Consider the following 54300-nt stretch of genomic DNA (forward strand, 5'->3'; position numbering starts at 1 on the left):
GACCCTCCAGGAGGCGAGGGTCATCGCGGACACGGCGACGGTGTACGCACTGGGTGCCGGCGCGGGCCACCGGCCCCCTTCCGCGGGTGCGCGGCGGCTACGGCAGCGCCGCGCTGACCGCGTCGACCAGCATCATCCAGGCGGGGGAGCCGCCGGTGCCGAAGGCCGCGGCGAGCAGGTAGCCGAGGGCGGCGTCGACCGGCTCGGGGGAGGCGCCCTCCCGCCACTCCACGATGACGATCTCGTCGCCGTCGTTGGAGAAGTCGGCCAGGTGCACCTTGTCCCGGGTGAACCTGCTGCTGGGGATCGAGTCGGGCACCAGGACGTGGGTCACGCCCTGGTGGGAGGTCCGGACCCGGTAGGTGGACCGGCGGAACCTGCCCTTGCCGGGCCGCAGGGCGACGGGGGCGCCGTCGAGGGTGAGGGTGAGGTGGGCGGCGTCGCGGGTGCCGATGGCGATCTGCGGGTCGACCTCGCAGGACGGGTCGCGTTCCAGGACGGCGGTGGGGATGTTCGCCCCGGACACGGTCACCCGCTCCTGGCCTTCGATGCGGACCGCTATCTCGCCGAACAGGACGTCCTCGGTGAGGTGCGGGGCGGGGCTCAGGTCGTTCATGTGCGCTTCCTTCGGTGGGGGTCAAAACGTCCGTCGGGGGTGGGGGTGTTCGCCGGCGGGCGGAGGGATCAGGCGGTCGCGGCGACCAGTTGGCCGCCCGCCATCTCGCGGTAGAACTCGCTGCGGTCCAGCAGGTCCCGGTGGGTGCCCTGGTCGAGGACGCGTCCCCGGTCGAGGAGGACCAGGTGGTCGGCCGAGGTGACGGTGGAGAGCCGGTGGGCGATCAGCAGCACGGTGCATTCTCGCGCGGCCCGTTCGACGGTGGCGCGCAGGGCCCGTTCGCTGCGGCCGTCCAGATGGGCGGTGACCTCGTCCAGCAGCAGCACGGTGGGGCGGCGCAGCAGGGCCCGGGCGATGGCCAGGCGTTGGCGTTCGCCGCCGGACAGGGCCAGCCCGCGGGCGCCGATCTCGGTGTCCAGTCCGTCCGGGAGGCCGGCCACGAAGTCGGTCAGCAGGGTGCGGTGCAGCACCTCGGAGACCTCCTCGGCGGTGGCGTCCGGCGCGGAGTAGAGCAGGTTCTCGCGCAGGGTGCCGGCGAGCATGGGGGAGTCCTGCTCGACGTAGGCGATGCGGCGCCGCAGGTCGGCCCGGGACAGGGTGCGGATGTCGGTGCCGTCCAGCAGGATGCGTCCCCCGTCGGTGTCGTAGAACCGTTGGATCAGGGAGAACAGGGTGGTCTTGCCGGAGCCGGAGGAGCCGACGAGGGCGGTGATCCGGCCGGCCGGGGCGGTGAACTCGACCCCGTCCAGGGCGGGGGCGCGGCCCGGGTAGGCGAAGGAGGCGCCGTCGACGGTGACGGTGGGGGCGACCGGGGCGGCGGCTCCGGTGGTGTCGACGCCCTCCACGGGGTCCACGTCGTCCTCGACGGACATCCGGTTCAGCTCCTCGATCCGGGTGAGGGCGCCCAGGCCCTGCTGGAGCGAGTTGAAGCCGCCGACCAGGGAGACGATGGGGCCGCCCAGGTTGAACAGGTAGAGCAGGAAGGCCACCAGGGCGGCCAGGTCGAGGGTGCCGGTCGCGGCGAGCACGCCGCCCAGGCCGATCACCGCGAGGAAGGACGCCTGGACGACCAGACCGGCGAGGACCGCGATCAGTGCCTGGTAGCGGGCCCCGGTCAGGCCGGCCCGGTACGCCTTCTCGGCGGCGGCGCCGGCGCGGGCGGTCTCGGTGGCCTCGCCGCCGTTGGCCTTCACGGTGCGGGCGGCGCCCAGCGCCCGGTCCAGGGCGGCGCCGATCTCGCCGACCGACTCCTGCGCCCGGGTGGTGAGGGTGCGGATGCGGGGCATCACCACGCCCAGGGCGATGCCGACGACGACGAGCACGGCGGCGGTGATGCCGAGCAGCGGCAGGCTCACCACGCCCATGAGCACGATGGTGGCGATCAGGTGGATGGAGCCGTCCACCAGCTGGATCAGTCCGCCGGTGGCGGCGTGTTGGACCAGGGTGCTGTCGGAGGTGACCCGGGTGGTGAGGCTGCCCGGTTCGACCCGGTCGAGTTCGGCGGTGCGCAGCCGGATCAGCCGGGCGATGAGTCCCTTGCGCACCTGGAGCACCACGCGTTCCGCGGTCCGCTCGCTCAACCACGCCTGCCCCCAGGTGAGGCCGACGGAGAACAGGAACAGGGCGGTGAGCAGCAGGATCTCGTCCGTCAGCCCGTCGCCGACCGCGAGGTCGACGAGGACGTCCTGCACCACCAGGGGTTGGGCGAGGCCCGCGGCGCTGCCGAGGAGGGTGAGGAGCAACACCAGGGCGAGGACCCCGCGGTGCGGCCGTGCGTAGGCGAGCAGCGCACGCAGGGCGGGCCGCTCAGCCGGAGTCTGTTCAGCGTCAGGTGTGTTCACGCTTGCCTTTCTATCCCCTCCGCACGCGCGACGGTATGGGCACAAGCGGCAATGCCGGAAGGGGAATTGCCGGGTGCGGTGATGCCGGTAACGCCAATGGCGGGACGGAATTCCGCTGGGCCAGGATGTGGATGTCCGCAAGGGACACCGGGTCGCCGGCAAGGCGAACGGGATTCTGGTGAAGGGGAATTCACCGGAACTCCGCCGCCGCTGTAACGCCGGATCGCGGCCCGCGATCGGATGCACGTCTACCGGAGGTTTTCTCCCATGCAGAACATGACCGAGCAGGACCTGTTCGACGGCTACACCGCCTACACCTCGGCCGAGGAGCTGGGCCTGGCGGACGGCAAGGAGGCCGGCCCGGCGTTCACCCCCACCATTCCGTGGGCGATCCGCGCCACCATCATCAGCGCCCGTTCCTCGCAGCAGTGCGCCGCGGCCCTGGGTTCGCTGGCCGCCCGCACCATCGAGAGCAAGTGCTGACCACGCCCTGAGCCTCGGGGCGGACCGGCGACGGACCCGACCGGGTCCCGGCGCCGGCCCGCCCCGGCCGGCAACGAGGGACACCACGATGCGTCACGGGACGTCAAAGGACGTCCGAGGACGTCCAAGGAATTCGAGGGAACGGACAGAGGAATTGGGCGAGACCGATCCCGGATTCCGGAGGATTCTCCTGGTGGGCACCGGGGCGCTCAGCGTCGCGTTTCTTCCCTTCTGGATCAACTGGTTCAAGAATTCGCCCCGACAGGGGGAACTACGGGTCGTGCTCACCCGCTCCGCCCGTCGTTTCGTGTCGGCGGAGGCGGTGTCCGTCCTGAGCGGGCGTCCGGTCCTCGTCGACGACTGGGGCGGCCCGGACGGACGGGGCGACGGCGCCGGCACCCCGGTGCCGCACGTCGAACTGGCCCGCTGGCCCGACCTGGTGCTGGTGCACCCGGCCACCTTGAACTTCGTCAGCCGCTACGCGCTCGGACTCGCCGACTCGCCGTTGCTGCTGGCCCTGCACTCCACCGACGCCCTGGTGGGCGTCGCCCCCGCGCTTCCCCCCGCCGCGCACCGCAATCCGGTGGTCCAGGGCCATCTGGCGGCGCTGCGGGCCCGGCCCGGGGTGGTGGTGGCGCCGACCGTGTCCGCGGTCAGCGCCAGCACCGGCGAGGAGGACGACGGCGGTGCCGCACCGCTGACCGAACTGCTCGCGCTCTGCACCGCCGCCCGGCGGGCGGAGCGGAACCCGTCGACCGGGCGGGAAGGAGAGGAGCGATCCCCATGACGGCACGACCCGCCGCCCCCGCCATGCCCGCCCCCGCCACGTCCGCCTCCGTACCGGCCGCGTTCCCCGCGGACCCGATCGGGCCGGACCCGGCACCGACCGGGCTCGACGTGGACCCGAGCGGACCGGACCTGGTGGCCGAGTACGCCACCGGCCTGGCGACCACCCGGGTGTGGTCCGCCGGGGACGGGTCGTTCTGGTGGTGGCAGCGGCCGGGCGCCGATGCCGCGCCGCACCGGCCGGTGCCCCCGTCGTCGGCCCTGCCCGAGGTGCCGGACGGCGTCCGACTCGTCGTGCCCCGCCCGGTCGGCGAAGGGTTGATGTACCGGGTGCACGGCTCGGCCTCGGCCGCCGGCTGGCTGCGCGACTTCCGTCCGGCGGCCCGCCTCCTGGTCGCCGGTGCGCTCGGCGCGGCGGCCCGCGGGCTGCGGGCCCTGCACCGGGACGGGACGCCCGCGGCCGAGGCCGGTCCGGTGCCCGGACTGCGCCGGCTGCGCGACTGGGCCGCCTCGGACGACGCACTGCGGCGCCGGGCCCGCGCGTTCTGGGGGCCGGACCGCACCGCCCGACTGCTGGACTGGGCCGAGCAGGCCGGCGGCCCGGCCGCGGACGGCGTCCGGCGGCCGGTGCACGGCTGGGCCTCGCTGGGCGCCCTGATACCCCCCCTGAACCGGGGGCGGACCGCGCTGCTCACCGGCCCCGACCTGGGCACCGGCCGCCCGGAGCTGGACCTCGGCTGGCTCCTCGGCGAACTCGCCGAACTCGCCTGGCGGGTGCCCGCGCACCCGGACGGCGGGCCGGCGCCCGACGCGCTCGCGCTGCGCCGGATCCTCCTGGACGCCTACGGACCCGGCCCCGACCCGGTGCTGACCGGCCGCTGCGCGGTGCTCCGGATCGCCGTCCACATGCAGGACTTCGCCCGCTACCAGGGCTGGGACGAGGAACTCCTGGAGTACCTCGCCTTCACCGCCGACCTGATCGACCACGAGGGGCGCCCCACGCTGCCCCCGAGCCCCGGAGACCCCCATGAGCACCCCTGAACAGGCCGGCGGCCCGGCCCTGTTGCGCTACCGACCCACCGACCCGACCGCCGTGCCCGGCGTCCGGGAACTCCTCGACGCGCTGGGCCTGGGGCGGCTGGAGCCGGAGGGGCTGGCCGGCTACGGCGGACGCAACGACAACTGGGCCGGCCGCACCACCAGCGGCGAACGGGTCTTCGTGAAGACGGTCGCCCGCGACCCCGACGGCAGCAGCGGGGAACTCGACCGGGCGCTGTCCTTCGAGGCGCTCGCCCCCCGGGTGCCGACCGGCTCCGCCCTGCGCTTCCCTGAACACCTGGGCACCCACCGCCCGGGCGCGGTCAGCGCCTACCGACTGCTGTCCGGCGCCCGGTCCGGCGCCGAAGTCGCCCTGGACGGCGACTTCGACGAAGGGTTGTGCCGCACCGCGGGCCGGGCCGTGGCCACCCTGCACGGACTCGACCCGCAGGGCGCCGCCCTCGACGCCGGGGACGCCCCGCTGCCGCCGCTGGAGTGGCTGGAAGCCTTCCCGTGGAGCGCCCTCCAGGACCGCAGCATGGCCCAGATCGCGGCCTGGAAGCTGGTGCAGGACGACCCGGGAGCGGTCGGGGCGCTGCGCCGGCTGCGCGCCCTGGAACGGGCCGCGCCCCGCACCCCGACCCACTGCGACCTGCGGTTCGACCAGTTCATCCTGGCCGACGGCGAGCTGTACCTGTGCGACTGGGAGGAGTTCCGGCTCGCCGACCCGGCCCGGGACGTGGGCGCCTTCATCGGCGAGTGGCTCTTCCAGGCCACCTACTCGGTGTTCGCCCCCGGCCCCGCCGCCGGGGACGCCGACGCGCCCCCGACCGGCTTCGACTTCACCCACGAGGAGGTGGTGCGTCGCGGCGGCGAGGGCATCCGCCGCCACCTGCCCCGGATCGCCGCCTTCTGGCAGGGCTACCGGGAGCTGCGCGCCCCCGACCCGCAACTCCCCGAACGCGCCGCCGGGTTCGCCGGCTGGCACCTCTACGACCGGCTGATCGCCACCGCCCAGGCGCACGCCACGCTCAGCCCGGTGGCCCGGGCCGCCGCCGGCATCGGCCGCACCCTGCTCACCCGCCCCACCGAGGCCGCCGCCACCCTGCGGCTGCACCTGCCGACCGGGAGCCCCCGATGACCGTCCCCGCCCCCGTCACCGCGGCCCTCGCCCCGCACCTCCTCGACGCCCTCGGGCGGGTCAGCGTCACCCCGGACGGCCGGCACGCCGTCGTCGCCGGCCGGGAGGTCTCCGCCGACTCCCCCCGCGACCTGCGCGGCCGGCTCACCACCGCCCTCTACCAGGAGTTCCACGCGGGCAACGCCCCGCGCGGGGCCGCCCCGGACACCGCCCCCCGGCGCTCCACCCGGGACCCAGCCCTGGAGGCCCGGTACGCGGCGGGCGTGCCGCACCGGTGGACGCCCGCCGAGGGCCTGCTGCTGGCGCTGCGCCCGGACGCCGGGCAGGCGGTGGTGCGGCTGCCCGAGATCACCGCCCGCGTCCCCCTGGACCGGCTGCTCGCCCCGGACGACCCCGGCCCGGGCGACCTGGTGCGCCTGGCCCTGGAGGCCGCCCGACCCGCGCTCTCCCCCGGATTCTTCTACGTGATGGGTTCGCGGCCGGTGGTCCGCCTGGCCGGACCGGTCCGTCGACTCTTCGTCCACCTCGACGGCCCCGAAGGGGCGGCCGGGCACTGGGCGGCGGTGCTCACCGCCCTTGAGGAGGCCGGCGCCGCCTACCACGCCAAGGTGCTCTCCGACCCGGAGGACTTCCCGCGCCGGGACGCCCTCGTGGTCTACCTGCACGGCGTGCACGAGCCGGCCGAACGGGCCGTCACGGAGGCCGTGCGCCCCCTGCCCGGGCGGGGGGCCGGGGTGTCGCTGTTCACCGAGGAGTTGGCGCCCGGGCTCGCCGCCGCCTGGGACCCCGTCGACCCGCGCCCCGGCCAGCGCGACCTCAGCTTCGGCCAGCACCGCTGCCTGGCCCTGGCCACCGCCCTGATCGACCACGCCACCGACCACGCCACCGACCACGCCACCGACACCGCCGCCGACGGCCGCACCGAGCGGGTCGCCCGTGCCTTCCGGGCCGCCGGCATCGACCCGCTGCGCCCCGCCCGCAACGTGCCCGCCCCCGCCGAAGGAGACCCGACGTGACCGCCACCGCCACCGAGACCCCGCCGACCACCGAGGACACCGCGCCCACCGGCTTCGGCGCCGCGCTCTCCACCGCCTACAGCGAGGCCCTCGCCGAGGTGTACGACGAGGTCTACCCGGCCACCCCCGACCTCGACGACATCGGCGCCTTCCTGCTCACCCTCGCCCGCCCCGGGGCCAGCGTCCTCGAACTCGGCGTGGGCACCGGCCGGGTGGCGCTGCCGCTGGCCGCACGCGGCTTCGAGGTGCACGGCGTGGAGACCTCCCCGGCCATGCTCGCCCGACTGGCCGAGAAGGACCCCGAGGGCCGGGTCACCACCCACCTGGGCGATCTCACCGCCCTCGACCTGGGCCGCACCTTCGACGTGGTCCTCGCCCCGTTCAACGTGCTCTGCTGCGCCATGGCGATCGACGAGCAGATCGCGCTGATGCACGCCGTCGCCCGGCACACCGCGCCGGAGGGCCACGTCGTCACCGAGACCTTCGACCCCAGCGACTACCACGTGCAGAAGCGCAACGAGGTCACCACCCACCCCGTCGCCGACCGCGGGGCGGTGATCGAGTCCATCGGGGTGCTGCCCGCCTCGCAGAACATGATGGTGCAGAGCACCCTGCTGCTGGACGGCGCGGCACCGCGCTCGGCCACCACCGTGCTGCGCTACCTGTGGCCCTCCGAACTCGACCTGCTCGGCGGCATCGCCCGACTGGAGCTGACCGCCCGGCACGCCGGCTGGCGGGAGCAGCCCTTCGACGGCGGCGACAGCCGGAAGATGTGCGTCTCCGTCTTCCGACCGCTGACATGACCCTGCACGAGCACCGGTTGCCCAACGGGCTGCGGGTCCAGGTCGAGCCCCGGCCCGGACACGGACGGGGGCTGGTCGCGGTGGCCCTCACCGTCGCCGCGGGCAGCGATCTGGACCCGGCCGGCCGGCACGGCACCGCCCACCTGGTGGAGCACCTGATGTTCCCGCGGGGCGGTGCCGGCCGGGGGCACGCGGCGCGGGTCGCCGCCGCGGGCGGGGTCTGCAACGCGGAGACCCACCGCGACCGCACGGTGCTGCACACCGTCGCCCCGGCCGCCGTGCTCGACGCCGTCCTGCGCGGCGAGGCCCGCCGGCTGCGGGACTTCGCCCCCGCCCCCGAGACCTTGCGCACCGAGACCGCGGTGATCGCCGAGGAGATCCGGGGCGCCGCCGCCGGCGGCCGGCTCTGGGAGACGGTGCTCGGCGCCCTGCACCCCGGCGGCCGGGACTCCTACGGCACCCCCGCCGAACTGGCCGCGACCACCGTCGCCGACGCCGAGGGCTTCGTCCGCCGGCACTACCGCCCCGAGGCGCTGGCCCTCACCGTCGTCGGCGAGGTCGACCCCGCCCCGGTGCTCCATCGGATACGGGAACTCTTCGGCGACGTCCCACCCGGTGCAGGGCCCGTCCCGGTGGCCGCCCCCCCCCCCCCCCCGCGCACCACCGCCCGGCCCACCGCCACCGCCCCCCTGCCCGCCCCGGCCCCCGCCGTCGCCCTCGGCCACCTGCTCCCCGCCCCCGCCCACGACCTGCCCGCCCACCTCGCCCGGGTGGTCCTCGCCGAGGTGCTCGGCCGCAGCCGGCTGCCCGCCCTGGTCCGCGCCGACCCCCGCCTCACCTCCGCCCGGGTCACCTGCGGCCTGTACGGGCAGTGGCTCGGCGCCCGCGCCCCCGAACCCGTGCTCGCCGTCCTCGGCCGGGCCCCCGGCGTCCGCGCCGAGGAGGCCGCCGCGGCCTGGACGGACGCCCTGCACCGGATCGCCGACCGGCCGCCGACCGCCGGGGAACTGCGCCGCGCCCGCAACGCCCTGCTGCTCGCCCACCACCGGGGCGCCGACTCGCTGACCGCCCGCGCCGTCACCCACGGCCACCTCGCCCTGCTCCTCCCCGACGCCGGCGGGATCGACGCCCTGCCCGCGGCGCTCGCCCGCACCACCGGACGGCAGGTGTCCACGGCCGCCCGGGGCCTGCTCACCGGCCCCCGCTCCCTGACCGCCCTGGGCGATGGAGACGCATGACCCCCGCCGCGGACCGCCCGCACACCGACGACACCCTCCCCAACGGCCTGCGCCTGGTGGCCGTGCACACCCCCGCCGCCCCGCTCGCCGAGATCCGCCTGGTCCTGCCGTGGGCCCGCACCGCGCCCCGCCTCGCGGCGGCCCAACGCCTGCTGGCCGCCTGCCTCGGCACCGGCGCCCGCACCCCGGGCGGGCGCCTGCGCACCCGCCAGGACATCGCCGACCGGGCCGCCGACCTGGGCGCCGAACTCTCCACCGTGGTCACCCCCGAGTCGCTGGTGCTCTCGGCGGGGGTGCTCGCCGAGGGGCTGCCCGGCGCCCTGGGCCTCCTCGCCGACCTGCTGCTGCGCCCCGTCCACCAGGAGCGCGAGATCGCCCTCGCCCACGCCCGGCCGCCCGCCCCCGGCGCCCGCCCGCTCGGGCGGAACCTGCTGCGCACCGCCCTGCTCACCGACGCCTTCGGCGCCCACCCGCTGCTCGCCCCGCCCGCCCCGGACACCGCCGCCGGCCCGCCGACCGCCGCCGACCTGCACGCCCTGCACCGGCGGGCCGTGGTCCCCGCCGGATCGGTCCTGCTGATCACCGGGGACGCCGACCCGCGGCGCACCGCGGACACCGCCGCGCAGGCGCTCGCGGACTGGTCGGGCGGCCCCTCCGGGCTGGTGCTGCCGCCCTTCGCCCGGGCCGAGCCCCGCCCCGGCCGCACCCGCCGCACCGACCCGGAGGCCGCCCAGGCGCTCGTGCTCACCGCCGGCCCCGCCGCCCGCGGCGACGCCGCCCTCCACCTGGCCCAACTGGTGCTCGGCGGCCACGCCTCCGGCCGGCTCGCCCGCCGCGTCCGGGACCGGCACGGGCTGGCCTACGCGGTGTCCGCCACCCTCCGCGAGAACCGGGCCGGCGCCTGGCTGGAGACCGAGGCCGCCGGCGCCCCCGGCACCGCCGACCGGATCGCCGCCGAGGTCACCGGCTGCCTGCACGAACTCGCCGCGGACGGCCCCACCCCCGACGAGTTCGAACGGGCCCGGGCCTACGCCCTGGGCTTCACCCGGTTCGCGCTCGCCACCCGCGCCGAGGAGGCCACCGCCCTGGCCGGCTTCCTCGCCGCCGGGCTGCCCCTGCACTGGCTCGACGACCACCGCAGCGCGCTCACCGCCCTCACCCCCGCCCGGGTCGCCGAGGCCGCCGCCCGTTTCCTCGACCCCCGGCACACCGCCCTCGCCACCCTCGACACCCCGCCCGCCCCGCCGAGGCCCGAGCCCGCCCCGCCCGCGTCCGCCCCGCCCGAGCCCGTCCCGCACGGGCACCACCCGCACGAGACGGAGTCCCCAGCGTGACGGCCCTGCCCGCGGTGCTCTACCCGCTCCAGCCCGACCACCCCGAGCTGGTCGCCCCCTTCGCCGCCGTCGCCCGGCGGGCCGGCGCCCGCCGGCTCTGGCTCTGCCAGTCCTTCCGCGCCGAACCCCACCAGACCCTGGCCTACCTCGCCGGACGGGGCCACACCGTCCCGGTCGGCACCGCCGTCACCCTGCTGCCGCTGCGCCACCCCTACGAGGCCGCCGTCCAGGCCCGCTCGCTGGCCCTGCTCACCGACGCGCCCGCGGTCGCCGGCTTCGGCATCGGCAACCCCGGCTTCGTCGCCGGCCTCACCGGCCGGCCCTACGCCAGCCCGCGCCGTGCCGTCCGCGACTACCTGACCTCCGTCCGCGCCCTGCTGGACGGCCGCACCCTCGCCCACGACGGCCCCGACCACCACCTGCACGGCTCCCTCGCCCCGCTGCCGCACGCCCCCGTCGAGGTGGGCGCCGGGGTGCTCCGCCCCGGCATGGCCCGCACCGCCGGCGAGATCGCCGACGTGGCGATCACCTGGATGACCCCGCCCGACTACCTCGCCCGCACCCTGTGCCCCGCCCTGGCCGAGGGGGCCCGGGACCGGCCCGCCCCGCCGCGGGTGGCCACCGCCGTGCACGTCCTGGTCACCGGGCCCGGCCGCGACCCCCGGCGCCTCGCGCTCGCCGCCACCCGCGAACACCTGGCCGCCCCGCACTACGCCGACATGCTGCGCCGGGCCGGCGTCCGCACCGACCCGCACGATCCGGCCGGCACCGCCCGCGCCCTGCTGGACTCCGGCACCGTCCTGGCCGGCACCCCCGAGGAGATCGCCGAAGCCCTCGGCGGCTACCGCCGCGCCGGCGTCGACGAGGTCCTCCTCAACCCGTCCGCGGTGCTGCTCACCGAAGGCGTCCACGCCGCCGCCGAGGACCTCGAACGGGTCCTCGCCGCCTGCCGCGCGGCCGGGCCGCAGCAAGCTGCCACCGCCGAACAGCATGCTGCCCCCGCCGCCGCCCCCCGGGCGCCCGCCGCCCTGCTTGGCTGAGGGCATCCACCGCGACGGGCCCCCTCGCACCGCACCCGAACACCCCAGGGAGAGGTCTCTTGACCGGCAACGACCACACCCACCGGGCCCCGGGCGGGGACGCCGACCACAGCGTCACCCTCTCGGGCGTCAGCAAGCGCTTCGGCACCCACCAGGCACTGGAGGACGTCACCTTCGCCCTGCGGCCCGGCCGGGTCACCGGCCTGCTCGGCCCCAACGGCGCCGGCAAGTCCACCCTGCTGCGCATCCTGCTCGGCCTGGCCCGCCCCGACCGGGGCACCGCCCGGGTCTTCGGCGCCACCCCCGGCACCCTGCCCGACGCCGCCCACCGCATCGGCGTCGTCATGGACGCCATCGGCTTCGCCCCCCGGCCGACCGTCCGCCACCAGCTGCGGATCGCCGCCCGCGCGCTCGGCCTGCCCGACACCCGCGTCGACGAGGTCCTCGACCAGGTCGACCTGGCCGGCGCCGCCGCCCGCACCCGCTACCAGGCGTGCTCCACCGGCATGCGCCAGCGCCTCGCCCTGGCCGCCGCCCTGCTGCCCGACCCCGAACTCGTCGTCCTGGACGAGCCGCTCAACGGACTCGACCCCGAGGGCATCCGCTGGATGCGCCGGCTGATCGAACAGCAGGCCGAACGGGGGCGCACCGTGCTGCTCGCCAGCCATCTGCTCTCCGAGGTCGAACAGACCGTCGACGACATCGTGGTGCTCCGCCGCACCGTCCTCTTCCAGGGGTCCCTCGACGAGCTGGTCCACCAGGGCGCGGGCCGACTGGAGGACGCCTACTTCCACCTCGTCGAAGGCCGCACCGCCACCTTGCCCACCCCCGCCCCCTCCGCGCCGGAGCCGTCCCATGCGTAACCAACTCTCCGCCGAACTCCTCAAGGCCCGCTCCGGCGCCGCCTTCCCGGCACTGCTGCTGGTCTCCCTGCTGCTGGCGGCGGTCGGCCAGCTCGGTGCCGTCTACGCCGAGAACGGCCTCGCCGCGCCGGGCGCCGCCGCCGACACCACCCACCGGGTCCTCAACATGGCCGGATCCTCCGCCCTCTTCGCCGGACTCTTCGGGGCCGTCCTGGTCACCGCGGAGTTCCGCTCGGGCGCCATCGGCCGCACCGTGCTGCACGCCCCGAGCCGCTCGACCGTGGTCACCGCCAAGCTGGCCACCGCCACCGCCGCCGGACTGGTCTTCGGGCTGCTCGCGGTCGCCGCCGCCCTCGGCGTCGGCGCCCTCGCCCTCTCGGCCCGGGACAGCGCCCTGGTGCTGGACGGCCGGGGCTGGCGGGTCGCCGCCGCCGCGGTCGCCGTCTGCGGCTTCGCCGGACTGTGGGGCGCGGCCGTGGGCTGGGTGGTGCGCCACCAGCTCGTCGCCGTCGTCGGGCTGCTGGTGTGGGGGACCGTCGGCCAGCTGATGGTGCTCGGCCGACTGCCCGAGGCGGGCCGCTTCCTGCCCGAGGGCGCCCAACACGCGCTGCTGGGGGACCGGCTCACCTTCCCGGACGCCCTCCCGGCACCCGCCGGGGCCCTGGTCCTCGCGGTCTGGTGCGCGGTCCTCGCCCTGGTCGGCCGGCAGCTGTTCCTGCGGCGCGACGTCTGAGGACGGCACCGACCCGGCCCGGCGCGCTCAGACCGCCGGGCCCGCCGGGTCCGACTCGTGCAGGGTGACCAGCTGCGGCTCGATCCGCAGGTACACCGGGTCGTAGGACTGGCCGTCCACCCCCTGCGGGAGCGGCCCGAACAGCCGCAGCTCCGCCGCGGTGGGCTGGACGGCGGTGCACAAGCCCACCAGCTGCACCGACCACTCGGTGCTGCCCGGCTCCCGGTGCCCCAGGTTGTCCGCCCCGTAGGCGACGACGCTGCCGAGGCACGCCTGGTGGTAGCCGTGGCCGCGGTGCATGCGCAGCAGCAGCCGGTCGGCCACCAGGATGTGCCGGGCCGCCGCGAGGAACGGCAGCGCGCGCATGCTGGTGGCCACGCGTCCGTGATCGGTGCCGGCGAGCAGGGACAGGGCCCGCTGCTCGTCGTGGGAGCGGTCGAAGAGGCCGAGCGTCGGCGGGGACATGGGCATGCGGCTCAATGTCGGTCATGCGGGCCCGGCGCACCAGGGGAGGCGGCCCCTGGTGGCCGGGACCAAAGTCCCTCACGTGCCACCCTCAGCCCCGCCGGGCGTCCAGCCGGGCCACGTAGGCGGCGGCCTGGGAACGGCGCTCCATGCCCAGCTTGGACAGCAGGCTGGACACGTAGTTCTTGATGGTCTTCTCCGCCAGGTGCAGCCGCTCGCCGATGGCGCGGTTGGTGAGCCCCTCGCCGATCAGGTCGAGGATCTTGCGCTCCTGGTCGGTGAGCGAGGCCAGCTTCTCGTCGCCCTCGCCGCGCCGGCGTCCGCCGGCCCCGCCGCCGTCGCGCAGCCGCTCCAGCACCCGGGCGGTGGCCACCGGGTCCAGCAGCGAACGGCCCGCGGCCACGTCCCGCACCGCGGCCAGCAGCTCGTTGCCCCGGATGGCCTTGAGCACGTACCCCGAGGCACCGGCCATGATCGCGTCGAAGAGGGCCTCGTCGTCGGCGAAGGAGGTCAGCATCAAGCACTTCACGGACTCGTCCCCGGACCGGATCTCCCGGCACACCTCGACCCCGCTGCCGTCCGGCAACCGCACGTCGAGCACCGCCACGTCCGGGCGGACCGCCGGGATGCGGGCGAGGGCCTCGGCCGCGGTGCCCGCCTCCCCGACGACCTCGATGTCGTCCTCGACGGTCAGCATCTCGTGGACGCCCCGCCGGACCACCTCGTGGTCGTCCAGAAGGAATACCCTAATTTTTCCCTCTTCTCGCACAGGGGTCAGTGTCACACACGCTCCCTTCCCCCGCCGAAGGTCCCCGGGTTACCGTTCGCCTGTTCCGGCCACCCCGCAGCCCGGTGCGACGCCCTGACCAGCAAGAGTTCCCCGAGGGCGCGATTTACTTGGAAATCCAAGGAAAATTGCAGGTCAGAAGGGTTTCGCGACTTTGCGCGACACTGGGTAACGTGCTTGGTGCAGGGCGCTCGCCGGAACACCTGTCACGCCCGTTCCCGGCGCGCACCCACCCCGTGCGCAGGCACCGGGGGCTGGCGACCGCACTGGCCCTCCCGGCGAACCCGGGCGGCCGGACCGACGGAGGAGCAGCACGTGACCGTGGAGAGCACTGCCGCGCGGGAGCCGCGCACGCGGGCGACCGCGAAGAGGGCGACCGCGAGGAGGACACCGGGCGGCGAACCCGACCTCATCCAGCTTCTGACCCCCGAGGGCAAGCGCGTCAAACCGGGCAAGGCGCTCGCCGAGTACGCCGCGTACGTCGAGGACGTCACCCCCGAGGAGCTGCGCGGGCTGTACCGCGACATGGTCCTCACCCGACGCTTCGACGCCGAGGCCACCGCCCTCCAGCGCCAGGGCGAGCTGGGCCTGTGGGCGTCCCTGCTCGGGCAGGAGGCCGCGCAGATCGGCTCCGGCCGCGCCACCCGCTCCGACGACTACGTCTTCCCCACCTACCGGGAACACGGCGTGGCCTGGACCCGCGGGGTCGACCCGACGCTGCTGCTGGGCATGTTCCGCGGCGTCAACCACGGCGGCTGGGACCCCAACTCCAACAACTTCCACCTGTACACGATCGTCATCGGCTCGCAGACCCTGCACGCCACCGGCTACGCCATGGGCGTCGCCAAGGACGGCGCGGACAGCGCGGTCGTCGCCTACTTCGGCGACGGCGCCTCCAGCCAGGGCGACGTGGCCGAGTCGTTCACCTTCGCCGCGGTCTACAACGCGCCCGTCGTCTTCTTCTGCCAGAACAACCAGTGGGCCATCTCCGAGCCCACCGAGCGCCAGACCCGGGTGCCGCTGTACCAGCGCGCCCAGGGCTACGGCTTCCCCGGCGTGCGCGTCGACGGCAACGACGTCCTGGCCTGCCTCGCCGTCACCCGCTGGGCGCTGGACCGGGCCCGCCGCGGCGAGGGCCCCACCCTGGTGGAGGCGTTCACCTACCGGATGGGCGCCCACACCACCTCCGACGACCCCACCCGCTACCGGCACGACGAGGAGCGGGTCGCCTGGGAGGCCAAGGACCCCATCGCCCGGCTCCGCGCCCACCTGGAGGCGCGCGGACACGCGGACGAGTCCTTCTTCGCCGAACTCGACGCGGAGAGCGAGGCGCTCGGCAAGCGGGTGCGCGAGGCGGTGCGGTCGATGCCCGACCCGGACCCGCTCGCCACCTTCGAGCACGTCTACGCGGACGGGCACGCGCTCGTCGACGAGGAGCGCGCCCAGTTCACCGCCTACCAGGCGTCCTTCGCGGACGAGGAGGACAAGTAGCCATGTCCGTTGAGAAGCTACCGATCGCCAAGGCGATCAACGCCTCCCTGCGCCGCGCCCTGGACGAGGACCCGAAGGTCCTGGTCATGGGCGAGGACGTGGGCAAGCTCGGCGGGGTGTTCCGGGTCACCGACGGACTCCAGAAGGACTTCGGCGAGGACCGGGTCATCGACACCCCGCTCGCCGAGTCCGGCATCGTCGGCACCGCCATCGGCCTGGCGCTGCGCGGCTACCGCCCGGTGGTGGAGATCCAGTTCGACGGGTTCGTGTTCCCCGCCTACGACCAGATCGTCACCCAGCTCGCCAAGATGCACGCCCGCTCGCTGGGCAAGGTCAAGCTGCCCGTCGTGATCCGCATCCCCTACGGCGGCGGCATCGGCGCGGTCGAGCACCACTCGGAGTCCCCGGAGGCGCTGTTCGCGCACGTCGCCGGCTTGAAGGTGGTCTCCCCGTCGAACTCCTCGGACGCCTACTGGATGCTCCAGCAGGCCATCGAGAGCGACGACCCGGTCATCTACTTCGAGCCCAAGCGGCGCTACTGGGACAAGGGCGAGGTCGACCCCGACGCCATCCCCGGCCCGCTGCACGGCGCCACGGTCGCCCGTGAGGGCACCGACCTCACGCTCGTCGCCTACGGGCCGATGGTGAAGGTCTGCCTGGAGGCGGCGGCCGCCGCCGAGGAGGAGGGCCGCTCCCTGGAGGTCCTCGACCTGCGCTCGGTCTCCCCGCTCGACTTCGACGCGATCCAGCGCTCGGTGGAGAAGACCCGCCGCCTGGTCGTGGTCCACGAGGCGCCGGTCTTCCTCGGTGCCGGCGCCGAGATCGCCGCCCGCATCACCGAACGCTCCTTCTACTACCTGGAGGCCCCCGTCCTGCGGGTCGGCGGCTACCACGCGCCCTATCCGCCGGCGCGGTTGGAGGAGGAGTACCTGCCCAGCCTGGACCGGGTGCTGGACGCCGTCGACCGCTCGTTCGCGTACTGAGCCGGGGAAGGAGTGACGACCATGACGCAGACGTCCGTGCGCGAGTTCAAGATGCCCGACGTGGGCGAGGGCCTCACCGAGGCCGAAATCCTCACCTGGCACGTGAAACCCGGTGACGCCGTGACCGACGGCCAGGTGGTGTGCGAGGTGGAGACCGCCAAGGCGGCGGTCGAACTGCCCATCCCCTTCGACGGAGTGGTGGCCGAGCTGCGCTACCCGGAGGGCACCACCGTCGACGTCGGCCAGGTGATCATCACCGTGGACACGGGGGACGGTACGGCCTCCGGTGCCGGTGCTGCTGCCGGGACCGCGGAGACCGCGACCGCCCCCGCGGAAACCGCCGACGAGGCGCCCAAGGGCCGCCAGCCGGTGCTGGTGGGGTACGGGGTCGCGGAGAGCTCCACCCGCCGCCGGCCCCGCAGGACGGTGCCCCCGGTGAACCCGGCGCCCCCGGTGGTCCCGGCCGCCGAGGTGCCCGCCGCACCGGCCCCGGTTCCCGCGGCCGCCCCCGTCGCCCCGGTGGTCGCCGAGGTCGGGGCCCGCCCGTTGGCCAAGCCGCCGGTGCGGAAGCTGGCCAAGGACCTGGGGGTGGACCTGGCGGGCGTGACGCCCACCGGCCCCGACGGCATCGTCACCCGCGAGGACGTCCACGCCGCCGCCGCTCCGCCGGCCCCCGAGTCGGCGGTGCCCTCGGCGCCGACCCCGGTTCCGGCCCCGGAGCCGCAGGCCGCCGCCGTGCGGACGGCCGCCCCCGCCGACGCCCGGGAGACCCGGGTCCCCGTCAAGGGCGTCCGCAAGGCGACCGCCCAGGCCATGGTGGGCTCGGCGTTCACCGCCCCGCACGTCACCGAGTTCATCACCGTCGACGTGACGCGCACGATGAAGCTGGTCGAGGAGCTGAAGCGGGACGCCGACCGCTACGGGCTGACCGGCCTGCGGGTGAACCCGCTGCTCCTGGTGGCCCGGGCGCTGCTGGTCGCCGTCAAGCGCAACCCCGAGGTCAACGCCGCCTGGGACGAGGCCCACCAGGAGATCGTGCAGAAGCACTACGTCAACCTGGGCATCGCCGCGGCCACCCCGCGGGGCCTGCTCGTCCCCAACATCAAGGACGCGCACGCCAAGACCCTGCCCGAGCTGGCCGCCGCCCTGGCCGAGCTGGTGGCCACCGCCCGCGAGGGCAAGACCTCCCCGGCGGCCATGCAGGGCGGCACGGTGACCATCACCAACGTCGGCGTCTTCGGCGTCGACACCGGCACCCCCATCCTGAACCCGGGCGAGTCCGCCATCCTCGCCGTGGGTGCCATCAAGCCCCAACCCTGGGTCCACAAGGGCAAGGTGAAGCCGCGCCAGGTCACCACCCTCGCCCTCTCCTTCGACCACCGTCTGGTCGACGGCGAGTTGGGCTCCAAGGTCCTCGCCGACACCGCCGCGGTCCTGGAGGACCCCAAGCGGCTGATCGTCTGGGCGTGACCTGACGGTCCCGGGGCCCACGGGCCCCGGGACCACCCGGACGGACCTCGCCGCGCGCACCTCCCGCCCGCGCGCCATAGCCTGGCCGCGGAAGGGAGACAGCCGTGCAGATCGGTGTCCTGCTCCTGACGTGCAAGGGTTCGCCACGGCGGACCACCTTCACCGCAGCCCAGGTCGAGCGGGTCATGGCCGAGGTGACGGCCTTCTACTCCGCCCAGTCCGGCGGGCGGGTCAATCTGACCTGGACGGTGCGGGACTGGCAGGAGGCGCCCTTCACCTCCGCCGAGTGGCATGCCAAGGGCATGGGCGCGACGCAGGCCGTCGCCGACGAACTCGGCTTCACCCTCCCCTACGACCACGTGGTGACGGTGATCGACGAGCCCGACTCCAGCGGGGGCACCACCCCGGGGTCGATCACGCACATCGCCGCCGTGGACTTCGGGCCGGCCGGCCTCTGCCACGAGTTGGGCCACCGCTTCGGGGCCGAGGACGCCTGGGGCCCGGTCAACGGCGAGTTGGAGCGCTACCGGGACCCCTGGTGCGCCATGGGATGGCTCGGACACACCTACCACGTGCCCGGCCTCGACGACCCCGGCGCCCCCGACCTGCACCGGGCCGGCCCCGGCATGAGCGTGCCGACCCTGATCGAGACCGGCTGGCTCGACCCGAAGGCGTCCCACGTCCTGGTCGACCTGAGCAAGAGCGGGAGCGTGCACCAGGCCGGCGGCGTGGTCGTCGAACTGTCCGCCCTGACCGGAGCGGTCTCCGGACCCACCGCACGGGGGCCGGTCGGGGTCCGGGTGGGCGGGGTCCTCGTGGAGTACCGGACCCGCAGTGGCGCGGGAGCGGACAAGGGACTGCCCGACCCCGGGCACTGGATCGTCGCGCACACGGACCCGACGGGTGACACACCGGTGTCGGCCGAACTCGTCGCCGCCTTCCCGGCCACCGTGGGCACCCTGCGCTCCTTCGGTGAGGACGACGTCTTCGACCTGTTCCACGACGGCCCCCTCCAGGTCTTCGTGATGTCCCTGGACGAGGCGAAGGGCACGGTACGGCTCGCCTTCTCCCGGCGACGGGCGAGGCCGTTGGAACAGGAGGGACTGGGCTCCGGCGACGGGGTGATGGTCTTCATCCCCGGCGTCGGGTTCAAGCCCATTCCCCCGCACTCGCCGCTGGTGGGCATCGTGGAGAAGGTGGCGGCCGTGCACGCCCTGCACGAGGCCCAACTCGTGGCCACGGACGACGAACGCCCCGCGCTGGAGCGGCTCACCCGCAAGGCCCTGGACACCCTGACCGAACGGTCCAGAGCGCTCCCGACCGGCTCGGTCCCCTCACCCTTGGAAGAGGCGCTGGAGTACGTCACCGAACTCCGGCGGGACGACTCCCTGGTGGACCGCGCCCGCCTGGCCACCGTGGAGGGCGTACTCGCCGAAGCCGTCAGGTCGGCGGCGCAGCGCTGACCCTGCCCCCCGCTCGGGCCCGCCACGGCGACCGGAGCCGGCGGGCGGCGGCGGGGGTGCCGCGCGCGACGGCCACCGTGCGCGTGGCGTCGTCCGAGGCTGTCCGGCTGGGTCCGCTCGAACGCGTCGGCCGGCCCGGGCGGCCCGGGCGGTGCGCTGCGGACGCGGGCGAGGGATCCGCAACGTCGTCCGGGGGGCGCTGAAGTTTCCAACCCACCAGGGCTGATGAGGCCGCGGCACCGTGGACTTCGTGCTCACGTGGCATGGCCCGTTTCCAACCCACCAGGGCTGATGAGGACTGGTGTGCGTGGAGACCATGACCCACTCGGTGTACTTGTTTCCAACCCACCAGGGCTGATGAGGGCCCGCGCTCGTCGTCCAGGCCCTCCAGCGCGCGGAGTTTCCAACCCACCAGGGCTGATGAGGACGTGGAGAGTTCCTGGTCTGCCTGACTTGTCGGGGAGTGTTTCCAACCCACCAGGGCTGATGAGGACCTACGACCGGCTGGCCACCGCGCACTCGGCGATCGGGTTTCCAACCCACCAGGGCTGATGAGGACACGGGGAGTTCCGGGAGGGCATGACGGTGCGGGTGTTTCCAACCCACCAGGGCTGATGAGGACACGGTCGACACGGTGACCGTGTCGGCGGACCGGCCGTGTTTCCAACCCACCAGGGCTGATGAGGACCCGCCGCGGTGATGCGCCGCGCGGCTCAGCTGATGGCGTTTCCAACCCACCAGGGCTGATGAGGACGGGTACGCCGTCTGTGGGGGCTTCGGTGGCGGCGCGTTTCCAACCCACCAGGGCTGATGAGGACGATGGAAGGGGTGGTGCCCAGCCTGCCCAGGACTGTGTTTCCAACCCACCAGGGCTGATGAGGACTACATCCTGGTCGACCACACCGTCACCGGGAACGCGTTTCCAACCCACCAGGGCTGATGAGGACCCGAGGGTAAAGCCGCAGCTCACCGCGCCCCCGAGCCGTGCCCGTAAGTCCGAGAGTGCAGCGAACCTCCGGTAGTGCATCACCGCAGGTCAAACGAGTGGCCGAACAGACGCCAGCGCTACCCTGCCGCCGTACTGACCGGCCTGGTGGCCTGCCGACCGACCCGGCTGACGGAGAAGGCGGCCAAGCCGCGGTTCCCCACCCACCGGCGCCGACGAGGTTTCCTTGCCACCACCGTAAGGGAAGCCCCCGTCCCCGTGCACCGAAACGGGCACAGGGACGGGGGCGGGACCCTTCAGGTGCCGGTGAACCGGAACCGAGTCACCGGGCGGGGGTCAACGGCGGAACGCGTAGTCCATCAACTTCTTGGCGTCCTTGGCGCGGTTGGCGTCCGAGGAGGACGTCAGCACGGTGCCGATGACGGTCTTGCCGTTGCGGGTGGCCGCGAACACCAGGCAGTACTTGGCCTCCGGGCCGGAGCCGGTCTTCACGCCGATGGCGCCGGAGTAGGTGCCCAGCAGCTTGTTGCTGTTGGTCCACTCCATGTTGCGGTAACCGCCGTTGCGGGTGGTGACCTTCTGCTTGGTGTACTTGGTCTTCACGATCGTGCGGAACGTGGAGTTCTTCATCGCACTGCTCGCGAGCTTCGTCAGGTCGCGCGGCGTCGAGTGGTTGGCGCCGTTGCCGATGCCGTCGAACGAGTCGAACTTGGTGTTGTTCATGCCGAGTCGGCGCGCTTCGGCGTTCATCTTGCCGATGAAGGACTTCACCCGGGCTGCCCGGGTGGAACCGGTGCCGAACTTGTCGGCCAGCGCGTACGCGGCGTCGCAGCCGGAGGGCAGCATCAGCCCGTAGAGCAGCTGGCGCACGGTGACCTTGTCGCCGACGATCAGCCGCGCGGAGGAGGCGGTGCGCGACACGATGTAGTCGCTGTACGCCTTCTGGATGGTGACCTTGGAGTCCAGGTTCAGGTTGCGCTGACCCAGGACCACCTTGGCGGTCATGATCTTCGTGGTGGAACCGGTGTTGCGCTTGGTGTCAGCGCTCTTGCCGTAAAGGGTGCGGCCCGTCGCGTTGTTCATCACGTAACCGCCCTTGGCGGTGACGGACGGCGGTGCCGGGGTGGCGGCGTGGGCCTGCGTCGCGGTCACGCCGCCCGCCAGCATCGCGCCCGCCGTGAGGGACACGGTGACGGCGGAGGCACGACGAATGCCCTTGATGCCTGTAGTCAACTTGAATGCTCCAAACGCCCCTGTAAGTACATGCGTGGTAGCGGCATGGAAAATACCGCGTCGAAGCAAGACGGCCGGGCGGCACGGAAGGATGCACGGAGAAGGTAAAGAGTTCGCCGCCTCCCACGAAAAATCTTCCCGAAGTCACTTTGTCGTCAAACGGCAGGAGCGACGGTCGCAGGCGCGGGCGGGAGTCGTACTGGTCCGCGATCCGGACGGTCCCTCCCCTCTGTCCCGCTGTTGTATCTAACCTGTGCACATGCCTGCTTCCGCCGCCCCGACCGCGCCCGTCCCGCAGACCGACGCGCTCGCGGACCCCGCCGGCACCGAGCCGGTACCCCGTCGCGCACCGTCCGGTGCGCCCAAGCCGCCCGCCGCCGACCGCGTCTACGACCACCTGAAACGTGCCGTGCTGGAGCGCCGCTACGAGGGCGGAACGCTGCTGACCGAGGGTGAGTTGGCCGCGGCGGTCGGGGTTTCCCGCACTCCGGTGCGGGAGGCCCTGTTGCGCTTGGAGGCCGAGGAGCTGATCAAGCTCTACCCGAAGAAGGGGGCCTTGGTGCTGCCCGTGTCCGCGCGGGAGATCGCCGATGTGGTCGAGACCCGTCGCCTGGTGGAGGAGCACGCCGTCCGCAAGGCCGTGCCCGCCCCGCCGGCCCTGCTCGACCGCCTCGCCGAGCTGTTGGCGGAGCAGAAGCTCCACGCGGCGGCGGGGCGGTTCGCCGAAGCCGCCGTCAGCGACCGGCACTTCCACGTGGAACTGGTCCGCAGCGGGGGCAACGAGATCCTGTCCCGCCTCTACGAGCAGCTCCGGGACCGCCAACTGCGCATGGGGGTCGCCGTGATGCACGCCCACCCCGACCGGATCGCCCGCGCCCTCACCGAGCACGAGGAGATCCTGGCCGCCCTGCGCGCGGGTGACGCCGAAGCCGCCGCCGACCTGGTGCACCGGCACATCGGCAGGGTCGCCGAACTCGCCCGGGGGGTCGACCGATGAGCGCCGGTCCGGTCGGTGCCGCCGGTGCCGCTTCCTCCGGTGTGCCGCCCGGGAAGGGAGGAGCGGGCCCGGGGGGCCGTCGGGCGGTGGCCGTCTGGTCGATCGGGGTCTCCGTCTACTTCGTCGCCGTCATCTTCCGCACCTCGCTCGGGGTGGCAGGCTTGGACGCCGGGGAGCGGTTCGCGATCGGGGCCTCCGCGCTCTCCGCGTTCTCGATCGTCCAACTCCTCGTCTACGCCGGCATGCAGATACCCGTGGGGCTGCTGGTGGACCGGTTCGGCACCAAGCGGGTCCTGATACTCGGGGCCGTCCTGTTCACGACGGGCCAGCTGGGCTTCGCGCTCGCGCCCTCGTACGGGACGGCCCTCGCGGCCCGCGTGCTGCTCGGCTGCGGGGACGCGATGACCTTCATCAGCGTGCTGCGCCTCGGCAGCCGCTGGTTCCCGGCCCGCCGAGCCCCGCTGATGGCCCAACTCGCCGGATTCGCCGGCATGGCCGGCAACCTGGTCTCCACCCTGCTGATCGCCCGACTGCTGGACGGGTTCGGTTGGGCCGCGGCCTTCGGCGGGAGTTCGCTCGCCGGGGTGGTGGTCCTCGTGCTGTTGCTGTTCCTGCGGGACCAGCCGCCCCGACCCGCCGCCCCCGACCGGGGCGAGGTCCCCGCGCCGTCGGCGACCGCCCCGCAGCCGGGCGTGCGCGGGCAACTGGCCGCCGCCTGGCGCGAACCCGGCACCCGGCTGGGGCTGTGGGCCCACTTCACCGGACAGTTCCCGGCGATGGTGTTCCTGTTGCTGTGGGGGCTGCCGTTCCTGGTGCGCGCCCAGGGGCTCAACCCGGCGACGGCCGGGAACCTGCTCACCCTGATCGTGGTGTCCAACATGGCGATCGGCTTGGTCTACGGACAAGTCATAGCCCGCTGTCACGCGGCCCGGCTGCCGCTGGTCCTCGGCACCGTCGCCGCCACCGCCACCCTCTGGGCGCTGACCCTGGCCTGGCCCGGGGAGCGGGCCCCGCTGGCCCTGCTGGTCGCCCTGTGCGCGGTGCTCGGCGCCTGCGGCCCCGCCTCGCTGATCGGCTTCGACTTCGCCCGACCCGCCAACCCGCCGGAACGGCAGGGCACCGCCTCCGGGATCGTCAACATGGGCGGCTTCGTCTCCTCGATGGCGACCCTGCTGGCCGTGGGCCTCCTGCTGGACCTGACCGACGGGTCGTTCCGGGTGGCGTTCTCCGCGGTGTTCGTCTTCCAGGCCCTCGGCGTCGTCCAGGTGCTACGGCTGCACCGCCGGGCCGCTCACCGGGAGCGCGAGTCGCACGCGGCGAGCCGGGTCACCACCGTCCACGTCCCGGCGGCGTAGCGGGGTCGCGGTCGTCGAGGAGGCCGGTCGAGTCGTAGCAGGCGGGCGGATGCCCAACGGTTCACGTGTGGAAGCGCTCCACCGGATGAGGACGGGGCCTGTCCTATTCCCGCCCTAGCGTCTGCTCCATGAGCACCGGAAACCCGACCGCATCCACGTTCCGCTACTCGGCGGTCACCTTCGACTGCCCGGACCCCGCCGAGCTGGCTCGCTTCTACGGCGAGGCCCTCGGCCTGCCCGTGCTCCTCTCCACCGACGACTTCGTTCTGCTCGGGCAGGAGGGCGCGGCCGGACTGGGGTTCAACCGGCTGCCCGACTACCGTCGCCCGACCTGGCCGGACTCGGACCAGGAGAAGCAGGCCCACATCGAACTGGGTGTCGACGACTTGGACGCCGCCCAGGCGCGGCTCCTCGCCCTGGGGGCCGTCAGGCCCGACTACCAGCCGGACCCCGACCGGTGGCGGGTCCTGTTGGACCCCGCCGGCCACCCGTTCTGCATCTCCACCCTGGTCTGAGACGGCCCGCGGACCGCGGCGACTCCGATCCCGCCCCCGAGTGCGGCGGCGCGCTCCCTTCCGCCCCACCGGGAGCACGCACCGCACACGGCTCACCACCGTCCACGTCCCGGCGGGGTGCCCCGCACCTCCCGGGGGCGGTGGCCCGGCCCACCGCCGAGCCGGGCCACCACCGGTGCGGTCAGGCTGCTGAAGCGCAGCATCCGGATCGCCCGTGCCGAGACGGCCACGGGACGGGGCGATTCGTCCCAGCTGGGTCCGGGGGCGAGGTCCGGGCCGCAGCGGGGGCAGGCGGCCCGGGTCCGCCCGCTCACCTGGACGGGGAGGGCGGCGGCGGTCCGCCGTGCGCAGCGCACGCAGCGGACCGTACGGGCGCGGGGCACCGGCACCGTCAGGCCCTCTCCGGTCACGCGGTTCTGCCCAGCACCCGTAGGCACAGGGTGTCGTCGTCCGCGTGGGTCAGCATCGCGGCCCGTACGTACGGGCGCACCAAGGCGATGTCCTCGCCGCGCAGCGGGGCGTACCGGGCGTGGACGTGCGGTGGGGTCGGGGTCGTCCAGGGGCGGGACCAGGGGTTGCCGCAGTCGTCGACGAGCGTGGGCCGGCGGGCGTGCCGGGGCCCCGCCGCACGGCGTCCGCCCGGCAACGCGCGGTCGGCAGGCCGGCGACGTCCGCACAGCCGTCGCAGCCAGGCCCTCATACGGCCGGTACGGGCAGCTTGCACCACACCCACCCCTCCCGGTCCACGCCCCAGGTCTCGGTCAGCGCGGCGACGAGCAGCAGGCCGCGCCCGCTCTCGTCGCTCGGCCCTGCCTCGCACACCCGCACCCGGTCGGTGCAGGCGGGGCCGCTGCGGACGGCCAACCGCACCTCGTCCCGGGCGCAGGAGATCCGGACGTGCACCGCCGTACCGCTCCCGTACAGCAGGGCGTTGGTGAGCAACTCGCTGACGAGGAGGCCCGCGTCGTCCTGAAGGCGTTCCAACCCCCAGTAGCGCAGCCGGGTTTCGGTGATGCGGCGCACCTGGCCGACCCACAGTCGGTCGGAGGGGGCGGGGTAGGTGCCCGGGCGGCCCGGGGTCCGTTCGAAGCAGAACGCGGTTTCCGCCGCAGGTGTTCTGGTGACCGCGGGCTCGGTGGTCGGGGGAGCGCTGGGCATGTGAGGGTGCCTTCTCTCGTACCGAGGGGTGAGGGGGACCCCGCAACGGGCCCTGGCCGGGGGCCCGCTGCACGCACACCCGTCCCTGGGGCGCGTGCGCGGGGGCGCATGAGTGCGAACCGGATGCGCTTTCCGTAATCGCTCGACTACAGTCCTGCATCACCGCCAACCACTGCAAGCGCAAGCAGGGTTGGCAGGAAATTGGCACATGCCAGCACGCGGACAGGATGTCCGAGCAGGTCGACAGAAGTCCTGAACAGGGGGGACGGACGCGTGCGGGGGGACGACACGAGTCAGGAAAGAGCACACACATGGCCGCTCGACGCGGGCTGACCTTCCGGCGCAGGGTTCTGGGAAAAGAGCTGCGAACCCTCCGGGAACGGCACGGCATCACCCTGAAGCAGGCTGCTGAGGCCCTCGGATTCAGCGAGACGAAACTGAGCCGGATCGAGTCCGGGCACAACAACCTCCCCAAGATCGAGGACTTGGAAGGGCTGCTGGATCGCTACGGCGTCACGGACGTCGACCAGCGGGAGACGATGCTGAGGCTGCACCGGGAATCACTCAGCCACGACCCTTACGTGAGCTACCAGTACAGCGTGCTGCCGAGCATGCCGATGTACGCGAGCCTGGAGGCGGACGCCCGGCAGATCCGGGCCTGGCATGTGATGTACGTGCTGGGTCTGCTCCAGTGCGAGAGCTACACCCGGGCGCAGTTCCTCGCAGCCAAGCCGATCGACGAGCGGACGACTCAGTTCGTCGAGAGCAACGTACGGCTGCGGATGGACCGCAAGAAGGCGCTGACCCGGAAGGACAGCCCCATCTCGCTGCACGCCGTCCTGGACGAGTCCGTGTTGCGGAGGGTGGTCGGCAGCCCGGAGATCATGAAGCAGCAGTACGCGGAGCTCCAGCGCTTGTGTACGTTGGAGAACGTGACGGTGCAGATCCTGCCGCTGGGCAACGGCTGTTACCGTTCGGGGAGTAACTTCACCATCATGGACTTCGACGCTCCGTTGGACCCGGTGGTGTGCCTGGACGCCGCCACCGGCGCCTCCTTCCTGGAGAAGGAGTTCGACCTCCAGCAGTACAACCGACAGATGGACGCCATGCGCAGCGAGGCATGGGGGCCTTCTGCCACCATCGGCTTCCTGGACCGACTCACGAAGGAAATCGACTCAGCGTGAACACCATGCACAGCAACCCCGAGCCCCGCGACGGACATCAATGGTTCAAGTCCTCGTACAGCAGTGAGAAGGGGGACACCTGCGTGGAGGTCGCCCTCCTCTCGCACAGCACGGGTGTTCGTGACTCGAAGGACCGGGAGCGTCCGGCGTTCTTCGTGGACCACGATGCCTGGCGCACGTTCGTGGGCTTCGCGACGGAGGCGTAGCCAGCACCTGTGGCGCGCGGCCGAAGTCCCGGTCGCGCGCCACAGCCGTACTCGGCGGGGGATAGCCCGGTGAGGTCTCGGGCAGGCTGGGTTCTAGCACCGTCGTCGAGCCTTGAAGGACAGGTGTACTTCCCATGACGGCAACCGAGTTCGACGTTTCCCCTCGCTGGTTCAAGTCCTCGTACAGCGGCGGGTCGGGCACCACCTGCGTGGAGGTCGCCCTCCTCTCGCACAGCACGGGTGTTCGTGACTCGAAGGACCGGGAGCGTCCGGCGTTCTTCGTGGACCACGATGCCTGGCGTACGTTCGTGGGCTTCGCGACGGAGGCGTAGCCACCACCGTGGCGCGTGGATCACCCCTGGGTGTCGACGTGCTCGTACTCGATACCACTGACGCCACGCCTACGGGCGTAGCGAATCGCCGCCGCTGTCCCCCTGCCAGGGGTAGCGTCGGCAGTCCCCCCGATTCGATGACCCCACGGTGAACTCATGAACACGGCAGCACCGGCAGCCCCCGTGATCGACACGCACGTGATCCTGCGCGACGGCGACAAGGTCCTGTTGTCGCAGCGCGGCGGACCGTACGGCTACGGTCGGTGGCACGCCCCCTCGGGGAAGCTCGACGCAGGCGAGCCGCTGACCGTGGGTGCGGCACGTGAACTGCGCGAGGAGACCGGTGTCGAGGTCGACCCCGCCCATCTGCGCCTGGTGCACGTGGTGCACCACCGGCAGGGCCCGGACGCCGAGCGCATCGGTCTGTTCTTCGAGGCCACCGCATGGGATGGCGAGCCCGTCAACCGCGAACCCGAGAAGTGCCTCGGCCTGCGCTGGTGGGCCGTCCACGAGCTGCCCGAGGACATCATCGAGTACCCCGCCGCCGGTCTGCTGGGCTACCTGCGGGGCGAGGACCGGGCCGGCCTCACCGAGCACGGCTGGTAGGTCCGCGGGGTGAGGACGATGCTGCGGCCGTCGGGCGTGACTGAAGCGTCGGTCCGTCCTCGGGGGCTCCGTCCGGGCTGTCCACAAGGGCGCTGATGGGGCGGTCGCGCCAGCCGAACACGGGCTCACCGGTGACGGTGAGGCCGAAGCGGGCGGCGGCGCGGTCGAGGTTCTGTCGCATCCAGAGGCGGAAGCGGCGGTCGGCCTCGGCGACCGCATCGGAGCCGGTGGCCGGGGTGGTGGTCACGGGACGATGTGGCGGAGGTAGGCGTTCGGGTCGCTCAGGTAGCGGCGCCAGTGGTCGACGAGTTCCAGGTTCTTCCAGGTGGTGCGGTGGAAGCCGTGGTCGCCGACTTCGATGACGTCCGCGCCGGGGGTGGCGGCGAGGACGGGCGAGTGGGTGGCGCAGACGACCTGCGCGCCGGTCTCGCCGAGTTGGTGCATCAGCCCGACGAGCTGGAGGTTCGCGGTGAACGACAGGGCGGCCTCGGGCTCGTCCATGACGTAGAAGCCGGGGGCGTCGAACATGGTCCGGAACATGGTGAGGAAGCCCTCGCCGTGGCTCATGGCGCTGGTGTCCTCGTCCCAGTACCCGGGGACGCCGCCGAGGTTCTCGGTCATGTCGAATGCGGTCTCGGCCCGGAGGAAGAAGCCCTTCTTGTGGCGGCGGGGCCCGGCGAGCATCCGGGCCCCGGCCCGGGTCGTGTCGGCGCGCAGCACTTCGCCGAGCGGGGTTCTTGTCGCGTCGGGCCGTCCGCGGAGCCGGGCGAGACGCCCGCCGTACGCGCGCGTCCAGCGTGAAGCTCTCCGCGATGGCCTCCACCAGCGTGGACTTCCCCGAGCCGTTGTCCCCGACCAGGAACGTCACCGGCCGGGTGAAGGCCAGCCCCTCGTCCAGGAGCTGGGCGACGGCGGGCACGGTGAACGGCCACCGAGCCCGCTCGGCCTGGTCGGGAGCCAATCCGTGCGGTACGGAGACCCGGTCGACGAACACGCTGCTCCTAGTCGTAGTTCGGCTGGCAGCCCCCGTTCGGCGTACAGGGACCCGCCCCGGTGGGCCAGCAGGAGGGGGCGCAGGCCGGTCCGCACGACGGCCCGCACTGCGGGTCGCACGGCGTAGAGGGGTACTGGTTCCCGTCCGTCGTGGTCACCGCGCGGGCGGCGAAGTCGGCCGCCAGCTCCGCCCGTACCCGCTGGGCCTCGGGGCCGGCCAGGATATCGGCCAGCTCGGCGTCCAACACGTTCCCGACGGGCAGCCAGCGGGAGGCGCTGCCCGAGGCGTCACCGCGGATGGCGCACGATCAGCACGGCCTCGACGTCTCCGTCGGGGGCCTCGTACAGGTGCGGGACGTCGGCGGGCCAACTGCCGTGTGCGCCGGGACCGATGAGTGCCGGTTCGGCGAGGGTGCCGATGCGGGCGGTGCCGGTGAGGACGACGAGGTGTTCCGTGGTGCCCGGGGCGTGTGCGGCGGAGTGCTGCGTGGCTCCGGAGTGGATGCGGATGCGGTAGGTCTCCGTGACGGAGGCGTCGGCCTCGAAACGGTCGAGGAGAACGGCTTCGACGGCGTTTCCCGAGACCTTCACGGGGGGCGCGAGGTCGTGCAGGACGGTGCTCAGCGGCACCCCGAGCGCGGTCGTCAGGGCGTAGAGGGTCTCCAGGGTGGGGTTGCGGCGCCCGCTCTCCAGTTCGGAGAGCGTCCCCTTGCCGAGGGTGGACCTGCGTGCCAGTTCGGAGAGCGACAGGCCCTGCGCCTCGCGCAACTCCCGCACCCGTGCGCCGACGTCGGCGGCGAGGTCGGCGGCGAGGTCCAAAGGGGTGCCTTCCCGGCTCCGGAGGGGGTCGGTTGATCCGGGCCCCTGGGGGTCCTATCGTTCCACACACAGAACGTTCCGTATATGGAACGTGAATGGCCGCTGATCCGCACCGTACGAAGGAGCAAGCGCATGGCACCCCAGGAAGGCACCACCCTGCCCACCCGCAGCGCGGAGGTGGCGCGGGTCCTCGCCGAGGCGGGCGTCACGGGCGAGGTGCGCGAGTTGGCGGCCTCGACGCGCACCGCCGCCGAGGCCGCCGAAGCCCTCGGGTGCGAGGTGGGCGCCATCGCCAACAGCCTCGTGTTCCTCTCCGACGAGGAGGCGGTGCTCGTCCTCACCAGCGGCCGGCACAAGGTGGACACCACGGCGCTCGCCGCCCGTTGGGGGCGCGGAAAGCTGCGCCGGGCCACTCCGGAGCAGGTGCGCGAGGCCACCGGGCAGGCGATCGGGGGCGTGGCGCCGGTCGGCCACCCCCGGGTCCTGCCCACCGTGGTCGACGCGGCCCTCGGCGACTACCCCCGGCTCTGGGCCGCCGCCGGCACGCCGCACACCGTCTTCCCGACCACCCTCGACGAACTCCTGCGGCTCACCGGCGGGGTGCTGCTCCCCGTCGGCCCCTGAGGGCAAAGGGGCGGAGTTCCGCGAGCCGGCGCACGAGCGGGGGCAGGACGGCGCCCGCCAGGAGGGCGGCGAGCGGGACGGCGAGGTCCGTCCAGGGGGCCCGGACGGGCTTGTAGGTGGCGGTGCCGTCCTTGATCTCGATGTAGCCGCGGGCGCGGGCGCCGCCGCCCGCCCCCAGGCCGGCGGGGTCGGCGCCGTCGGTCTGGGGGCCCGTTCCGCCGAAGAATCCGAAGCCGACGTCGGCGACGGGTATGACGGTGATCCCGTCGCGGGTGACGGGTTCGCCGAAGACGGCGGACACCGGTGCGCGGAGGCCGAGTTGAGCGGCCAGACGGTCCGTCGACCCTTCGGCCGGGTCGGTCCGCGGGACGGGACGGGGCGGGGAGTCGGAGCCGGTCATCGCAGTACCTCCGGGGTGGCGGGCGTGGCGGTGGCACCGAGCATAGAGGGACGTTCGGAGGTGGGCCGGGGCCGCTCTCCGGCGGCCCGGGCGTCACCGTCGCGCTCGGCGGCACCCGGCGCGGGGGACGGGGTCACCCGGGGGCGCCGGCGCCCCCGGTGGGGCGGTCCGGCGGGGTGGCGTCCGTGCGGTTCGCCGGGGCAGCGGTCGGGCTGGGCTGCGGGGCGGTCCAACTCGCCAGCAGCCGGAGCGCGTCGGCGGAGGGCGAGGACGGCTCGGCGGTGTACGCGAAGAGGGTGAGGCCGGCGGCGCTGGTGACGTCCAGGGCCTCGAAGCGCAGGGTCAGGTCCCCGACCAGCGGATGGTGGAACCGCTTGGTGCCGCCGCGGTGCGCCCGTACGTCGTGGGCCGCCCACCGGGTGCGGAACTCCGTGCTGCGGGTGGCCAGTTCCCCTACGAGCCCGGTGACGGCCTTGGAGTACGGCGAGCGGGCCGCCTCCACCTGCAACAGGGCCACCACCACGTCGGCGGCGCCCTCCCAGTCGGGGAAGGTCCGGCGGGCGCCGTCGTCCAGGAACACGAACCGGGCCAGGTTGGGCCGGCCGGCGGGGGTGCCGTCGTAGACGGGGGAGTACAGGGCCCGGCCCAGGTCGTTGGCGCCGACCAGGTCGAGGTGGGCGTTCTGCACGACCGCCGGGGCGCCGACCAGCGCGTCCAGCACCGCCTGCAAGCCCGGCGAGACCTCCGGGCGCCCGGTCGCCCGCCCCCGGGTCGGGCCCCGGCCGCGTCGGGCGGTGGCCGCCCGCGCCAGGTCGAACAGGTGTCCGGTTTCGATCTCGTTCAGCCGGAGCGCCCCGGCGACCGCGTGCAGCACCTCATCGGAGACTCCGGCCACGTTGCCACGTTCGATCTGCACGTAGTACTCGGCGCTGACCCCCGCCAACAGGGCGACCTCTTCCCGGCGCAAGCCCGTGACCCGGCGCCGGCCGCCCCCGGGCAGACCCACCTGCTCGGGGGTGATCTTGGCCCGGCGGGTCATCAGGAAGTCCTTGAGGTCCTTCGAGGTCTCCATGCCGTCCAGGCTAGGCACCTTCCGCCCGCCCCGGCAGGGTCTGCCGGTACCCCCCATCACCGCGCTCTCCCACCGGGGCGGTCGGAGGCGCAGGGTGGAGGTGTGGCCCGGACCGGCGACCGGCCGGGCACCCCGCGACGGAGCCGACCGCCCCGGAGCCGACCGCCGCGGAGCCGACCGCCCTCGCGAGCGCCGCGCCGCACGGCACCGGCGAGTGCCATGCCCCACGGCACCCGCGAGCGCAGCGGCTCACGGGCTCCGCGGGCCGGGACCGACGAGACCAGGGAGCACCCCGTGGACGCCATCACCTTCCCCAACGGCCCGATCACCATGGCGGGCCGACTGCACCTGCCGGCCGACTCCGACCCGCGGGGCCGCCACCCCGCGGTCGTCACCGTCCACCCGGGCGGCGGCGTGAAGGAGCAGACGGCCGGCCGGTACGCCGCGAAGCTCGCGGAGCGGGGCTTCGTTGCCCTCGCCTACGACGCCTCCCACCAGGGCGAGAGCGGCGGCGAACCGCGGTTCCTGGAGGACCCGGCGGCCCGGGTCGAGGACGTCCGCGCCGCCGTGGACCACCTCCAGGGCCTCGACTTCGTCGACCCGGAGCGCATCGGCGTGCTCGGCGTCTGCGCCGGCGCGGGCTACGCCGTCAGCGCCACCGCGACCGACCACCGGATCAAGGCCGTCGTCACCGTCAGCGCCGTGAACATCGGCAGCGCCTACCGCAGGGGCTGGACCGGGACCGAACCCGACTCCGCCGCGCTCCCCACCCTGCTCGCCGCGGCCTCGCAGCGCACCGCCGAGGCCGCCGGCGCGGAGCCCGCGTACGTCCCGTACGTGCCGGTGGAACCCGACGCGACCACCCCGCGCGACCTCGCCGAGGCCCACGACTACTACCTGACCCCGCGCGCCCGGCACCCCAGGGCGCAGAACACGATGCTGTTCGCCCGCTCGATCGGGAAGGTCCTCGCCTTCGACGCCTTCCACCTGGTGGAGGAGCTGCTCACCCAGCCGGTCCTGATGGTCGCGGGCAGCGAGGCGGGCTCGCTGTGGCACACCACCGAACTGCACGGACGGGTCCGCGGGCCGAAGCGGCTGGTCATCGTCGAGGGCGCGGCGCACATGGACTTCTACGACGTGCCGGAGTACGTGGAGCGCGCCGTGGCGGAAGCCGTGCCGTTCTTCGCCGAACACCTGGTCGCCGTGCCCGCCGAACCGGCCCTGCACGCCGCACCGGGCTCCGCACGGGGGTGACGACGGGAGGACCTAGCCGCTCCTCCGGCCCGACCGACCCTCCGGGTCCTCCCCGCCCTCCCTGTCCTCCCCGCCTTTCGCGCCCTTCGCGTCCGCCCGGCTCTCCGCGGTCACCGCGGTCACCGCGGAGAGCGGCTGCGTCCGCCGTGACCGCCGCCGCGGCCAGGAGCGCGAGGACCGCCACGACGCCGACCAGCGGCACGACGAGGACCGCCGGCCCGCCGGCCCCGCCCCACGACCCGGCCAGGCCGATCGCCCAGGTGGCCCCACCCGCCGCGTAGCCCGTCCGGCAGGTCGCCGTGAGCATCGGGACGGCCGCGGCGTGCCCCGCCGCCCAGGCCGGGTCCGAGGCCGTCGTCGCCCTGGTCCGGATGCCCACCGCGGAGTTGCGTCCGACGCCTCCGCCCACCACCCGGTTCCGCACCAGGTGCACCGCCCCGGCCAGCATCACCAGCCCGGTGCCGAACGTCCATCCCGCGACCGGGTCCACCGTCAGGGGGTGATCGAGAAGTTCCGCAGCAGTGCGGTGGCGAACTCCTGGTCGCCCTCCGTCTTGATCCGGTCGCCCGCCGACTCGGCGGTGATCCGTCCGCAGGCCAGCCGGGAGTACGTCTCCCAGTCGGTGCTCAGCGTCACCAGGGGGCCCAGCGAGGGGGCACCGTCGACGGAGCCGCGGCCCTCGGCGTTCACCCGCACGGTGCGCAGGAACTCCACCGGCCCGTGCACGTCGATCACCACCGCCGAGTTCGGGGGCGCGCCGGCGTCCTTGGCGACGACCTTGGGCAGCGCCTCCAGCATCAGGTCCCGCGTCACGTGCGCGCCGGGGGAGTCGAGGTTGCCGGGCCGGTCGAGGGCGACCCGCAGGTCCTGCTCGTGCACCCAGATGTCGAACGCGCGCCGGCGCATCGCGAACTCCAGGGTCTCCTCGGCGCCGAGCAGCCCGCGGACCTTCGCGTCGGGCTGGCGGTTCTCGTTGCGCAGCTGCCGGTTGCGCCGGATGACGGTGTACTCCAGCTCCGCCGTCATCTCCGGCCCGGTGTGGTGCCGGCGCACGTCGACCTGCATCTCCATGTACCGCTGGTGCTCGGTCTTCACGTGGTACAGGTCCCGCGGCAGGGTGTGGATGGGCCGCGGGTCGCCGAGCATCTCGCAGTCCAGGCCGATGACGTGGGAGACGATGTCCCGCACCGACCAGCCCGGGCACGGGGTCGCGCGGTTCCACTCCCCTTCCACGAGCGGCTGCACCAGCTCCGCGATCGCTTCCACGGAGTGCGTCCAGGCGTCGGCGTAGTTCTGAAGGCTGGGATGGAGACTCACGAGACCCCTCGGGCGTTGGTGCGTGCGGCGGGCTTTGCAGGCGGAACGGGCAGCGGTACTTCCGGTGGTGCGGGTCGTACGGCGCGTACCGGCCGTACGGGACGGATCGGGCTCGGGCACGGTCGGGGGTCCGGGGGCTCCCCGGAAAGGCACAGTACGCTGGTTGCGGGCACCCCGGCAGTGCTTTCGTGTGACGATCGTAGGCCGTGTCGACGGCCCCGATGCCAAGGCGGTGGTAGTGTGCGCGCCTCACTCATCCAGACCGGTGCGGACGACGCGGAGTCAGTCCCGTCCCGGCGGGCCCGGGTTGCGTCCCTCGTCCGCGGGCAACGCGGCGCGGACCTCGTGGTGCTCCCCGAGTTGTGGACGACGGGGGCCTTCGCCTCCGAGTCCTTCGACGCGGCCGCCGAGCCGCTGGAGGGTCCCACGTACGAGGCGATGGCGAAGGCCGCGAGCGACACCGGCGTGTGGTTGCACGCCGGCTCGATTCCCGAACGCGATCGTGACGGCACCCTCTACAACACGTCCCTGGTGTTCGCCCCGGACGGTTCCCTCGCTGCCTCCTACCGCAAGATCCACCGCTTCGGCTTCGACCGGGGCGAGGCCGTGCTGATGGGCGCCGGCGACGCCCTCGTCACCGTCGCCCTGCCCGGACTCACCCTGGGCCTCGCCACCTGCTACGACCTGCGGTTCCCGGAGCTGTTCCGGGGCCTGGTGGACGCCGGTGCCGAAGCCCTCGTCATCCCCGCCGGCTGGCCCGAACGGCGCCGGGGCCACTGGTCGCTGCTGGCCCGCGCCCGCGCCGTGGAGAACCAGAGCTACGTGCTGGCCTGTGGCTCCGCCGGACGCCACGCGGGCGTGGACCAGGCCGGGCACAGCGTGGTCGTCGACCCGTGGGGCGAGGTGCTCGGCGAGTTGCCGGACGCCGGGGACGCGGTGCTGACCGTGGACTTCGACCCCGCACAGGTGGCCTCCGTCCGGGAGCGGTTCCCGGCCCTGAAGGACCGTCGCCTCGGCGGGACCGGGACGCCGCGCGGGTAGCGGGCCGGCAACGGGTCCCTCGGTGGGGGCCGCCCGTGCGGCTCGGGCCGCTCGTTGCTGATCGTTTCAGAAGGGGATTCGGAGGCGTCGCAAGCAGATGATGCCGCAGGCGCGTTGGAGTAGTCCGAGGCGTAGATCTGCTCGTATCCCGTAGCGGATCCGGAGACGGCCGGCCGCACGGTCGCCCGGTCCAGACGGCTACCGAACGGCAGACCTCGGCGATGCGGGCACTCTTTCGCCGCGTGTTCCCCGAACCCGACACCGCCCCGGACGGCGCGCCAGCGCCCATCGACCAAGCCCGTAAACCGAGCGCCGCCACCACGCCGATGCCTCCCACGCCGACGCCGGTGCGGTCCACACGGAACCCGCCGCGGCAGACCACGCCGACGACTGCACCCCCGCAAAAGGATTTCACCGCCGGCCGCGCCCTGCCGTCATCGAAAGTGGCTCTGATCCTTCTTCACCAGTCAGTGAGTCTGCTCCGACGAGCCAGATGCTCCACCCGTCGCATCGGCACCATCGTCCAGGCCGTCCACACCCTACTGAACTGCAACTATTCAGGATGAAAGAGGCTCAATGAGACGGAAACTGAGACGGATGTCGGGGCCGACCTCGCTGGCATCCGATATTGCCCAGGCAAGCGAACTCGTCCTTCGAAAAGGCTGGGGGCCCGACCGTTCCGTGCTTCCTGCTCGACCTATCACGTCATTTCCGGTCCCTAGCTCTGGCGCATTCGGTTCACTGGCTCTCATATCGAATTTTTAGTGGATACTATCGGGCGTACGGCTATTGCCATGAAACGCGAAGCAGGTTACTATTTTTGGCCATTGGTGACCATTCGGGCGTTTGGGCTAGGTGTCGGCTTTACGTTTACTGCGCCTTGCCAGGCGAAACATACCTTCTTCGTGCTATCAATCCTGTATCATCCGTGGTCCGGCCCCACGTGAAGGGATCGCAAGGCGCAACATGCTTGACCTCCCGGCCATGCCAATTGGCCCTCAGTATATGATCATCACTCCAGAAATGGCCGACCTTTGGCTGACTCATTGTAACCCGGCAAGTAATCGAGTCCTCTCTGATACCGTTTATGAGCGCTACGCGAAAGCTATGTCCGACGGCGCATGGAGGACGACGCACCAAGGAATTGCGTTCGATAAAAATGGAATGCTGCTCGACGGTCAGCATCGACTGATGGGTGTCAAGCTCTCTGGCGTTTCGGTGGAAATGCTCGTAATTCCTTCGTGTGATGCTGAGACGTTTGACGTTCTCGATTCAGGGCACCGAAGGCAGGCTGCCCAGCTTCTTAAGATCCCTCACAGGGTAACCGTGGCCGCCGCCGCGCGAATTATCGGACAGATGTACAAGATGTGGGATCCTGTAACGCTTTTTGACGGATTCTATGACACAAAGGCTGCCACTTCCGACATTCTTAAAGCTGTCGCAGCATGGCCGGAGCTGACAACCATGGCTCCCATTTCTGCTGCTGCTTACAGGGCTTCGGGAATAAATCAGCCGACCCATCTTGTGGTACTCGCTCAAGCCGCTAGGACTGAATATTCTGGAAAGATCGACGACTGGGCTAGCGGTCTGATCTCGGGTGCCAATATGGATCAAAAGGACCCGCGCCTTGTCCTTAGGAATCGATTCTTTCGCGATCGGGTATTGCTCGGCACTAGCAGCGGGCGCCGCGCGTCCTACAATTTGATCGCGAAGTCGTGGAATAGTTGGGCTCAGGGAAAGCTGCTGGGAAGCCTTAAGTCCCTTGATGGTGAAGGGGTCATTCCTGTAATCGGAACCGAAAAGTTCCGACCGTAGTTTGCGCTGTCTCTGCGTATAGCCTGAGGCCGGCGGAGCGGCTTTGGGCGGGAGCTGCCATGGGGCGAGAGGCCGGGGGCCGTAAGCTGTGCGTGACTCGGGCGGTCTGTGGACCTGCCAGCCTCGAAGTGGGCCCCCGGTCTTGGAGGCTCGCCCCATGGTGGCTGCCCAAAGCCGCGGAGCCGACCCCCAGCCACAGAGGGTTTCCCCCCCAACGGCCCGCGACTCTTGCGCGGGCCGGCCGGGCCGGGGCTGGAGCGGGGCGTAGACAGGAGCGGCGGGCCCGGCCCTCTGATGAACTGCCCGCCTGAGAAGGGTGCCTGGATACGGTGGAGCAGCAGGCGGGTGATATCCGCCTGCTGCTCCGCAACCTCTTCGTTCATAGATGTCACTCGTTGACCTAATTGGGACACTTGTTCATGCCCTTGCGGTAGGCAGTGATGACGCCGATCTTCTGACCGCTGCCGGCATCGTACTGGCCGTCCGAAAGTCTTTCGTGCGTACTGCACGATGACGACGATCTCCACTTGGCGTCCACCGTTGATGGCACGGCCCCAGCATGCCAGGCGAGCGCCACTCGCCTTGTCGACTTTTCCGTTGAGGGCGCTGTTGACCACCTTGCACTTCCTGATGGTGTTTACCAGAACAGTGATTCCAGCCGAGGTAGCCATTGCCGACGCGAGTGGGTATTGCCCGACCATCCCAGTCCTTCTGCTCGCACTTCTTGCTCTTGTTCCAGTAAGGGGCGGCGGCATGCGTCGACGCAGTAGGGCCAATGAAAAGAGAGGCTGTCCCGACGGCTGCTCCGGCGAGCGTTGCGATCGGTGCTCGGCGAGTTGCCGGACGCCGGGGACGCGGTGCTGACCGTGGACTTCGACCCCGCACAGGTGGCCTCCGTCCGGGAGCGGTTCCCGGCCCTGAAGGACCGTCGCCTCGGCGGGACCGGGACGCCGCGCGGGTAGCGGTCCGCCTCCGCCGACGGGGGTTCCGCTCGTGCTGTCCGTGCCGCTGACCCGGTCGTGGGGGTCGCGCCCGACCTCGGGGTGTCAGGGGCGGGTCGTACCCTCGGCCGGGTACGGGGGCGATCACGCGGGCGGGTGAGGGGAGAGCCACGATGGCGACGGTCGAGGAGATCGGGGCGCTCCTGGGAGAACCCCGTTTCCACTGGTCCGATCCCGGTCCCTGGACGGCGCTGGAGCAGGAGCTCGGGGTCCGCTTCCCGACGGACTTCCGGGAGGTGATCGACGCCTACGGCCCGGTCGTCATCAACGGGCACCTGCAACTGGACCACCCCGGCCACCGGTTCCGGAACCTGGGGGAGCGGATCAGGGAGGAGATCGGGTTCTGGCAGGAGGAGGACCTGGCGGAGTTCCTCCCCCACCGGGCGGGGCCCCGCCCCGGGGAACTGCTGCCGGTCGCGACGGGTTCCCAGGCGGAGTACGTCTTCCTGCGCGTGCCGCGGGAGCCCTCGCAACCCTGGGCGGTGGGCGTGCAGGAGATGGACACCTGGGAGTTCGTGCTCCACGAGATGACGTTCGGCGACTGGTTGCTGGCGTACCTGAAGGGCGAGGACGTCATGGTGGGTGCCACCGTCCCGGCCCGTCCGTCCTACACGTCCTCGGCCTGAGGGCGCCCGGCACGCGACGACCGGACGGCACGCCGCGCGGGCGGGCGGGTGCGCACGCGGGTCGGGTTCAGCGCCGCCCCCGCCTGATCCACGGCCACTTGAGGACGCAGACCACGACGGGCACCACGAGCACGGCCAGGAACCACAGGCCCACGCTCGCCGGGGAGTAGATGTAGTAGTGCCAACGCACCGGCAGGGCCGACGGTGCGAGGAGCATCACGACCAGCACGATCCAGGTGACCAGCACGGTCACCACCATGCGTGCGAGGACCATGCCCGTCTCCCCTCCCGGCGGTCGTCCGTCCTCCTCGTGGCACGGCCCCGACGGGGCCTCAGGCGTTCATGCCGTAGCCGAGTTCCTCGGCCGCGACGCTCCAGAAGGAGTTCTCGTCGGCGACGGCCGCCGCGTCGATCGCCGCGAACCGCTCCAGCAGCGCCTCAGTGAGCGCGTCACCGGCGTCCTCCGCCTCCTCGTCGGCCTCCTCGTCGGCGTCCTCCTCGGATCCCTCGTACCGCTCGGCCTCGTCGGCGGCCTCCTCGAAGGCGCGGGCGAAGGCGGTGAACGAGGCGAGGTCGGAGTTGACCAGGTGCGGTGGCTCGTCCCCGTCCGACAGGTTCCAGAGCGAGCCGTCGTCGCGGCGTACGCCCAGCACGCCCAGCCCGGGGTCGACCGCGACCACGGCGTACCGCGCCCCGTCGACGGTGCGCTCCCGGAAGGGGGCCTCCTGCCAGGTGCCCGGATACGGGCAGCCCGCGTACGGGTACCCCGCCCGCGGGGCGAGCAGCGCGGTCACGTCGGCGTCGTCCATGTCCGGAATCTAGCCCGTGGCCCCGGCACCGTCCTCGGCCGGGTCCCGGAGCGCGGCGCCCTCCGGCACGTCCCGCCGGCCGGCAGCCAGGGCGGACAGCAGTGCCAGCTGCCCGGCTCCGGGGCCGTCGGGCGGCGCGGTGAACCACAGCAGGCGTTGGCGTCCGTCCTCGCTGAGCAGGGCGTGGCAGTCGAGTTCGACGAGGCCGAGCACGGGATGGACGATCCGTTTGCGGTCCGCACGGCGCACCGCCACGTCGTGGTCGTCCCAGAGGGCCGCGAACTCCGGGCTGCGTCGGCGCAGCACGGCGACCGTCCTCGTGACCTCCGTGTCCCGGCCGCGCCGGGCGGCGACGGCCTGGAGGTCGGACACGAACACCCGGGAGTGGCGCGAGTGGTCCTCGGGCGGGTGGATCCCGCGCGCCCGGGGGTCGGTGAACCAGCGGTAGACGAAGCCGGCCGTGGGGCCGTGGTGCCCGGGGGAGGCGCCGAGCAGCGCCTTGGCCAGGTCGTTCTCCGCCAGGGTGACGTGCAGGTCGGTGATGACGCGTGCGGGGGTGTCGGACAGCCGGTCGAGGAGCCCGAGGAGCGCGGGCCGGGCGTGCGCCGGGGCCCGGTGCGCGGGCCGGGGGACCGGCTGTTCCGCCAGGTGGAACAGGTGGTCGCGTTCGTCGCCGGTCAGGTCGAGGGCGCGGGCGAGGGCGGCCAGGGTCTGGGCCGAGGGCCGCGCGTTGCTCTTCGTGCTGCCGCGTTCGAGCTCGGTGTAGTAGTCGACCGACAACCCCGCCAGGTGGGCGACCTCCTCGCGGCGCAGCCCCGGGACGCGCCGGCGGGGGCCCTGGGGGAGACCGAGTTCGGCGGGGCGGACGCGGTCGCGGCGGGTCCTCAGGAAGGCGCCGAGCTCCGGAAGGTTCACCCCTGCATGGTCGCGCGCCCGCCGGGGCGTAGCCAGGGGGTGGCGTCCCCCGGGTGGACGCACCCCTGGCCGGGGCGCGGGCGTCCGCCGAGGGTGGGGGCGAAGCAGGGCGACGGCGAGGCCGTGGCCCGACCCGTCCCTCCACCACGGGAGTCCGCCATGCCCAGCGCCGCCCCGCCCACCGGCCCCGTCGAGTCCGCCCCGCCCCGGGTGGCGATCGTCACCGGTGGTTCGCGCGGCATCGGCCGTCGGACGGTCGGTCGGCTGGCCGCCGACGGCCACGCCCTCGTGGTCGGCCACGCCGGCAACCGGGACGGGGCCGAAGCGGCCGTGGCGGAGGCCGTCGCCGGGGGCGGCCGGGCGGTCGCGGTGCGCGCGGACGTCGCCGACGAAGACGCGGTCGCGACCCTGTTCGACGTGGCCGAGGCGGAGTTCGGCGGCGTCGACGCCGTCGTGCACGCGGCCGGCCGGATGCGTCTGGGGTCGATCGCCGAACTGGACCTGGCCGTCCTGGACGACCTGCACCGCACCAACGTCCGGGGCACGTTCGTCGTCGCCCAGCAGGCCGCCCGCCGGGTGCGTCCCGGCGGGGCGATCGTGACGTTCTCCACGTCCGTGGTGGGACTCGCCCTCCCGGGGTACGGCGCGTACGCCGCCGGCAAGGGCGCGGTCGAGGCGCTGACGCTGATCCTGGCGCGGGAGCTGCGCGGCCGGGACGTCACCGCCAACACCGTCGCGCCCGGCCCCACCGCCACCGGGCTGTTCCTGGACGGCAAGGACGAGGAGACCGTCGCCCGCCTGGCCGCCCAGCCCCCGTTGGAGCGCCTCGGCACCCCGGCCGACATCGCGGAGGTCGTCGCGTTCCTGGTCTCTCCCGCCGGCCGTTGGGTCAACGGGCAGGTCGTCCGCGCCAACGGCGGAATCGTCTGAACCGCCCGTCCCCGCCCACCGATCGACGAAGGGTTCCTGCCATGCCGAACGACGGAACGCGGAAGGTCGTCCTGGTCACCGGGGCCTCCAGCGGTATCGGGGCGCTGTCCGTGCGCGCCCTGGCCCGGGCCGGTCACACCGTCTACGCGGGCGTCCGGCAACCCGGGACCCGGCAGCTCCAGCACCCGCGGCGGCTGCCCCCGTTCCTGGCCCCGTACTTCGCGGCCAAGGCCGCGATGGAGGCCCTGGCGGTCAGTTACGCCGCCGAAGTGCTCCCCTCCGGCATCGACACCGCGATCGTGGTGCCCGGCGCGTTCCCCTCCGGCACCAACCACTTCGTCCACGCGGGCGCCCCGGCCGACGCCGTCCGGGCGGAAGCCTACGACCGGCGTCACCGGTCCCTGCCGGGCGAGCTGGGCGGGCGCCTGGCCGCGCTCGTCCCGGCGGGCGCCGAGGTGGCCGCGGTCGCCGAGGCCGTCGCGCGCCTGGTCGCGGGGGGACACGGCACGCGCCCCCTGCACACCCACGTGGACCCCGGCCGCGACGGCAGCGAAGTGGTCTGCGCGGTCCCGACCGCCTCCGCGCCGACTTCTTCCGCCGCATCGGACTGGAGGACCTCCGCACCGCGGGCAGTTCCCTCTGACGCCCCGCCGGGAGGGGAACGGCCGGCCGCCGCACCGGGAGCGGAGCTCAGGTCCCGCGGCGGACGGGCGGACCGTCCCCCGGTGCCCGGGCCCCGGCTCCGGGGTCGCGGCCGCCGGGCCCCGCTGCGTCGGTGCACCAGCTGACGGTGAAGCGGGCGAACTCGCCGGGGCGCACCGCGGCCACGCCGATGTCGCAGGTCATCCCACCGGTGCCGGTCCGTCCGGGCGGGTCGTCGCTCCCGTGGCAGACCATCGAGAACGCCTCCTCGGGGCCGCGGCCCACCAGTGCGCCCCGGCGCCACTGGTCGGTGAGGAACGAGGTGATCGTGCGGTGCAGTGCCGCCCGCAGGTGCTCGTCGTGGGGTGCGGCGGCCGCCCAGGCGGTGGCGCGGCGGATGGACGCGGAGAGGTGGCACACCAGGCGGCGGACGGTGAGGTAGCGCCAGGTCCGGGCGGTGGACCGGGTGCGCGCGCCCCAGACGAGCAGGCCCCCGCCGGGGACGTGGCGGAGGCAGTTCACGCCCTTCTCGTCCAGCCGGCCGTGTTCGCCTTCGGTGAGCGGGGCCCCGGGTTCCCGCACGCCGTGCAGGACCTGGCCGGCGGGGGCCACGTGGACGCCGTGCTCGGTGTCGGTGCGGGCCCAGACCCCGGCCACGTGTCCGCCGGGCGGCACGGTCCGCGCGGTGCCGTCGACGCCCGGCACCGTGATCCACGGGTAGTACAGGGCGGTGAAGGCCGCGGCGTCGGAGTCGGGCGCGTCGAGTCCGTCGACGAACGCCTTGACCCGGTCGGCGTCGAGGTCCGGCGGCGGGTCGAGGATCGCCAGCCGGTCCCGGCGGGCGGTGCAGTGCCGCACCACCTCGGCCATCCTGCGCACGCCCCCGTCCAGGTCGGGCGTTCCCGCCGGCGCGGACGCGTCGCCGGTCATGTCCCAGAGGCCGGGCACCACGACCATGGTGACCTCGGGCACGGACTCCAGCCCGGCCAGCCCGGTGCGGGCGGTGGCGTCGCCCCGGAGTTCCCGGGCGGAGACCGCCCGGGACGGGTCGGCGAACCCCACCACGTAGCAGGTGCGCCCGCCGTTGGCGAAGAAGCCGTGCACGGCTTCGGCGAGCGGGAAGCACCGCTCCAGGGTGCGGACGGTGACCGGGTCGGTCGCCGCGGCGAGTCGCCGGGCGAGCGCGTCGACCTGGTAGCGGGCGGTGAACTCCCGCCAGCTGTCGATGCGTTGCGGGACCGTGCGCTCGGCCTCGGTGAAGGGGCGGGGCGAGCCGTCCGGCGGCTCGTCGGAGGGGGCCTCGGCGGTGCCCCCGGGACGGGTGACCTCGGTGTAGCCGAGGAACGCGGCGACGGAGGTGGCCGCCGTGGTGATCGTGCGGACGCCGGCGGGGAGTTCGGCGACGGAGACCCCGGACGGATTCGGCTGGTGCATCTGTGCTCCTGGGCGGGCGGGAGTGGCGGTGGGTGCGGACGGGGCGTCCGCACCCACCGTGGGGCCAGCACGCCGTCCCGTCGCCCGGTCGCGCGCGCAAACCGCCGGTTCGGGTGAAATGCCCAGGGGGCCGTCACCGGCGGGGCAGGGACTCCGCGATCACGACGGAGGAGGAGTCGAGGGCGGCCGAGCCGTCCTCGACGTCCCAGAGGGAGTTCTGGAGCAGCCGGCCGAGGGTCCAGCCGGCCGCGCGGGAGCGGTCGAGGCCGAGGGCCTCGGTGAGCAGGTCGAAACGGCGCCGCACCGTGCGCCGGGCGTCGCCCTTCGCCACGACGTCGTCCCACCGGCTGTCCAGGGCGGGCCAGAGGTCGAATCCGGGGTCCCCGGCCAGCGGTTCGGGGTCGATGGCGAGCCAGGGTTCGCGCCGGGCGGCGAGGACGTTGCCGTAGTGCAGGTCCCAGTGCAGCATCCGGTCACCGGGCTCGTCGACCAGTTCGGCCACCGCCGCGGCCCAGCCGCTCAGGAGCCGGCGCTCCACCGGGTCGGCCAGCGCCGCGACGGCCCCGGGGGTCTTCGCCAGCATCTCGGCGGCGACGTCGCCGAGGCCGCGCAGCCCCTGCGGCGCGGGGACGCCCACCAGCCGGGCGTGGAGTTCGGCGAGGATGCCCATGGCCGTGTCGTCGTCCTCGACCGAGGCCAGCGTCCGGGCGCCGTCCAGTCGTTCCAGGAGCATGGTGCCGCTCCCGGGGTCGTGGTCGAGCAGGAGCACCGTTCCGGCGCCGTTCCAAGTGCGCAGCCCGATGACCGCGGCCGTGGTCTCCTCCCTGGGCGACTGGAGCCTGAGGACCGCGGGGGTGTCGTCCGCGCGTCGCACCGGCAGCACCAGGGAGGCTTCCCCGGAGCGGGCCGCGCCGTCCGGTCTCAGCTCCCAGCGGCCCAGGAACTCGGCGGTGAGGGAGGGCAGTCGGGCGATCCAGGCCCTGCCCTCCTCGCCGAAGGTCCTGGCGTAGGACGCTGCCAGGGACTGCGGGACCTCGACCGGTTCCCACTTGCTCATGTCGTCGCCCTCCCGGGGGTTTCGCGTTCTCCCGGCAACCTACGCCCTGTGCGGGGAGGGCGGCGGGGGCCGGGAGGCCGGGGAGGGGTGGCACCCCGGTCGTCCTCGTCCGGTCCGGACGCACCGGGGCTCAGCCGTTCGGTTCGCCCGATGTGCCGTCCGGTGACGGCGGGGGCGCTTGCACCGCCGTGCCCGGCACCAGGACGGCGAGCGTGCTGCGCGCCTCGTGCCGTAGTGCGCGCCGGCGCGCGAAGGTCGCCGTCAGGGCGAGGAGCGAGACCGTGCCGCCGTAACACACGGCGGCGATCGTGGAGATGAGCCCGATCATCATCGGGCACGCACCCTTCTTCCCCCCGTCGGGCCGCCCGGTTTCTGTGTGCGGGCGGGTGTCGATGCGTTCCACTCCACTCTACGTGTGCTGTCAACTACCCCTATAGGCAAGGGATTCGACGTGCGGAGCCGGTCCGGGAGGCTACCTCCCCGGCGTTGGTCCCCCCAGCACCTCGGCCAGGTGCTCGGGGCGTTCCTCGACCACGAGGTGTCCGGCTCCGGGAACCACGCCCAACTCGGTGCCGAGGATGCCGCGCACCGCCGGTTCCAGGCGCCCGGGCGGGAGGAAGACGTCGTGTTCGCCCGTGAGGACGGTGCGGGGGATCGACCGTGCGGGGAGGACGGCCAAGCCGGGCGCCCCGCTGGAGCGCGCGTGCCGGGCGACCAGCGTCATCCAGTGCACCAGGTCCTCGCGGGGCTGACGGCCCGGGGAGAGCATGGTGCGCAGGAGCCGGGCGCTGTGCGTCGGCGCCGGCCGCAGGAACCAGGCCGCCGAAGCGGCCAGTACGGACGGGGTCAGCCTGAGCCCGGTCAACCCGGCGGGCGAGACCAGGACGAGCCGGCTGATCCTGGACGAGCCGGCGGACAGGGCGATGGCGGCGCCCAAGGAGTGGCCCAGCACCGCCACCGGCCCGGACGGGACGCTGTCGAGCACCTCGTCCAGCCAGGCCCCGTACCAGGCCGACCGGCCGCGGGAGGGGGCCCGTTCGCCGGAGCTGAGGCCGGGCTGTCCTGGGACGTCCACCAGCAGGACCCGGTGGCCGGCGGCGACCAGGGCGGTGGCCAGCGGAAGGGACGCGGCGGCGTTGAGGTTGGTGCCCGGCACGAACACGACCGTCCTCGCGCCGTCTCCGCCCAGGACCAGGTGGGTCGGGACGCCGCGGGCGGTCACCGTCGTCCGCTCCTGCGGTACCGGCCAGGCGTCGAGCCGGCTCAGGCACCAGCGCCGGATGAGTTCCTCGCCCGTCGTGCTGCGGTAGATGGAGGCCACGGAGGCAGTGTCCCGCCTCGACCGGGCAGGCGGAGCGGAACGGCCGCAACGGGCAAGGGAGTCGTGGAGCCTGGCCGGAACCGGCTGACCGTCCCCGCCGTCACCCGTGCCCCGTGCCGCCCGCCTCCGCCGTGCGGCGGGCGACGAGCGGGGCGAGGCCGTCCAGGATGCGTTCGAGGCCGAAGCGGAAGTCGGCGTCGGGGTCGTCGTCCGGGCCGCTGAAGACGCCCGCGTCGAGGAGGCGGGTGATGGCGGGCTGGCGGACCGGGTCGGTGAAGCGGCGGAGGGTGTGGGCGTAGCGGGCGAGGACCCGGTCCGGGTCGGCGCCGCTGCGGTGGACCGCGTCGGCGAGGTCGGCGGTGAGGGTGGCCTGGTTGCGGATGAAGCCCCCGACGAGGGTGAGCGTGCCGAGTCGTTCGTCGCCGTGTAGGCCGGTGCCGTCGAGGGCGGCGAGGCCGCGCTCCATCCAGGCGACCTGGTTCGGGGTGGCCGGCGGGCCGCTGATCGGGATGCGCAGCAGCCAGGTGCGGTGCCGGAAGACGTCGAGCTGGGCGTGCGCCCAGGTGGTGAGGAGGGCGCGCCAGCCGGTGGTGCCCTCGGGGACGGGCGGCGGGGTGCCGACCCCGGTGTCGGCCATGAGGACGTACAGCTCGTCCTTGGCGGCGACGTAGCGGTACAGGGACATGGTGGAGGCGCCGAGTTCCTTGGCGACCCGGCCCATGGAGACGGCGTCGATGCCGTCGCGGGCGGCGAGGGCGATCGCGGCGTCCACGATGCGGTCCAGCCCGAGGGCGGGTCGGGGCCCCTTGGCGGGGCGTTCGCGCAGGCCCCAGGCGGTTTCCAGGCTGGCGGGCAGGAAGCCCCCGTCCGGCTCCGGCATCGCTCCGTCCTCCCTGCTGACTGCTGACGGGTGGTGCTCCGACTGCTCCCGATTGACCTCATCCTAGTTCTGTGTATTACTTACGCAGTAGTGTGTATGGCATACGCAGAACGGTGCGCGGAGGTGCGCCGATCACGGGAAGGTGACCGCCCATGGGCATCCACGCCGCCGCCCTGACCAAGTCCTACGGCGACCTGCGGGTCCTGGACGGCCTCGACCTCGACGTCGGGCCCGGCACCGTGCACGCCCTGCTGGGACCGAACGGCGCCGGCAAGACCACCACGGTGCGCATCCTGGCCACCCTCACCACCGCCGACTCCGGGACCGCCCGCGTCGCCGGGCACGACGTGCGCGCCGCGCGCTCCGAGGTGCGCGCCCGGATCGGCCTCACCGGTCAGTTCGCCGCCGTGGACGCCCTCCAGACCGGTGCCGAGACGCTGCGGATGATGGGCCGGCTGGCCGGGCTGACCGCCCGGGCGGCCCGGGCCCGCGCCGACGAACTCCTCGAACGGTTCGACCTCGTCGCCGCCGCGGGGCGCCCCGCCCGCGGCTACTCCGGCGGCATGCGCCGCCGGCTGGACCTCGCCGCCGGACTGGTGACCCGGCCCCCCGTCCTCTTCCTGGACGAACCCACCACCGGCCTCGACCCGCGCAGCCGCCAGGACCTGTGGCGGATCGTCCGCGAACTGCGCGCCCAGGGCACCACCGTGCTGCTCACCACCCAGTACCTGGAGGAGGCGGACGTCCTCGCCGACCGGATCAGCCTGCTGGACGGCGGTCGCGTCGTCGCCGAGGGCACCGCCGGGGAGCTGAAGTCCCGGGTGGCCGGGCACCGGCTGGACCTCGTGCTCGCCTCCCGCGCCGACTACGACCGGGTGACCGCCCGACTCCCCGTCGCCGGCGCCCGGTTGGACCCGGACCGGCTCACCGTGGGGATCGCCACCGACGGCACCGCCGGCCACGTGCGCGCGCTGCTCGACGCGCTCGACCCCGACCGCACCTCCGTCGACCGGTTCGACCTGCGCACCGCCACCCTCGACGACGTTTTCCTGGCCCTGACTGGAACCTCGACCGGAACCCCGACCGGAACCCCGACCGGAACCCCGACCGGAGACCGCCGATGACCGCCTCCCTCACCACCGCCCGGACCATGGCCGCCCGCAGCCTGCGCATCAGCCGCCGCAGCCCCGACGCCCTGTTCACCGCACTGCTGCTGCCGGTGCTGCTCATGCTGGTCTTCGTCTACTTCTTCGGCGGCGCCATCGACACCGGCACCGCCTACGTCACCTACGTCGTCCCCGGCGTCATGCTGCTGTGCGCCGGCTTCGGCGCCGGGTCCACGGCCGTGGCGGTGGCCGAGGACATGAAGAACGGGATCATCGACCGGTTCCGGGCCGCCGACATCGGGGGCGTCCCCGTCCTCGCCGGCCATGTCGCCGCCTCCGTCGCCCGCAACCTCGTCGCGACCGCCCTGGTGCTGGGCGTGGCGCTCGCCATCGGGTTCCGGCCGACCGCCGGCCCCGTCGAGTACCTCGCCGCGGCCGGGCTGCTCGCCTGCTGGATCGTCGCGGTCTCCTGGCTCTCCGCCGCGCTCGGCCTGCTCGCCGAATCCCCCGAGGCCGCGGGCGGCTCCGCGTTCCTGATGATGTTCCTGCCCTACCCCTCCAGCGCCTTCGTCCGGGTCGAGAGCATGCCGGGCTGGCTGCACGGCTTCGCCGAACACCAGCCGCTCACCCCGCTGATCGAGTCCGTGCGGGCCCTGCTGCTGGACGAGCGGGTGGGCCACCAGCCGTGGATCGCGCTGGCCTGGTGCGCCGGCGTGACCGCCGGCGCGATCGCCCTGGCCGTCCCGCTCTTCCACCGCCGCACCCGGTGATCCGCCCCGGGCCTGCGTCACCCGGCGGGCGGGCGGGGCGGCGGGGCCTCGCCCTCCGCGTGCAGGGTCGGCAGCACCCGGTCCAGCCAGCGCGGGGTCCACCAGGCGCCGCGGCCGAGCAGCGTCATCACCGCGGGCACCAGCAGCAGCCGCACCACCGTGGCGTCCACCAGCACGCTCACCGCGAGGCCCAGGCCCAGCATCTTGACCACGATGTTGTCGGAGATGACGAACGCGGCGAAGACGCTGACCATGATCAACGCGGCACAGGTGATGACCCGCGCGGTGATCTCCAGGGCGTGCGCCACGCTGGCCTTCGGGTCGCCGGTGCGCAACCACGCCTCGTGGATGCGGGAGAGCAGGAAGATCTCGTAGTCCATGCTCAGCCCGAAGACGATCGCGAACATCATCATCGGCACGTAGCTCTCGATGGGCACCGTCCCCGACACCCCGAGCGCCGGCCCGCCCCACCCCCACTGGAACACCGCGACCACCACCCCGTAGGAGGCCGCGATGGACAGCACGTTGAGGACGGCCGCCTTCAAGGCCACCAGCACGCCCCGGAACACCACCAGGATCACCAGGAACGCCAGCCCCACCACGGCCGCGATGATCCACGGCAGCCGGGCGGCGACGATGTCCAGGAAGTCGACCTGGGCGGCGGTGGTCCCGGTGACGTACCCGTGGGCGGAGGTCCCGGCGACCGCGTCCGGCAGCACCTCGTCGCGGAGCCGGTTGACCAGGTCGGTGGTCCGTTCGTCCTGCGGGGCCGCGACCGAGTAGGCGGTGCCCACCAGCACGTCCCCGTCCGAGGTGGCCGTCAACGGGGTGACGTAGGCGGCGTCCGGCACCCCGGTCAGCGCCTTCGTCGCCTGCGCGGCCAGCGCCGACCGGTCCGCCTGCGGGACGTCCGACTGGTCGACGACCAGGGTCAGCGGACCGTTGGAGCCGGGACCGAACGCGGCGGACATCAGGTCGAAGGCGCGCCGGTCGGTGAACGACTTCGGGTCGGCGCCGTCGCCGATGTGCCCCAGCTGGATCGAGAACACCGGGATCGACAGCACGGCGAGCACCGCCGCCCCCGCCCCCGCGTACCACCAGGGCCGTCGTTCCACCCGCCGGGCGTAGCGGTGCCAGGCACCGGTGACCTCCTCGCCGGGCTCGGCGTCGGTCTCGGCGATCGGGGTGCGCACCCGCCACCGGTCGACGTGCCGTCCGATCAGCCCGAGCAGCGCCGGGACCAGGGTCAGCGCGCCGAGCACGGCCGTCACCACGGTCACCGCGGCGGCCAGCCCCAGTTTGCCGATGAAGGCGATGCCCGACACCCAGAGCCCGGAGAGCGCGATGATCACCGTGCAGCCGGAGAGCAGCACCGCGTGCCCGCTGGTGGCCGCGGCCCCGCCGGCCGCCGCCACCGGGTCCCGGCCGTCCATCAGCCCCTGCCGGTGCCGGGTGACGAGGAACAGCGCGTAGTCGATGCCGACGCCCAGCCCGATCATCGTGGCCAGGGTGGGGGAGACGGTCGCGAAGGTGGAGGCGGCGGCCAGCAGGGCGAGCAGCGCCAGCCCGCAGACCACGCTGATCAGCGCGGTGACCAGGGGCAGCACGGCGGCGACGACGCTGCCGAAGCCGATCAGCAGCACCACGATCGCCACCCCGAAGCCGATCGCCTCGCTGAGCCGGTCGTTCGGCTCCGGCCGCGCCAACTCGCCGAGCGGGCCGCCGTACTCGACGTCCACGCCGGCGGAGCGCAGCGGCTGCACCGCCGCGTCGACGCCGTGCAGGTAGTCCTCGCCGAGGGTGGAGGGCTGGACGTCGAACCGGACGGTGACGTACGCGGTGTGCCCGTCGCCGGAGAGCGGGCCCACGTCGGGTGCACCGGACGGTGTCGGGGGAGCGGTCAACGGGTTCTGCACGGACAGCACGTCCGGCAGCTTCTGGAGCGCGGTGACGGTCTGGTCGAGCTGCGGGCCGACCGCGCTGAGCGGCCGGTCGGCGTTGTGCAGCACGATCTGCGAGCCGTAGCCGCCGGCGGCCGGGTCGTGGTCCTTGAGGACGTCGAGCCCGTGCTGGGACGGGGTGTCGGGGAGGGAGAAGTCGTCGGAGTAGGTGCCGCCGTAGGCGTGGTGCAGCGCCTGGAGCCCGAGGAGCGCGGCCAGCCACAGCAGCAGGACCGGGACGGCGTGCCGGGCGCAGAACTCGCCGACCCGGCGCAACGGCCCGGGCCGGCGGGCGCCGGTTCCGTCCGCGCCGCCGGGCCGGTCCGCGCGCGGCTCGCCCGTGGCTGGCATGCCCCGAGTGAAACCCCGGCCGCCCGCCGGCGCACGCCCGCGCGGCAGGACGGGTGACGGCCGGGGACGCGCCGGGTCAGCGCGCGGGCGCGGCGAACACCTGTGTCCAGTGCGGGCCGCCGGGTGAGCCGTGTTCGCCCTCGATGCCCAGGCCCATGTGGACGAAGGAGCAGTTGAGGATGTTGGCCCGGTGGCCGGGGCTCTCCAGCCAGCCGCGCACGGCCGCGGCGGCGGTGCGCGGGCCGGCCGCCACGTTCTCCCCGACGATGGACCAGGCGTAGCCCTGGGCGGTGACCCGGTCGCCGACGTCCGTCCCCTGCGGCGAGACGTGGTCGAAGTAGCCGCGCAGCCCCATGTCCCGGCTGTGGCCGACCGCGGCCCGGTTCAGCCGGGCGTCGGCGGTCACCGGGCGGCAACCGGCGCGCACCCGGTGGGAGTTCACCAGGGCGGTGACCTGGGCGACCATGCCGGAGCCGGCGCCCGAGCGGCCGGTGCGCGGCCGGGCGGGGGACGGCGCCCCCTGCGGGACGGGCTCGGCGGCGGGGGCGGTGGTCCCGGCCGGGACCGGGCTCGGCTCGGGGGTGGCCTGCCGCGGGGGCGTGCCGGGGTCGGTGGGCGCCGGCGCGGCCTCCGGCGTGGGGGTGGCGGGGGAGCGCGGGGCCGGGCTCTCGGGGCCGGTGTCGGGTCCGCCGGGCGGGGGCGGGGCCAGTGCGGCGGTCCGTGCCGCGCCGGCGGCGACCCCGGCCGGGGTGCCGAAGGCGGTGGCCGCGGCGACCGTTCCCGCCCCGAGCGCGGCGATCACCGCGAGGGCGCCCCACAGTCGTCGACCGGTGCGGGCCCGCCGGCGTCGGTGCCCGCCGACGGGCCGTCCGCCGGTGCCGGGCGGGGCGCCCGGGGTCGGGGACGCAGGGGGCGGGGGGAGCAGAGGAACGTCGTCCACGGGGGTCCTTCACGGTGAGCGGTCCGGTCGTACGGGCTGATGGTCCGGCCGGGGGGAGGCCGGGCCCGAACTCCCTTCCCCCCAACGAGAGATCGTCGCCGAGGGCGTTCCCCTCGGTCATGGATGACCCGATCGTGTGGCCGAAACCCCGGCCCGTCACCCGGCCCGTCACCCGGCCCGTCACCGGGTGCGGTCCGGCCGGGGAGGGGCGGTCGGGGCAACCCCCGGCTTCCCCTTTGCGTGTGATACGACAGAAGGGTCCTCTCATCGTACGAATTCAGCGGGGTACTGGTCATGGCACTGTTCGGGAACGCGCACACGATCGATCCGCAGCAGGCGGCGCACGACTTCGGGAAGCTGTTGGGTCACGGGGAGCAGGTGCACGCCGCGTACCAACTCGTCCGGGACGCCATCCTCTTCACCGACCGCCGACTGATCCTGATCGACAAGCAGGGCATCACCGGCAAGAAGGTGGAGTACCACAGCGTCCCGTACCGGAGCATCACCCACTTCGCGGTGGAGACCGCCGGCACCTTCGACCTCGACGCCGAGCTGAAGCTCTGGGTCTCCGGCAACTCGGTGCCGATCCAGAAGACCTTCACCAAGGGCGTCGACATCTACGAGGTGCAGGCGATCCTCACCCAGTTCGTGGCGGGCTGAGCCGGCCGGCGACCGGCCCGCCCGGTCCCGCGACGGGAGGCGGGGCCGGTCAGCCGCCGCGGGGCCGGACCATGCCCAACTCGTACGCGGCGATCACCGCCTGCGCCCGGTCGCGCAGCCCCAACTTGGCGAACAACCGGTTGATGTGGGTCTTCACGGTGTGGTCGGTGATGGTCAGCCGGGCGCCGATCTCGGCGTTCGACAGCCCCCGGGCGATCAGGACGAGCACCTCCGCCTCCCGCGCGGTCAACCCCTCGGCACCGCGGGCCGGCAGCCGGTTCGTCCTGCTGTGCACGAAGTCCCCGATCAGCCGTTTGGTGATCTCCGGGGAAAGCAGGGCCTCGCCGGCCGCCACGACCCGCACCGCGTGCAGCAGTTCGGCGAAGGTGGCGTCCTTCAGCAGGAAGCCGCCGGCCCCGGCCGCCAAGGCGTCGTACACGTACTCGTCGAGCCCGAACGTCGTCAGCATCAGCACCTTGGGCGCGTCGACCGGGTCCGCCAGGATCTCCCGGGCCGCCTCGATGCCGCTGAGCCGCGGCATCCGGATGTCCAGCAGCACCAGGTCCGGCCGGGTCTCGGCGACGACCCGCACCGCCTGCGCCCCGTCCTCGGCCTCCCCGACCACCTCGATGTCGTCCTGCGTGGACAGCAGGTTGACGAATCCGGTGCGCACCACGGCCTGGTCGTCGGCGACCACCGTGCGGATCACCCCGCCCCGGCCCGTCCCCGAGGGCGGGCCGCCGTCCGGGCGGGGGTCGGCCGGGCCGCCCGTGCCGTGTCCCCGGTCGATCACGTTCCGCCGTTCCCTCCGCGCGTCACCCGCTGCCCCTTCCTCCACCACGTGTCCGTCCCGTTCCGCCGTGCTCACCAGGGCAGCTCGGCGACCACGAGGAAGCCCCCGCCGGGGCGTGCGCCGGCGCTCAGCCGTCCTCCGACGAGTGCCGCGCGCTCCCGCATCCCGTTGAGCCCGTGCCCGTGACCCCCGTCGGAGGGAGCGGCCTGGGCGGTCGGGTCCCGGCGGGCGCCGCCGCCCGGACCGTCGTCGACGATGCGCAGCACGAGCAACCGGGCCTCGGCCCGGTAGTCCACCTCCACCAGGGTCCGGCCGCCCGGCGCGTGCTTGCGGGCGTTGGTCAGGGCCTCCTGGACGATGCGGTACGCGGACAGTTCCCAGCCCGCGGGCAGCGCCACCGGCTCCCCGCCGATCCGCAACCCGGCCCGTTCGCCCACCGCACGGTGCTGCTCGACCAGCGCCGGCAACTGCGCCAGCGTGGGGTGCGGGGCGGTGAGCGCGCCGGGCGCGCCGGGGGTGCGCAGCACGCCCAGCAACCGTCGCAACTCGTCCATCGAGGCGCGGGCGTTCACCGCGATCTGCTGGAAGCCCTCGCGGGCCTCGGGCCCCAGACCCGGAGTGGTGTACGTGGCGCTCTCCGCCTGGACCGCGATCATCGACACCGAGT

At 73.6% G+C, this 54300-nt stretch carries 58 protein-coding genes, 3 pseudogenes and 1 CRISPR repeat array (1 of these 62 cut by a window edge); of the genes and pseudogenes, 35 read left to right on the forward strand and 26 right to left on the reverse strand.

All coding sequences use genetic code 11. The annotated features are described in order from the left end of the window. Positions 1-97: 97 nt before the first annotated feature. Together ABT092_RS02305 and ABT092_RS02310 are read right to left on the reverse strand one after the other, a co-directional pair. Positions 98-616 carry a hypothetical protein gene (locus tag ABT092_RS02305; RefSeq protein WP_351238842.1) on the reverse strand — a complete coding sequence of 173 codons (519 nt, stop codon included), beginning with the start codon at positions 614-616 and terminating at the stop codon, positions 98-100. 68 nt (positions 617-684) lie between these two features. Further along, positions 685-2457, reverse strand: coding sequence for an ABC transporter ATP-binding protein (locus ABT092_RS02310; protein ID WP_351238844.1), 1773 nt, complete (start codon positions 2455-2457; stop codon positions 685-687). Positions 2458-2724: 267 nt separating this feature from the next. Between ABT092_RS02310 and lxmA the strand changes: the two genes are divergently transcribed. The 11 genes from lxmA (at position 2725) to ABT092_RS02365 (ending at position 12932) form a co-directional block, all read left to right on the forward strand. Further along, positions 2725-2940, forward strand: a complete 216-nt coding sequence (gene lxmA / locus ABT092_RS02315) for a lexapeptide family class V lantibiotic (RefSeq protein ID WP_351238846.1) — start codon at positions 2725-2727, stop codon at positions 2938-2940. A gap of 154 nt (positions 2941-3094) precedes the next feature. Continuing rightward, a complete protein-coding gene (gene lxmD / locus ABT092_RS02320; RefSeq protein ID WP_351238848.1) occupies positions 3095-3727 on the forward strand; it encodes a peptide terminal cysteine decarboxylase LxmD in 633 nt (210 codons plus the stop codon). Beyond that, positions 3724-4767: a hypothetical protein gene (locus tag ABT092_RS02325; protein WP_351238850.1), complete on the forward strand. Its 1044-nt coding sequence runs from the start codon at positions 3724-3726 to the stop codon at positions 4765-4767. Before lxmD ends, ABT092_RS02325 begins: the two co-directional genes overlap by 4 nt. Next, positions 4754-5905 carry a class V lanthionine synthetase subunit LxmK gene (gene lxmK, locus ABT092_RS02330; RefSeq protein WP_351238852.1) on the forward strand — a complete coding sequence of 384 codons (1152 nt, stop codon included), beginning with the start codon at positions 4754-4756 and terminating at the stop codon, positions 5903-5905. The genes ABT092_RS02325 and lxmK overlap by 14 nt, the downstream gene beginning before the upstream one ends. After that, the gene (locus ABT092_RS02335) at positions 5902-6921 is read left to right on the forward strand and encodes a T3SS effector HopA1 family protein (protein ID WP_351238854.1); all 1020 of its coding nucleotides are present in this window, start codon (positions 5902-5904) and stop codon (positions 6919-6921) included. Before lxmK ends, ABT092_RS02335 begins: the two co-directional genes overlap by 4 nt. Further along, the gene (locus ABT092_RS02340; RefSeq protein ID WP_351238856.1) at positions 6918-7724 is read left to right on the forward strand and encodes a class I SAM-dependent methyltransferase; all 807 of its coding nucleotides are present in this window, start codon (positions 6918-6920) and stop codon (positions 7722-7724) included. Before ABT092_RS02335 ends, ABT092_RS02340 begins: the two co-directional genes overlap by 4 nt. Next, positions 7721-8962 (forward strand): M16 family metallopeptidase, encoded by a 1242-nt coding sequence (locus tag ABT092_RS02345; RefSeq protein WP_351238858.1) that lies wholly within the window; start codon positions 7721-7723, stop codon positions 8960-8962. Before ABT092_RS02340 ends, ABT092_RS02345 begins: the two co-directional genes overlap by 4 nt. After that, positions 8959-10296, forward strand: coding sequence for a M16 family metallopeptidase (locus ABT092_RS02350; protein WP_351238860.1), 1338 nt, complete (start codon positions 8959-8961; stop codon positions 10294-10296). The genes ABT092_RS02345 and ABT092_RS02350 overlap by 4 nt, the downstream gene beginning before the upstream one ends. Further along, complete coding sequence (lxmJ, locus tag ABT092_RS02355; RefSeq protein WP_351238862.1) at positions 10293-11336, forward strand: F420-dependent peptide dehydroalanine reductase LxmJ; 1044 nt, start codon at positions 10293-10295, stop codon at positions 11334-11336. The genes ABT092_RS02350 and lxmJ overlap by 4 nt, the downstream gene beginning before the upstream one ends. A 59-nt stretch (positions 11337-11395) precedes the next feature. After that, positions 11396-12199 (forward strand): ABC transporter ATP-binding protein, encoded by an 804-nt coding sequence (locus ABT092_RS02360; RefSeq protein WP_351238864.1) that lies wholly within the window; start codon positions 11396-11398, stop codon positions 12197-12199. Continuing rightward, positions 12192-12932, forward strand: coding sequence for an ABC transporter permease (locus ABT092_RS02365; protein ID WP_351238866.1), 741 nt, complete (start codon positions 12192-12194; stop codon positions 12930-12932). Before ABT092_RS02360 ends, ABT092_RS02365 begins: the two co-directional genes overlap by 8 nt. Before the next feature lie 27 nt (positions 12933-12959). Here the strand turns inward: ABT092_RS02365 and ABT092_RS02370 are convergent, their stop codons facing one another. Together ABT092_RS02370 and ABT092_RS02375 are read right to left on the reverse strand one after the other, a co-directional pair. Beyond that, a complete protein-coding gene (locus ABT092_RS02370; protein ID WP_351238868.1) occupies positions 12960-13403 on the reverse strand; it encodes a pyridoxamine 5'-phosphate oxidase family protein in 444 nt (147 codons plus the stop codon). An 85-nt stretch (positions 13404-13488) separates the two neighbouring features. Then, positions 13489-14166 carry a response regulator gene (locus tag ABT092_RS02375; protein ID WP_351239271.1) on the reverse strand — a complete coding sequence of 226 codons (678 nt, stop codon included), beginning with the start codon at positions 14164-14166 and terminating at the stop codon, positions 13489-13491. A gap of 333 nt (positions 14167-14499) precedes the next feature. Here ABT092_RS02375 and pdhA point away from each other — a divergent pair, with 333 nt between their 5' ends. The 4 genes from pdhA to ABT092_RS02395 all read left to right on the forward strand — a co-directional run bounded on the left by pdhA (position 14500) and on the right by ABT092_RS02395 (position 19591). Then, on the forward strand, positions 14500-15675 hold the full coding sequence (gene pdhA, locus ABT092_RS02380; RefSeq protein WP_351238870.1) for a pyruvate dehydrogenase (acetyl-transferring) E1 component subunit alpha: 1176 nt from the start codon (positions 14500-14502) through the stop codon (positions 15673-15675). 2 nt (positions 15676-15677) lie between these two features. Further along, positions 15678-16658 (forward strand): alpha-ketoacid dehydrogenase subunit beta, encoded by a 981-nt coding sequence (locus tag ABT092_RS02385; RefSeq protein ID WP_351238872.1) that lies wholly within the window; start codon positions 15678-15680, stop codon positions 16656-16658. Between the two features lie 21 nt (positions 16659-16679). Next, positions 16680-18128, forward strand: coding sequence for a dihydrolipoamide acetyltransferase family protein (locus tag ABT092_RS02390; RefSeq protein ID WP_351238874.1), 1449 nt, complete (start codon positions 16680-16682; stop codon positions 18126-18128). 104 nt (positions 18129-18232) lie between these two features. After that, on the forward strand, positions 18233-19591 hold the full coding sequence (locus ABT092_RS02395; RefSeq protein ID WP_351238876.1) for a metallopeptidase domain-containing protein: 1359 nt from the start codon (positions 18233-18235) through the stop codon (positions 19589-19591). Positions 19592-19795: 204 nt separating this feature from the next. Then, positions 19796-20538: a CRISPR direct-repeat array (repeat unit 29 nt; unit sequence GTTTCCAACCCACCAGGGCTGATGAGGAC). A 335-nt stretch (positions 20539-20873) separates the two neighbouring features. Here the strand turns inward: ABT092_RS02395 and ABT092_RS02400 are convergent. Then, positions 20874-21770, reverse strand: a complete 897-nt coding sequence (locus ABT092_RS02400; protein ID WP_351238878.1) for a D-alanyl-D-alanine carboxypeptidase family protein — start codon at positions 21768-21770, stop codon at positions 20874-20876. A 259-nt stretch (positions 21771-22029) separates the two neighbouring features. Here ABT092_RS02400 and ABT092_RS02405 point away from each other — a divergent pair, with 259 nt between their 5' ends. The 3 genes from ABT092_RS02405 (at position 22030) to ABT092_RS02415 (ending at position 24637) form a co-directional block, all read left to right on the forward strand. Further along, positions 22030-22767, forward strand: a complete 738-nt coding sequence (locus ABT092_RS02405; RefSeq protein WP_351238880.1) for a GntR family transcriptional regulator — start codon at positions 22030-22032, stop codon at positions 22765-22767. After that, the gene (locus ABT092_RS02410; protein ID WP_351238882.1) at positions 22764-24122 is read left to right on the forward strand and encodes an MFS transporter; all 1359 of its coding nucleotides are present in this window, start codon (positions 22764-22766) and stop codon (positions 24120-24122) included. Before ABT092_RS02405 ends, ABT092_RS02410 begins: the two co-directional genes overlap by 4 nt. 128 nt (positions 24123-24250) lie before the next feature. Next, positions 24251-24637, forward strand: a complete 387-nt coding sequence (locus tag ABT092_RS02415) for a VOC family protein (protein ID WP_351238884.1) — start codon at positions 24251-24253, stop codon at positions 24635-24637. Between the two features lie 92 nt (positions 24638-24729). Here ABT092_RS02415 and ABT092_RS02420 read toward each other — a convergent pair whose 3' ends face one another. From ABT092_RS02420 to ABT092_RS02430, 3 genes are read right to left on the reverse strand one after another with little or no spacing between them, the layout of a single operon-like run. Then, positions 24730-25047 carry a hypothetical protein gene (locus ABT092_RS02420; protein ID WP_351238886.1) on the reverse strand — a complete coding sequence of 106 codons (318 nt, stop codon included), beginning with the start codon at positions 25045-25047 and terminating at the stop codon, positions 24730-24732. Beyond that, the gene (locus ABT092_RS02425; RefSeq protein WP_351238888.1) at positions 25044-25337 is read right to left on the reverse strand and encodes a hypothetical protein; all 294 of its coding nucleotides are present in this window, start codon (positions 25335-25337) and stop codon (positions 25044-25046) included. The genes ABT092_RS02420 and ABT092_RS02425 overlap by 4 nt, the downstream gene beginning before the upstream one ends. Further along, the gene (locus tag ABT092_RS02430; RefSeq protein WP_351238890.1) at positions 25334-25795 is read right to left on the reverse strand and encodes an ATP-binding protein; all 462 of its coding nucleotides are present in this window, start codon (positions 25793-25795) and stop codon (positions 25334-25336) included. Before ABT092_RS02430 ends, ABT092_RS02425 begins: the two co-directional genes overlap by 4 nt. 311 nt (positions 25796-26106) lie before the next feature. On the opposite strand from ABT092_RS02430, the gene ABT092_RS02435 reads away from it, so the two are divergent. From ABT092_RS02435 to ABT092_RS02450, 4 genes are all read left to right on the forward strand, one after another. Continuing rightward, positions 26107-26979 carry a helix-turn-helix domain-containing protein gene (locus tag ABT092_RS02435; protein ID WP_351238892.1) on the forward strand — a complete coding sequence of 291 codons (873 nt, stop codon included), beginning with the start codon at positions 26107-26109 and terminating at the stop codon, positions 26977-26979. A 5-nt stretch (positions 26980-26984) separates the two neighbouring features. Further along, positions 26985-27185: a DUF397 domain-containing protein gene (locus ABT092_RS02440; RefSeq protein ID WP_351239273.1), complete on the forward strand. Its 201-nt coding sequence runs from the start codon at positions 26985-26987 to the stop codon at positions 27183-27185. 134 nt (positions 27186-27319) lie between these two features. Next, positions 27320-27517 (forward strand): DUF397 domain-containing protein, encoded by a 198-nt coding sequence (locus tag ABT092_RS02445; RefSeq protein ID WP_351238894.1) that lies wholly within the window; start codon positions 27320-27322, stop codon positions 27515-27517. A 156-nt stretch (positions 27518-27673) separates the two neighbouring features. Continuing rightward, positions 27674-28123, forward strand: a complete 450-nt coding sequence (locus ABT092_RS02450) for an NUDIX hydrolase (RefSeq protein ID WP_351238896.1) — start codon at positions 27674-27676, stop codon at positions 28121-28123. Here ABT092_RS02450 and ABT092_RS02455 read toward each other — a convergent pair. The 3 genes and pseudogenes from ABT092_RS02455 to ABT092_RS02465 form a co-directional block, all read right to left on the reverse strand. Continuing rightward, positions 28104-28370 carry a hypothetical protein gene (locus ABT092_RS02455; RefSeq protein ID WP_351238898.1) on the reverse strand — a complete coding sequence of 89 codons (267 nt, stop codon included), beginning with the start codon at positions 28368-28370 and terminating at the stop codon, positions 28104-28106. The two genes, ABT092_RS02450 and ABT092_RS02455, sit on opposite strands and share 20 nt — an antisense overlap. Next, positions 28367-29117 (reverse strand): annotated as a pseudogene (locus ABT092_RS02460) (AAA family ATPase). Before ABT092_RS02460 ends, ABT092_RS02455 begins: the two are co-directional and overlap by 4 nt. A 287-nt stretch (positions 29118-29404) precedes the next feature. Then, positions 29405-29935 (reverse strand): helix-turn-helix domain-containing protein, encoded by a 531-nt coding sequence (locus ABT092_RS02465; protein ID WP_351238900.1) that lies wholly within the window; start codon positions 29933-29935, stop codon positions 29405-29407. A 132-nt stretch (positions 29936-30067) separates the two neighbouring features. Here ABT092_RS02465 and ABT092_RS02470 point away from each other — a divergent pair, with 132 nt between their 5' ends. Beyond that, entirely contained in the window at positions 30068-30559 is a 492-nt protein-coding gene (locus tag ABT092_RS02470) for a YbaK/EbsC family protein (RefSeq protein WP_351238902.1), read from the forward strand. On the opposite strand, the gene ABT092_RS02475 is transcribed toward ABT092_RS02470, so the two are convergent. Then, positions 30525-30959 (reverse strand): spore germination protein GerW family protein, encoded by a 435-nt coding sequence (locus tag ABT092_RS02475; RefSeq protein ID WP_351238904.1) that lies wholly within the window; start codon positions 30957-30959, stop codon positions 30525-30527. The two genes, ABT092_RS02470 and ABT092_RS02475, sit on opposite strands and share 35 nt — an antisense overlap. Positions 30960-31092: 133 nt before the next feature. Continuing rightward, positions 31093-32031, reverse strand: coding sequence for a helix-turn-helix domain-containing protein (locus ABT092_RS02480; protein ID WP_351238906.1), 939 nt, complete (start codon positions 32029-32031; stop codon positions 31093-31095). Between the two features lie 294 nt (positions 32032-32325). On the opposite strand from ABT092_RS02480, the gene ABT092_RS02485 reads away from it, so the two are divergent. Both ABT092_RS02485 and ABT092_RS02490 read left to right on the forward strand, forming a co-directional pair. Then, positions 32326-33285, forward strand: coding sequence for an alpha/beta hydrolase (locus ABT092_RS02485; RefSeq protein ID WP_351238908.1), 960 nt, complete (start codon positions 32326-32328; stop codon positions 33283-33285). 299 nt (positions 33286-33584) lie between these two features. Continuing rightward, on the forward strand, positions 33585-33788 hold the full coding sequence (locus tag ABT092_RS02490; protein WP_351238910.1) for a hypothetical protein: 204 nt from the start codon (positions 33585-33587) through the stop codon (positions 33786-33788). Here ABT092_RS02490 and ABT092_RS02495 read toward each other — a convergent pair. Beyond that, the gene (locus ABT092_RS02495) at positions 33778-34602 is read right to left on the reverse strand and encodes a maleylpyruvate isomerase family mycothiol-dependent enzyme (RefSeq protein ID WP_351238912.1); all 825 of its coding nucleotides are present in this window, start codon (positions 34600-34602) and stop codon (positions 33778-33780) included. The genes ABT092_RS02490 and ABT092_RS02495 overlap by 11 nt on opposite strands. A 240-nt stretch (positions 34603-34842) precedes the next feature. Here ABT092_RS02495 and ABT092_RS02500 point away from each other — a divergent pair, with 240 nt between their 5' ends. From ABT092_RS02500 to ABT092_RS02525, 5 genes and pseudogenes are all read left to right on the forward strand, one after another. After that, complete coding sequence (locus ABT092_RS02500; RefSeq protein ID WP_351238914.1) at positions 34843-35643, forward strand: carbon-nitrogen family hydrolase; 801 nt, start codon at positions 34843-34845, stop codon at positions 35641-35643. A 464-nt stretch (positions 35644-36107) separates the two neighbouring features. After that, a pseudogene (locus ABT092_RS02510) lies at positions 36108-36209 on the forward strand (IS5/IS1182 family transposase); the annotation flags it as partial. Between the two features lie 400 nt (positions 36210-36609). Continuing rightward, positions 36610-37458, forward strand: a complete 849-nt coding sequence (locus ABT092_RS02515) for a hypothetical protein (protein ID WP_351238916.1) — start codon at positions 36610-36612, stop codon at positions 37456-37458. A gap of 845 nt (positions 37459-38303) precedes the next feature. Continuing rightward, positions 38304-38420 (forward strand): annotated as a pseudogene (locus ABT092_RS02520) (carbon-nitrogen family hydrolase); the annotation flags it as partial. Positions 38421-38572: 152 nt separating this feature from the next. Then, positions 38573-39085, forward strand: a complete 513-nt coding sequence (locus tag ABT092_RS02525) for an SMI1/KNR4 family protein (protein WP_351238918.1) — start codon at positions 38573-38575, stop codon at positions 39083-39085. A 67-nt stretch (positions 39086-39152) separates the two neighbouring features. Here the strand turns inward: ABT092_RS02525 and ABT092_RS02530 are convergent, their stop codons facing one another. Genes ABT092_RS02530 through ABT092_RS02540 form a run of 3 tightly spaced genes read right to left on the reverse strand, consistent with a single transcriptional unit; the run spans position 39153 to position 40809 of the window. Beyond that, positions 39153-39359, reverse strand: a complete 207-nt coding sequence (locus ABT092_RS02530; protein WP_351238920.1) for a hypothetical protein — start codon at positions 39357-39359, stop codon at positions 39153-39155. Between the two features lie 58 nt (positions 39360-39417). Continuing rightward, on the reverse strand, positions 39418-39894 hold the full coding sequence (locus tag ABT092_RS02535; protein ID WP_351238922.1) for an SUKH-4 family immunity protein: 477 nt from the start codon (positions 39892-39894) through the stop codon (positions 39418-39420). 9 nt (positions 39895-39903) lie between these two features. Continuing rightward, a complete protein-coding gene (locus ABT092_RS02540) occupies positions 39904-40809 on the reverse strand; it encodes an MmyB family transcriptional regulator (protein WP_351238924.1) in 906 nt (301 codons plus the stop codon). Positions 40810-40968: 159 nt separating this feature from the next. Here ABT092_RS02540 and ABT092_RS02545 point away from each other — a divergent pair, with 159 nt between their 5' ends. Together ABT092_RS02545 and ABT092_RS02550 are read left to right on the forward strand one after the other, a co-directional pair. Next, on the forward strand, positions 40969-41739 hold the full coding sequence (locus ABT092_RS02545; RefSeq protein ID WP_351238926.1) for an SDR family oxidoreductase: 771 nt from the start codon (positions 40969-40971) through the stop codon (positions 41737-41739). Positions 41740-41780: 41 nt separating this feature from the next. Further along, entirely contained in the window at positions 41781-42527 is a 747-nt protein-coding gene (locus tag ABT092_RS02550; RefSeq protein WP_351238928.1) for a hypothetical protein, read from the forward strand. Here the strand turns inward: ABT092_RS02550 and ABT092_RS02555 are convergent. The 5 genes from ABT092_RS02555 to ABT092_RS02575 form a co-directional block, all read right to left on the reverse strand. Next, positions 42430-43815, reverse strand: a complete 1386-nt coding sequence (locus ABT092_RS02555) for a phage tail sheath family protein (RefSeq protein WP_351238930.1) — start codon at positions 43813-43815, stop codon at positions 42430-42432. The two genes, ABT092_RS02550 and ABT092_RS02555, sit on opposite strands and share 98 nt — an antisense overlap. A gap of 133 nt (positions 43816-43948) precedes the next feature. After that, positions 43949-44872, reverse strand: a complete 924-nt coding sequence (locus tag ABT092_RS02560) for an aminoglycoside phosphotransferase family protein (protein ID WP_351238932.1) — start codon at positions 44870-44872, stop codon at positions 43949-43951. Positions 44873-45002: 130 nt separating this feature from the next. Then, positions 45003-45203, reverse strand: coding sequence for a hypothetical protein (locus ABT092_RS02565; RefSeq protein WP_351238934.1), 201 nt, complete (start codon positions 45201-45203; stop codon positions 45003-45005). Positions 45204-45344: 141 nt separating this feature from the next. Then, positions 45345-46193, reverse strand: coding sequence for an alpha/beta fold hydrolase (locus ABT092_RS02570; protein ID WP_351238936.1), 849 nt, complete (start codon positions 46191-46193; stop codon positions 45345-45347). Between the two features lie 100 nt (positions 46194-46293). Further along, positions 46294-47073, reverse strand: a complete 780-nt coding sequence (locus tag ABT092_RS02575; protein ID WP_351238938.1) for a TetR/AcrR family transcriptional regulator — start codon at positions 47071-47073, stop codon at positions 46294-46296. 152 nt (positions 47074-47225) lie between these two features. On the opposite strand from ABT092_RS02575, the gene ABT092_RS02580 reads away from it, so the two are divergent. Next, a complete protein-coding gene (locus ABT092_RS02580) occupies positions 47226-48197 on the forward strand; it encodes an ABC transporter ATP-binding protein (protein WP_351238940.1) in 972 nt (323 codons plus the stop codon). Further along, a complete protein-coding gene (locus ABT092_RS02585) occupies positions 48194-48949 on the forward strand; it encodes an ABC transporter permease (RefSeq protein WP_351238942.1) in 756 nt (251 codons plus the stop codon). Before ABT092_RS02580 ends, ABT092_RS02585 begins: the two co-directional genes overlap by 4 nt. 17 nt (positions 48950-48966) lie before the next feature. Here the strand turns inward: ABT092_RS02585 and ABT092_RS02590 are convergent, their stop codons facing one another. Together ABT092_RS02590 and ABT092_RS02595 are read right to left on the reverse strand one after the other, a co-directional pair. Then, on the reverse strand, positions 48967-51240 hold the full coding sequence (locus ABT092_RS02590) for an MMPL family transporter (RefSeq protein WP_351238944.1): 2274 nt from the start codon (positions 51238-51240) through the stop codon (positions 48967-48969). 76 nt (positions 51241-51316) lie between these two features. Further along, positions 51317-52180, reverse strand: a complete 864-nt coding sequence (locus tag ABT092_RS02595; protein ID WP_351238946.1) for a CAP domain-containing protein — start codon at positions 52178-52180, stop codon at positions 51317-51319. A 294-nt stretch (positions 52181-52474) separates the two neighbouring features. On the opposite strand from ABT092_RS02595, the gene ABT092_RS02600 reads away from it, so the two are divergent. After that, a complete protein-coding gene (locus ABT092_RS02600; RefSeq protein ID WP_351238948.1) occupies positions 52475-52840 on the forward strand; it encodes a PH domain-containing protein in 366 nt (121 codons plus the stop codon). 49 nt (positions 52841-52889) lie between these two features. Here ABT092_RS02600 and ABT092_RS02605 read toward each other — a convergent pair whose 3' ends face one another. Together ABT092_RS02605 and ABT092_RS02610 are read right to left on the reverse strand one after the other, a co-directional pair. Next, on the reverse strand, positions 52890-53549 hold the full coding sequence (locus ABT092_RS02605) for a response regulator (protein ID WP_351239275.1): 660 nt from the start codon (positions 53547-53549) through the stop codon (positions 52890-52892). Between the two features lie 155 nt (positions 53550-53704). Beyond that, positions 53705-54300, reverse strand: partial view of a sensor histidine kinase gene (locus ABT092_RS02610; protein ID WP_351238950.1) — the final stretch only. 655 nt of this gene lie beyond the right edge of the window; the window shows 596 of its 1251 coding nt (coding positions 656-1251); the start codon falls outside the window, past its right edge; its stop codon occupies positions 53705-53707.

Source organism: Streptomyces sp. NPDC002490 (genome assembly GCF_040296045.1).
In the GTDB taxonomy this organism is placed as follows: Bacteria; Actinomycetota; Actinomycetes; order Streptomycetales; family Streptomycetaceae; genus Streptomyces.

Excerpts from the sequence above, each read along its gene's own strand:
- ABT092_RS02305 (WP_351238842.1), bottom strand. The coding sequence starts at position 616 with ATGAACGACCTGAGCCCCGCCCCGCACCTCACCGAGGACGTCCTGTTC.
- lxmA (WP_351238846.1), top strand. The coding sequence starts at position 2,725 with ATGCAGAACATGACCGAGCAGGACCTGTTCGACGGCTACACCGCCTAC.
- ABT092_RS02325 (WP_351238850.1), top strand. The coding sequence starts at position 3,724 with ATGACGGCACGACCCGCCGCCCCCGCCATGCCCGCCCCCGCCACGTCC.
- lxmK (WP_351238852.1), top strand. The coding sequence starts at position 4,754 with ATGAGCACCCCTGAACAGGCCGGCGGCCCGGCCCTGTTGCGCTACCGA.
- ABT092_RS02335 (WP_351238854.1), top strand. The coding sequence starts at position 5,902 with ATGACCGTCCCCGCCCCCGTCACCGCGGCCCTCGCCCCGCACCTCCTC.
- ABT092_RS02345 (WP_351238858.1), top strand. The coding sequence starts at position 7,721 with ATGACCCTGCACGAGCACCGGTTGCCCAACGGGCTGCGGGTCCAGGTC.
- ABT092_RS02350 (WP_351238860.1), top strand. The coding sequence starts at position 8,959 with ATGACCCCCGCCGCGGACCGCCCGCACACCGACGACACCCTCCCCAAC.
- ABT092_RS02365 (WP_351238866.1), top strand. The coding sequence starts at position 12,192 with ATGCGTAACCAACTCTCCGCCGAACTCCTCAAGGCCCGCTCCGGCGCC.
- ABT092_RS02370 (WP_351238868.1), bottom strand. The coding sequence starts at position 13,403 with ATGCCCATGTCCCCGCCGACGCTCGGCCTCTTCGACCGCTCCCACGAC.
- ABT092_RS02385 (WP_351238872.1), top strand. The coding sequence starts at position 15,678 with ATGTCCGTTGAGAAGCTACCGATCGCCAAGGCGATCAACGCCTCCCTG.
- ABT092_RS02390 (WP_351238874.1), top strand. The coding sequence starts at position 16,680 with ATGACGCAGACGTCCGTGCGCGAGTTCAAGATGCCCGACGTGGGCGAG.
- ABT092_RS02405 (WP_351238880.1), top strand. The coding sequence starts at position 22,030 with ATGCCTGCTTCCGCCGCCCCGACCGCGCCCGTCCCGCAGACCGACGCG.
- ABT092_RS02410 (WP_351238882.1), top strand. The coding sequence starts at position 22,764 with ATGAGCGCCGGTCCGGTCGGTGCCGCCGGTGCCGCTTCCTCCGGTGTG.
- ABT092_RS02415 (WP_351238884.1), top strand. The coding sequence starts at position 24,251 with ATGAGCACCGGAAACCCGACCGCATCCACGTTCCGCTACTCGGCGGTC.
- ABT092_RS02425 (WP_351238888.1), bottom strand. The coding sequence starts at position 25,337 with ATGAGGGCCTGGCTGCGACGGCTGTGCGGACGTCGCCGGCCTGCCGAC.
- ABT092_RS02430 (WP_351238890.1), bottom strand. The coding sequence starts at position 25,795 with ATGCCCAGCGCTCCCCCGACCACCGAGCCCGCGGTCACCAGAACACCT.
- ABT092_RS02435 (WP_351238892.1), top strand. The coding sequence starts at position 26,107 with ATGGCCGCTCGACGCGGGCTGACCTTCCGGCGCAGGGTTCTGGGAAAA.
- ABT092_RS02440 (WP_351239273.1), top strand. The coding sequence starts at position 26,985 with ATGCACAGCAACCCCGAGCCCCGCGACGGACATCAATGGTTCAAGTCC.
- ABT092_RS02445 (WP_351238894.1), top strand. The coding sequence starts at position 27,320 with ATGACGGCAACCGAGTTCGACGTTTCCCCTCGCTGGTTCAAGTCCTCG.
- ABT092_RS02450 (WP_351238896.1), top strand. The coding sequence starts at position 27,674 with ATGAACACGGCAGCACCGGCAGCCCCCGTGATCGACACGCACGTGATC.
- ABT092_RS02470 (WP_351238902.1), top strand. The coding sequence starts at position 30,068 with ATGGCACCCCAGGAAGGCACCACCCTGCCCACCCGCAGCGCGGAGGTG.
- ABT092_RS02475 (WP_351238904.1), bottom strand. The coding sequence starts at position 30,959 with ATGACCGGCTCCGACTCCCCGCCCCGTCCCGTCCCGCGGACCGACCCG.
- ABT092_RS02480 (WP_351238906.1), bottom strand. The coding sequence starts at position 32,031 with ATGGAGACCTCGAAGGACCTCAAGGACTTCCTGATGACCCGCCGGGCC.
- ABT092_RS02515 (WP_351238916.1), top strand. The coding sequence starts at position 36,610 with ATGCTTGACCTCCCGGCCATGCCAATTGGCCCTCAGTATATGATCATC.
- ABT092_RS02525 (WP_351238918.1), top strand. The coding sequence starts at position 38,573 with ATGGCGACGGTCGAGGAGATCGGGGCGCTCCTGGGAGAACCCCGTTTC.
- ABT092_RS02530 (WP_351238920.1), bottom strand. The coding sequence starts at position 39,359 with ATGGTCCTCGCACGCATGGTGGTGACCGTGCTGGTCACCTGGATCGTG.
- ABT092_RS02535 (WP_351238922.1), bottom strand. The coding sequence starts at position 39,894 with ATGGACGACGCCGACGTGACCGCGCTGCTCGCCCCGCGGGCGGGGTAC.
- ABT092_RS02545 (WP_351238926.1), top strand. The coding sequence starts at position 40,969 with ATGCCCAGCGCCGCCCCGCCCACCGGCCCCGTCGAGTCCGCCCCGCCC.
- ABT092_RS02550 (WP_351238928.1), top strand. The coding sequence starts at position 41,781 with ATGCCGAACGACGGAACGCGGAAGGTCGTCCTGGTCACCGGGGCCTCC.
- ABT092_RS02555 (WP_351238930.1), bottom strand. The coding sequence starts at position 43,815 with ATGCACCAGCCGAATCCGTCCGGGGTCTCCGTCGCCGAACTCCCCGCC.
- ABT092_RS02560 (WP_351238932.1), bottom strand. The coding sequence starts at position 44,872 with ATGAGCAAGTGGGAACCGGTCGAGGTCCCGCAGTCCCTGGCAGCGTCC.
- ABT092_RS02565 (WP_351238934.1), bottom strand. The coding sequence starts at position 45,203 with ATGATGATCGGGCTCATCTCCACGATCGCCGCCGTGTGTTACGGCGGC.
- ABT092_RS02575 (WP_351238938.1), bottom strand. The coding sequence starts at position 47,073 with ATGCCGGAGCCGGACGGGGGCTTCCTGCCCGCCAGCCTGGAAACCGCC.
- ABT092_RS02580 (WP_351238940.1), top strand. The coding sequence starts at position 47,226 with ATGGGCATCCACGCCGCCGCCCTGACCAAGTCCTACGGCGACCTGCGG.
- ABT092_RS02585 (WP_351238942.1), top strand. The coding sequence starts at position 48,194 with ATGACCGCCTCCCTCACCACCGCCCGGACCATGGCCGCCCGCAGCCTG.
- ABT092_RS02590 (WP_351238944.1), bottom strand. The coding sequence starts at position 51,240 with ATGCCAGCCACGGGCGAGCCGCGCGCGGACCGGCCCGGCGGCGCGGAC.
- ABT092_RS02600 (WP_351238948.1), top strand. The coding sequence starts at position 52,475 with ATGGCACTGTTCGGGAACGCGCACACGATCGATCCGCAGCAGGCGGCG.